The following is a 55490-nucleotide window of genomic DNA, read 5'->3' on the forward strand; positions in this document are numbered from 1 at the left end:
GAAGCGATGCCCGACGCGGTGACCGTGGACGCCACCACGCGTGGCGCGACGATTACGGCGGGTCAGATTGCTGTGCCGGCGACGCTGCTTGCGGGCCTCGGCGCGCCGTTCAACACGCTGGATTTCGATGGCAGCGTGCGGCTCTCGTGGACCGAATTCCGTTTGCTGAACCGCAACGCTTACGGGCAAGTGGTCGTCTCACTCGACGATATGGCTTCGCGGGTGTCGCGAGTCAAGCCGCTCGGTTCGTATCGTGTCGCGCTGCAGGCGCAGGGCGCATCGGCGACGATCGATCTGTCGACGAGCAAGGGGCCGTTGATGCTCAAGGGCGACGGCGTGATTTCACCGGGTACGACGGGGTTTCAGGGTACGGCGACGGCCGCGCCGGAGCAGCGCGAAAACCTCGCTGGGTTGCTGAATCTGCTCGGCCGGCATACTGATCCGGATACGGTTGCGCTGACCTTCATGCGTTAGGGAATCCAGACGGTCAACGATTGGCCGTTTGCGTCCCGCTCACACCAGACGCAGCCGCGACGGGCGCTTCCACCGCACCCGTCTCGCGATCCATCTGCGCAACATCCCACCCGCCGCCGAGCGCCTTCACCAGCCCCACCGACGACACCATCCGCTGCCCCGCGATATTCGCGAGCTTCTGCTGCGCGGTGAACGCGGTGGTCTGCGCGGTCAGCACGTTGATGAACGCGACCGTCCCCGCCTTGTACTGATTGTTGATGATCGCGAGCGCCTGCTGCGCCGATTCGACAGCCTGCTGCTGCACGACGATTTCCCGCTCCAGAATGCGCAACGACGCGAGATTGTCCTCCACGTCCTGGAACGCCGTCAGCACGGTCTGCCGATAAGTCGCGACGTTCTGGTCGTAAGCAGCACGCGCGGCGTCGGTGCGCGCGGCACGCAGGCCGCCGTCGAAAATCGTTGCAGCGATGTCCGGTCCGAGCGTCCAGAAACGCGACGGCGCGCGCAGCAACTGCGACAGCACCGAGCTTTCGAAGCCGCCTTGCGCGGAGAGCGTGAGTGTCGGGAAGTACGCGGCGATTTCGATGCCGATCTGCTCGTTCGCCGCCGCTGCCTTGCGCTCGGCTGAGGCAATATCCGGGCGGCGCTCGAGAATCGCGGATGGCATTTGCACGGGCACCGTGGGCGGCGTCGCATCGAGCGGAATCGGCGGTATCGAGAACGTGGAAGCCGGCTCGCCGACGAGCACCGCAATCGCATGTTCGAATTGCGCGCGCGCGACGCCGTTGTCGATGGCGGACGCCTGTGCGGACTGCAATTGCGTCTGCGCCTGAATCACGTCCGAGCGCGCGACGATGCCCTGCGCGTACTGATTCTGCGTGAGCTTGAGCGATTGCTCGTAGGCCGCGACGGTTTCGTCGAGGAGCTTTTGTTGCGCATCGAGCGCGCGCAACTGGAAATAGCTTTGCGCAAGCGTGGCCTGCGCGGACAGACGCGCGTTCGCGAGATCGGCGGCCGCGCCTTCCTGGCCCGCCTTCTGCGCGGTGACCGTGCGCGAGACGCTGCCCCACAGGTCCGGTTCCCAGCTCGCGTCGAGCGAAAGGCTGAACTGGTTGTTGACCGAACCCTGCTGGCCGAAGCTGGAACTGTTGGTCGACCGGTTGCCCGTGCCGGTTCCGGAACGCGACGCCGACGCCGCTGCGCCGATCGTCGGGAAGTACGCCGCGCGCGCCTCGCCGACGAGCGCGCGTGCCTGACGATACGCGGCCGCGAACTGCGCGATGCTCTGGTTCGCCTGATTCACGCGCGTTTCGAGCTCGTTGAGGCGTTCGTCGTTATAGATGGTCCACCAGGTGCCGCGGTCGATCTGGTCGGCGGGCTGCGCGACTTTCCAGCCTTCGGGCGCTTCCTTGTAACTGGCCGGGACCGTCGTCGTGGGGCGCTGATAGTCGGGCCCGACCGCGCAGCCGGCGATGAACATCGCCAGCGTGGCGGCAAGCGCCGTGGCGGTCAGCCGGCGCGGGACGGCGAAAGCGGGAAGGGCGGGGCGATACGGCATCTGCTTGTCGAAATTCCTGTCGGCGCGGCTCCGTTCGAAGCGACGGACGCGATCAGCCGAGATGGTAACGGAACGCGGCGCACGCTCGATGCGCGCGCCGAGCGTTGTCGGGCAGACGTTAGCGTAACGGGTTCACCGTAAGGCGGGTGTTACGCGACGGCGGGAATCGGTTACGACGCGTTACGGGGAAGCGCTCGTGCGCCTTACGCGCCGCTTGCGCCGCCGCTTCCGGGACACGAGGAGCAGGGCGCGGGGACCAACGGTCGCACCGAAGACGCCTTCTTCGGCGCGGAAGCCGCCGTCTTGCGCCGTTGCCGGTTCTCGAACCATCCCATGCCGAGCACCGCGAACGAACCGCCCGGCAGCAAGAATACGATCAGATACAACGCGAGTTTCCACGAACTCAGCTTCGGCGGGACGAAGTGACGGGAAGCGTTGGCGATCGTGCTGCTGATGGGGCCGAAGCGTCGGCGGGCGGTGCGAACAAAGCGGGTCATTTGAAGGTCCTTCGGGCGTCGCAGAACGACGGCTGGCGATCAGAACATGGTCTCGAATTGCGCATCACGCGCGTAACTCAGTGCATAGAATAATATTGACTATGCAACTACTTTTCAAGATACTGCCGATTGCTTTTTCGCAATTATCGGCTTCACGGGGGCGCGGCGCAGTGTCGCAACCCCGCAACAGCCGTTTGACCGATGTCGCATGAACAGCGAACCGCTTTACGATCCCGCCACGATTCAGCTCGAAACGAGCCTCGGTTATTTCCTTGCCAAGGCGCGCAACGTGCTCGTCATGCGAACCGATCAGGCGCTCAAGCCGCTCGATCTCACGTCGCCGCAGATCGGCGTGATCCTGCTGCTTGCGTCGGGACGCGCGCGCACGCCGCTGGAACTGTCGCGCGAGATGTCGTATGACAGCGGCTCGATGACGCGCATGCTCGACCGGCTCGAAAAGAAAGGCTTCGTGAGCCGGGCGCGCAGCGAGGCCGACCGCAGGATGGTCGAACTGAGCCTGACCGAGCGAGGGCGCGACGCCGCCGCGCGCCTGCCCGCGATCGGCGCGGCCGTACTCAACGAACAACTGGAAGGTTTCAGCCACGCGGAGCTGGCGTTGTTGATCGGCATGCTCACGCGCATCATCGGCAACTCGCCGATGGCCGTTTGCGCGCCGTGCGGGCTCGACGAAGATTTGCCCTGATTGATCGGACGAAACTGGCGTTTCATTGCGCAGATTTCGCTGTCTGGGCAGAGAATGCCTCGACAATAAATAGTTTGCGTGCGATGCGTGCTTTCGGCATCGTCGGCGCATGGAGAAAACGAAGAATGTCCACATCCGCGACGAGCACGCCCGCCACGCCGCCCGCGCCCATGCCGCTCACCGGCGGAATCCTCGCCCTGCTGACCATGGGCCTCGCGCTAGGCACGTTCATGGAAGTGCTCGACACGTCGATCGCGAACGTCGCGGTGCCGACCATTTCCGGTAGCCTCGGCGTGGCGACGAGCGAAGGCACCTGGGTGATCTCGTCGTATTCGGTCGCGTCCGCCATCGCGGTGCCGCTGACCGGCTGGCTCGCGCGCCGCGTCGGCGAGGTGAAGCTCTTCACGATTTCCGTGCTGCTGTTTTCCGTCGCGTCCGCGCTCTGCGGCCTCGCGCACAACTTTCAGTCGCTGATCGCGTTCCGGTTGTTGCAGGGTCTCGTCTCCGGCCCGATGGTCCCGCTGTCGCAAACCATCCTCATGCGCAGCTATCCACCGGAAAAGCGCGGGCTCGCGCTCGGCCTCTGGGCGATGACCGTGATCGTCGCGCCGATCTTCGGCCCGGTGATGGGCGGCTACATCACCGATAACTTCACGTGGCCGTGGATCTTCTACATCAACGTGCCGATCGGCATGTTTTCCGCGGCGATCGCGTACTTCCTGCTGCGCGGCCACGAGACGAAGACGACCCAGCAGCGCATCGACGGCGTCGGGCTTGCGTTGCTGGTGATCGGCGTCGCAAGCCTGCAGATGATGCTCGATCTCGGCAAGGACCACGACTGGTTCAGCTCGAACTTCATCGTGACGCTGGCGATCGTCGCGGCGGTGTCGCTCGCGTTCATGTTCGCGTGGGAGCTGACGGAGAAGGAACCGGTGATCGACCTGTCGCTCTTTCGCGACCGCAACTTCGCGATGGGCGTGCTCATTACGTCGCTCGGCTTTCTCGCGTTTTTTGGATCGGTCGTCGTGTTGCCGCTGTGGCTGCAAACCGTGCTCGGCTACACGCCGTGGCTCGCGGGCCTCGCCACCGCGCCGGTCGGCATCCTCGCGCTGGTGCTCTCGCCGCTCATCGGGCAGAACATGCATCGGCTGAATCTGCGCGTGGTCGCGAGTTTCGCGTTCCTCACCTTCGCGTTCGTGTCGCACTGGAACTCGACCTTCACGCTCGACACGCCGTTCCACGAGATCATCTATCCGCGTCTGATTCAGGGCATCGGCGTCGCATGCTTCTTCGTGCCGATGACGACCATCACGCTCTCCAGCGTCTCCGACGAACGGCTCGCGGGCGCGGCGGGGCTGTCGAACTTCCTGCGGACCTTGTCGGGCGCGATCGGCACCGCGGTCAGCACGACTTTCTGGGAAAACGGCATGATCCGCCATCATGCGCGGCTCACCGAGTCGGTCACGCCGTATTCGGCGGGCACGACGGCTTATTCGGATCTACTTTCGGGACTCGGTCTGTCGGGACAGGCGCTGACGGCGCAACTGGATCGCGTGGTGTCGGCGCAGGCGTACATGATGTCGACCAACGACTTCTTCCGCATTTCGTTCTATGCGTTTCTCGTGCTGGCCGTGATGGTCTGGCTGACGCGGCCGAAGAAGGGCGCGTCAGCCACGATGGGTCATTGATTTACTGCGGCGTGAGCGGCGTCACCGACTGGCCCGGCTGGTTCTCGAGATTGAGCGGGACCGGTTGGTCCAGCGGGCTGACCTGCACGCCGCCTGGAGCGGGCGCGGCGGGCGCGACGGGCGCCGGCGCGACTGCCTGCGCGGCTTGCGGCGTCGTTTTCCGCAGCCCCGGACCGTTTCGGATGAACTGCTTGAAGTCCGCGCCCGCCTGCCACGGGTTGGGCTCGCAGCCGAGCGGGTTGTCGCAGTGCGCGGCGAAGCCGATCGTCGCGGTGCCTTCGTTCGTCGGCGTCTTGGTGATCTGATACGCGAGCGCGCGCTTTCCGCTCGACGGTCCCGCCGTCTGGATGATCGAATCCGTGACGGTCTGCAACTTGTACGCCGAATGGTTCGTCACCCAGACCTGGGCGCGCGCCCACCACGCATCGCATTCGGGCTTGCTCATGCAGGTGAGCGGTTGGGTAGCCTGCTCCATGACGGTGCTGCTGACCTGATCGTCTACCGCGCAGCCGCCCAATAGCGCAAGCGACGCAGCCCCCAGCGCGGCCGCGCCGAAGAACATCTTTTTCATTGCTCCCCCGATCGTCGAAAAGTCGGCAACATTTTGACCCGTCAACCCGGATGACGTTGTGATGCGTTTCCCTCTGTTGCACAAGCCGGTAAGGCTTTCCGGCGCACGCGGGCGCCGGAACGGAAAAAGCTGCTCGTCGCGAAGGAGCGCGAGAGCTCACGCGCTCGCGGGATTCAGCTTGTAGTCCTGATAGGCGGCGACGAACGCATCGAACGATTCGGTGTCGCTGCTTTCGACCACCGTCTGCTCCACCAGTGATTTCGCTGCGAGTTCTTCCATCGCGCGCTCGTCGTCGACCGAGAGCGGGCGCGCGCGGAAGGTTTCGGCGTGGCGCGCGCTGAGTTCGAGCGCGAATGCGTCGAAGGATTGCCGATTGTCGCGCATCGTCTGCAACACGCGTGCGGACGGCGTTAGCGATGCATCCGCGATGCGCGGCCGCAATCCCCGAAGCGCGCGCGTGTGGTCGTCGTTGCCGTTGAGCGTGTCGAGCGTCTTCGCGACCGGCTCGATCGCGTCGAAGAGCGCTTCGGCCCACTGCTGCATCGGCATGCTTGCGCCGTCGCGTTGCAGCGTGAGACCCGGCTTGCGTCCTTCCTTCGACACCGCGCTGAAATTGCCGTTCGCTTCGATGCTCGCCTCGGGCGGCAACAGCGGGCTGTCTTCCAGCGCGCAATACAGCAGGTATGCATCGAGAAAGCGCGCCGTCTCCAGCGAGATGCCGGTCGGCTCGAACGGATCGATGTCGAGGCAGCGCACTTCGATGTACTGCACGCCGCGCTCGGCCAGCGCATGCAGCGGACGTTCGCCCGAATACGTGACGCGCTTCGGGCGGATCGTCGAGTAGAACTCGTTTTCGATCTGCAGGACGTTGGTGTTGATCTGGACCCATTCGCCATCGCGCTGCGTGCCAATGGCCTCATACGGCGCGTACGGCTGGCTCACGGCCTTGGCGAGCACGTCGAGATAGGCCTCGAGCGTGTCGTAGCTCGGCAGCAGGTCCGCCTGCGCGGGATTGTTCGCATAGCCGAGATCGCTCATGCGCAGGCTGGTCGCGTGCGGCAAATAAAGCGTGTCGGCATCGAACGTTTCGAGATGATGCGTCTTGCCTTCGACGAAGCGCTTGTTGAGCGCCGGCGACGCGCCGAACAGATACATCAGCAGCCAGTTGGTGCGGCGGAAGTTGCGGATGAGCGCGAAGTAGCGTTCCGACTGGAAGTCCTTCGCGGACAGCGTGCTCGATTGGTCCAGCGCCTGCCACGCGCGCCACACATTTTCGTTGAGCGAATAGTTGTAGTGGATGCCCGCGATACATTGCATCGTGCGCCCATAGCGCAGCGCGAGCCCGCGCCGGTACACGTTCTTGAGCGTGCCGATATTCGACGTGCCGTAATAGCCGAACGGAATCTCGTCCTCAGGCGGCAACGAATTGGGCATCGAGTCGTTCCACAGCAACTCGTCGCCCATGTGCGCGTACGCGAAACGATGCAGCACGTCGAGGCGATCGAGCGTGAGCGCCGCGTCGGCTTCGGCGGGCGTGATGAGTTCGACGAGCGCTTCGGAGTAATCGGTCGTGATGAGCGGATGCGTCAGCGCGGAGCCGAACGCGCGCGGATGCGGCGTCATCGCCAGCTTGCCCTGCGGCGTCACACGCAAGCTTTCTTTTTCGATGCCGCGCAAGCCTTGGCGCAGTGCGTCGGCGTGTGGGCCGGACGCGAGCGCGGCAAGCCTGCGCTCGAAAGCGCCGGCCTTGGGGTGAGCGGGATTCTTGTTTGCCATTGAAGCAATCTGCGAGGAGCGCGAGCGCATGCGCCCGGTCATATTTTTAGGGTAGCGGGCACTTTAACATCTCGGTGTCAGGCGTGCTTGAGCCCAGAAACCGTAAGGGTTTGCGGGTTTTTCGGAGGCTTCGCGCGGGACGCGGCGGAGGGATTCCGGAGCCGCTTCGGGCGGCTCGCGAGGGGTTTGACACGCCCGCGCGTCATGACGACGGCGAGCGCGTGTGCTTCATGCGACCTTGTTGGCTTCGTTGTGGGCGCGCTCGGTTTCGAGCAGCGCTTCCTTGCGCGGCGTGCCCCAGCGATAGCCCGAGATCGCGCCATCCTTGCCGATCACGCGATGGCATGGAATCGCGAGGGCCACCGGATTCGAGCCGCACGCGTTGGCGACCGCGCGCACCGCGCGAGGCGAGCCGAGCGTGGCCGCGATGTCCGTGTAACTGCGCGTCTGACCATACGGGATACGCCGCAACGCGTCCCACACGCGCCGCTGGAAAGCCGTCGCGCCGATGTCGAGCGGCAAGTCGAAGCGCTCGCGCGTGCCTTGCAGATACGCGCGAATCTGCGCGATGAACGGCTCCATCTTCGCAGCATCCTCGACGCGTTCGGCCTGCGCGAAATCGGCGGCGAGCTGTCCGACGAGCGTATCCGCATCGTCGCCGAACGCGATCTTGCAGACGCCCTTGTCCGTCGCGGCGACGATCACCGTGCCGAGCGGCGTCGCGGCGGTCGCGTAGCGCACGGTCAGTCCCGCGCCCTGGCGCCTGTACGCGGACGGCGTCATGCCGAGTTCGGCAGGCACGGCCTCGTACATGCGCGACGGCGAGCCGAAACCGGCGTCGTGCGTCGCGCGCGTCACGTCGCGGCCGCGCTGCAACGCGTCGCGCAGCACGCCCGCGCGTTGCGCCGCCTGATACTGACGCGGCGAGATGCCGACGATCCGCGAAAAAAGGCGCTGCAGATGGAACGGGCTGACGTGCACGGCATCGCTCAACTGGGCGAGCGTCATGCGCTGCTGCGGATCGGCGTCGAGCACCTTGCACGCGCGCTCGACGATGGCGAGTTCGCGCGGCAGGCTGGTCGGCTGGCAGCGCTTGCAGGCGCGGTATCCGGCGGCGACGGCTGCATCGGTCGTCGGGAAGAATTCGACGTTCTCGCGACGCGGCGCCCGCGACGCGCACGAGGGCCGGCAGAACACGCCGGTCGTGCGTACGGCGAAGAAGAAAGCGCCGTCGGCATGCTCGTCGCGATCGACGACGGCTTGCCAGCGGGTTTCATCGGATGAAAAGACAGGGTTGGTTACGGTTTTCATGACGACCTCGAAGGCTCTTGGGTACGTGACCACTGTAGAGCCGTGTGGACGAGGTTACGCGCCGTTTCTTGCGGTGTCATCGGCAGGCGGAATCCCAAAAGTGACGCACAGATGCCACAGAATCACGCCATAGGGGTTTTTACTAAAATTTCTATTGCGTCGCATCAACCGGCTATGTATTATTGGAATTGTCTCCTCCATGTCTCCTCCTGATATGGATTCAGCCCGCCAACCTAGGCGGGCTTTTTTTCGCCTGTACGTTTCCATCAGACGAAAAAAACCGGGCTCAACGGCCCGGTTCGCTTCTGGATGATGCCGCCGCCGTTACAGCACGTAGCGCGACAAGTCTTCGTCCTGCGCCACGTCGCCGAGCGCGCGATCCACATACGCCGCGTCGATCCGCACCGGCTGGCCCGTGTGATTGCCCGCCGCGAACGACACTTCCTCCAGCAGCTTCTCAATTACCGTATACAGCCGCCGCGCGCCGATGTTCTCGGTCTTCTCGTTCACCGAGTACGCAATTTCCGCGAGACGCCGGATGCCTTCGTCGGTGAAATCGAGCTCGACGCCTTCGGTCGCGAGCAGCGCCTTGTACTGCTTGACGAGGCTTGCATCGGTCGAATTCAGGATCGATTCGAAGTCGCCGACAGACAGCGAATCCAGCTCGACGCGAATCGGAAAGCGCCCTTGCAGCTCGGGAATCAGATCGCTCGGCTTGGCGAGATGGAACGCGCCGCTCGCGATGAACAGGATGTGATCGGTCTTGATCATCCCGTATTTGGTGTTGATGGTCGTGCCTTCGACGAGCGGAAGCAGATCACGCTGCACGCCGGCACGCGACACTTCGGCGCCGCCCGCCTCGCTGCGCGACGCGATCTTGTCGATTTCGTCGAGAAACACGATGCCGTTCTGCTCGACGTTCTGCACCGCACGGCTCTTGACCTCTTCGTCGTTGAGCAGCTTGCCGGCTTCTTCGTCGGTGAGCAGTTTCAGCGCTTCCTTCACCTTCACCTTGCGGCGCGTCTTCTTGCCGCCGCCGATGTTCGCGAACATCGAACGAATCTGCTCGGTCATGTCCTCCATGCCCGGCGGCCCCATGATGTCCATGCCGACTTGCGGCAGTTCCACGTCGAGTTCGATTTCCTTGTCGTCGAGCGCGCCTTCGCGCAGGCGTTTGCGGAAAGTCTGGCGCGTGGTGTTGTCGCCCTCGCCGCCCGATTCCGCCGCGCCGAAACCGACCGGGCGCGCGCTCGGCAGGAGGATATCGAGGATGCGGTCTTCCGCGCGATCTTCCGCCTTCGTGCGTACTTTCTTCATCTCGGATTCGCGCGTCTGCTTGACGGAAATCTCGATCAGATCGCGCACGATGCTGTCCACATCGCGCCCGACGTAGCCCACTTCGGTGAACTTGGTCGCTTCGATCTTGATGAACGGCGCGTCCGCGAGCTTGGCGAGACGACGCGCGATCTCGGTCTTGCCGACGCCCGTCGGCCCGATCATCAGAATGTTCTTCGGCGTGATTTCCTGGCGCAGCGGTTCGCCGACCTGCTGACGGCGCCAGCGGTTGCGCAGCGCGACGGCAACCGCCTTCTTCGCGCGCCCCTGGCCGATGATGTGTTTGTCGAGTTCGGAGACGATTTCGGAGGGAGTCATGGTGGTCATCGCTGGGTCCTTTATTCGATCGTCTCGATGACGCGATTGTGATTGGTGTAGATGCACATGTCGCCGGCGATGGTGAGCGCCTTTTCGACGATGTCGCGCGGGGCGAGAGCGGTGTTTTCGATGAGCGCCTGCGCCGCGGCCTGCGCGTATGCGCCGCCCGAGCCGATCGCCGCGATGCCGTGTTCGGGATCGAGCACGTCGCCGTTGCCGGTGATGACGAGCGTCGTGTCCTTGTCGGCGGTGATCAGCATCGCTTCGAGACGGCGCAGCATGCGGTCGGTGCGCCAGTCCTTCGCCAGTTCGACGGCGGCGCGCGTCAGATTGCCCTGATGCTTCTCGAGCTTCGCTTCGAAGCGGTCGAGCAGCGAGAACGCGTCGGCCGTGCCGCCGGCGAAGCCGACCAGCACCTTGCCGCCATAGATGCGGCGCACTTTCTTCGCGCCCCCTTTCATGACGATGTTGCCGAGCGTCACCTGACCATCGCCGCCCAGCGCGACCTTGCCGTCGCGGCGCACGGAGACGATGGTCGTGCCGTGAAATTGTTCCATGTGCGTTCCTTGTGAAAACCAGAAGGACGCGGGGCGGCTTCGTCGTCGAACGACCGGCCGCCGCGCAGTCGAGAATTCGATGAAGTGCACGGCGCGGGGTTCCGTCCGGGCCTCGGAGGCCACAGGCGAAGCGCCGCGCTCGCGCCCGCCGCGATGATGCCGTTGCGGCGGCGCGTCCGGCTCATTTTAGGGCGCTGGCGGATTTATCAAGACTTTCGACATCGACGTGCCGCGTTTTTGCTCGCCTGAAAGTAAAAAAAGGCACCCCGTCGATGGGTGCCCTTTTTTACTGATTTCCCTGCTCTAGCGCAACTTTTTGCGGCGGCGTTTTCCCCGTGGCGGGGCGGTCCCGCGATAATCGCCTGCCGGCAGCTATTTCAGTCGCCGAACAGCTTCTGACGCAGTTCGCGGCGTTCCTGCGCTTCGAGCGACAGCGTGGCCGTCGGGCGCGCGATCAGACGCGGAATGCCGATCGGTTCGCCGGTCTCTTCGCACCAGCCGTAATCGCCGGAGTCGATGCGCGCGAGCGATTGCTGCACCTTCTTCAGAAGCTTGCGTTCGCGGTCGCGCGTGCGCAGTTCCAGTGCATGCTCTTCCTCGATGGTCGCGCGATCCGCCGGGTCCGGCACGATCACCGTTTCCCGCAGATTTTCGGTCGTCTGGCCGGCATTCTTCAGAATGTCCGCTTGCAACTGCTCGAGCCGGTTCTTGAAGAAGGCGAGTTGATCCTCGTTCATGTAGTCCTTCTCGCTCATCTTCAGGATTTCGGCTTCGGTCAAGAGTTTCGTTGTCATCTGCTTGCTTCTTCAATGTAAGGCGATGTCTTCGCAACGCCCGCACTTGCGTTGCCCGCATGCAGCGCATCGGTACGCTTGGGGCTACGCGACGCGTCGATGCGGGGCCGAACTCCTCTGGAAACCGATATTGGATGATGCTCCGGATGACGACGGGCGCATTTGCATGTGCCCTGGATTTCCGGCCCCGGTGCTTTGACTTGATTTGCCTTCCCCCGGCAAATCGAGGCATCGTCCCGACGGGACATCCCTTCTCCTGACTTCCGCCGAGCGTGCGCCTGAAAGACGCGCATCCAGCGGAACTGCCCTTCTCCAGTGGGGCTGTATTGTAACTGAACCGCAATTTCCGACGATAACGAGGAAAACCCTGTCAAATCACGCCGGAATTTCAAAAATATAACGCCTGGACGTGCAAAAAGCGATGTCGGTTGGTGGTCGCGACTACATACCCGCATCGAAAGTCGCTCATGAAAAACGCCGCCCGCGAGTCACTCGCAGCGGCGTTTTCATTTCAGCGCTCCGGTTCCGCCCCGCGTGAATCGCAAGATTCAAGCGAGATGCGTGCCGGATTACTTCACGAGACAGGCGTCGAGTCCGTCGGTGATCAGATCCTTCGGCAGCTCGATGCCGATGAACACCATCTTGCTGTTTTTCTTTTCGATCGGCATCCATTTGCCGGCGAGGTCGCTGCCCATCATCTGATGCACGCCCTGGAACACGACCTTGCGATCGACGCCCTTCATATAGAGCACGCCCTTGTAGCGCAGCAGGCGCTCGCCATAGATCTGCAGGATGCCGCCGAGGAAGTCTTCGAGCCGGTTCGGATCGAACGGCTTGTCGCTGCGGTAGACGAACGACTTGATCTTGTCGTCGTGATGCGCGTGATGGTGATGATGCCCGTGCTCGTGATCGTGATCGTGGCTGTGATCGTGACCGCAGGTCGAATGATCGTGATCATGCGCGTGGTCATGGTCGTGATCGTCTTCCGCAAGGAAGTCGGGATCGATCTCGAGCTTCGAATTCAGATTGAAGCCGCGCAGATCGAAGATTTCCTTGATGTCGGCATCGCCGAAATTGACGATCCTGACGGCCGCGCGCGGGTTCATGTGCAGCAGGCGATGCTTGAGCGATTCGAGTTCGTCGGCGGAGACGAGATCGGACTTCGTGACGAACAGGCGATCCGCGAAACCGACTTGCCGCTGCACCACTTCGTGCTGATCGAGCTGCGCGTTCGCGTGCTTCGCGTCGACCAGCGTGATGATCGCGTCGAGCAGGAATTCGTCGGCGACGGTGTTGTCCATGAAGAACGTCTGCGCGACCGGACCCGGATTCGCGAGGCCGGTGGTTTCGATCACGACGCGGTCGAAATCGAGCGTGCCCGCCTTCTTGCGGTTCGCGAGGTCTTCGAGCGCGCGCGCCAGATCGCCACGGATCGTGCAGCAGATGCAGCCGTTGCTCATCTGGATGATCTGCTCGTTCGTTTCCTGCACGAGAATTTCGTTGTCGATGTTCTCTTCGCCGAACTCGTTCTCGATCACGGCGATCTTCATGCCGTGCTGCTCGTTCAGGATGCGCTTGAGCAGCGTGGTTTTGCCGCTGCCCAGAAAGCCGGTCAGGATGGTTACGGGAATCATGGTGTCGCCTGTGTCCTTGTCTGTGTTCGGTCGTCTGTGTCTTGGAACCGCGCTGAATCGATTATTGAAACATATTTGTCAAGCCAGCGCCGCGCGCGGCCTTGGGCGGGGCGCGAATTGCGGCTACGTTGGGGCGATCAGGCGATTTGCAACAGCAGCCCTTTCAGGTACTCGCCTTCCGGAAACGCCGTCAGCAGCGGATGATCGACGCCCGCGCCCAGGCGCTTGAGAATGCGCGCATCGACGCGCGCATCCGCCGCCGCATCCGCGACGATCTTCTGAAACAGGCCGGAATCGATCGCTCCCGAGCACGAATAGGTGAAAAGCAGCCCGCCCGGGCGCAGCAGCTTGAATCCGCTCAGGTTGATGTCCTTGTACGCGCGCGCGGCGCGATCCACCGTTTCCTTCGATGGCGCGAACTTCGGCGGATCGAGCACGATCAGGTCGAACCGCCGGCCTTCGTCGTAGAGACGGCGCAGCGTCTTGAAGGCATCGGCGTCGAGCCATTCGGCCTTGTCGGCGTCGAAGCCGTTCGCCTTCACGTTTTCGCGCGCGAGCGCGAGCGCTTCGCCGGACGAATCGACGGATACCACGCGCGTCGCGCCGCCCTTGAGCGCCGCCAGCGAAAAGCCGCCCGTATAGCAGAAGCAGTTCAAGACTTCGCGGCCTGTCGCGTGCTGCGCGACGAGCACGCGGTTATCGCGCTGATCGACGTAGAAGCCCGTCTTATGGCCGTTGCGCACATCGACGTGATGGCGCACGCCGCATTCGTTCGTAATGAGCGTGTCGGGCGGCGCGTCGCCGGCGAGCACGCCGGTGGTCTGCTCCAGTCCTTCTTTCTGACGGATCGAAACGTCCGAGCGCTCGTAGACGTCCGGACAGCCGGTCGCGTCGATCAGCGCATGCACGATGACCGCTTTCCACGCTTCGACGCCCGTCGCCATGAACTGGCAGACGAGCTGCGCGCGCGGCTGGTCGTCGGCGACGTAGTAATCGACGATCAGGCCCGGCAAGCCGTCCGCCTCGCCGAAGATGAGACGCGTCGCGCCCGTGTCCTTCACCATCGTCTGCCGGAGCGCCACCGCGCGCTGCACGCGGCGCTTGAAGAACGCGTGATCGACCGGCTCGCTTTCGTCGAAGCTCCACACGCGCGCGCGGATCTGCGAATGCGGGCTGTACGACGCGCGCGCGAGAAAGCGTCCGTCCGCCGCGCGCACGACGACCGTCGCGCCGGGCGCGGGATCGCCGTCGATGCGCGCGATCGCGTTCGCATAGACCCACGGATGGCGGCGAACGAGCGATCTGTCCTTCGACGGCTTGAGCGTGATGGTGTTCATTGCGGTGATGAAAGCGGCGCGCGAGGCGCCGTCGGGGTCAATCGCGCTTCTTTGCGCGCGGATGCGCCGCATCGTAGACGCGGGCCAGATGCTGAAAATCGAGCGACGTATACACCTGCGTGGCCGTGATGCTCGCATGGCCGAGCAGTTCCTGCACCGCGCGCAGGTCGCCGCTCGATTGCAGGACGTGGGTGGCGAACGAGTGCCGCAACACGTGCGGATGCACGTTCGACGGAATGCCCGCCTGCAACGCGAGACGCTTCACGCGCTCGCGCACCACGCCCGGCGACATGCGGTTGCCGCGCACCGAGACGAAGAGCGCGTGCGGATCGAGCTTGACGAATTCGCCGCGCACTTCGATCCACGCGCGCAAAGCGTCGATCGCCTTGCGGCCGACGGGCACCTTGCGCATGCGCTTGCCTTTGCCCAGCACCGTGACTTCCGCGCTGTCGAGATCGATCCAGCCTTGCGACGTGTATTCGCTGTTATCGACGAAACGCACGTCAAGCCCGACGAGTTCCGCGAGCCGCAAGCCCGACGAATAGAACAGTTCGAGCATCGCGTGATCGCGCAGCGCTTCGGTCGTGCCGGCTTGCGGCGCGTCCATGAGCGCCATGGCGTCGTCGACGGAAAGCGCCTTCGGCAGCGTCTTTTCGCGTTTCGGCGCACGCACGGTCGCGACAGGATTCGCGGGCATCTCGACGCGCTCGGCGAGCCATCGATAGAACGCGCGCCACGCCGACAGCCGATGCGCAATGGAGCGCGATGACAGCCCGCCGGCGTGCGCCCGCACGACTGCGCCGCGAATATCCGCGGGGGTCAGCGACTCGAGCGGACGGTCTTTGGCGAGCGCGCGCAGTTCGCCCAGCTCATGCGTGTAGCCGCGCAGCGTATGCTCGGAGAGATGCCGCTGGTGCTCCAGCATCGCAAGATAGTCGGCGATCGCATTTTCCGAGGGCGCGGCGGCGTTCATGTTCAGTGCGGCAGCAAGCGCGACAGCGCCGCGCTCGCCAGCGCGCCGATGTGCGTGAGGAAGTCCGTCGCCATGCCGTCGTGGAAACGGCGCGGATCGGGCGAGCCCATTACGAGCAGGCCGAAGCTCGGTGCGTCCGGACCGCCCTGCGGGTCGCGCAGGGCGATCAGCGAGACGGATTCGATCTTGCGGTCGGTATCGGGCGGGCCGTCGCTGGGCGCGACCGTCACCGATGCCGAGTTCGCCGCGCCGAGCCACTGCGCCGCCGCGAAGCCCGTGTTCGCGCCGCAGTACGGCGCGGAGAGGCTGCTCGTGAAGATGCGTACTTCCTCGCCGACCTGGCGCGCGAAATCCGCCTGCCGATACGCTTCGTCGATATCCCACACGCGCAGCGCGGCGTGCGGCACGTCGAAGACTTCGCACAGGCCTGTGCTGATGGTCGCGGGCAACGCGTACGGGTCGCGCTGGGAAATCACGCGCACGGTCCAGCGATTGAACTTGGTCGAGATGCTGTCGTTCTCGTGGCCGTAGCGCAGCAGTTCGGCGAGACGCCGCTCCAGTTGCTTGTTCTTGTCGCGCAGCATTTCCATCTGGCGTTCCTGCAGCGACACGGCCGCCTTGCCGTGCGGATTCGAAAGCCGGATGGTGCCGAGCAGTTCCGCATGCTCGACGAAGAAATCGGGGTTGGCGAGCAGGTAGTCGGCGACTTCGCGTGGATTCATGATGACCTGGTTGCGTTAATCAATGCGATCGAGCTCGATCTCGCCTTCGAAAACGGTCGCGGCGGGCCCGGCCATGAGCAGTGCGGCGGATTCGTCGCGCGCGCCGTCCCAGCTGATCGTGAGCGTGCCGCCGTGCGTCTTCACGCGCACCGGCGAGTCGAGCAGACCGCGCCGGATGCCCGCGGCCACCGCCGCGCACGCGCCCGTGCCGCACGCGAGCGTTTCGCCCGCGCCGCGCTCGAAGACGCGCAGCTTCACCGAATGACGATCGACGATCTGCATGAAGCCCGCGTTCACGCGCTTCGGAAAGCGCGCGTGACGCTCGACGAGCGGGCCTTCGGTCAAGACCGGATACGCCTCGACATCCTCGACGATCTGCACCGCGTGCGGATTGCCCATCGACACGGCGGAAATCCAGCGCGTTTCACCGTTCAGGTCGAGCGGCCAGAGCGTGTCGTTGCCTTGCCGGCGGCCTACGAGGCCGACCGCGTCGAACGGCACGTGCAGAGGATCGAACACCGGCGTGCTCATGTCGACGACGACTTCGCCGTTCTCCTGCATCGTCAGCGTGATGACGCCGTTCTGCACCTGCACGCGCACGGTTGAGGCGTCCGTCAGGCGCCGGTCGCGCACGAACTTCACGAAGCAGCGCGCGCCGTTGCCGCAATGCTCGACCTCGCCGCCATCGCAATTGAAGATGCGGTATTTGAAGTCGACACCGTCGATCGTCGGCTTTTCGACGAGCAGCAACTGATCCGCGCCCACGCCGAAATGGCGGTTCGCGAGTGCGCGCACCTGCCCGGCGGTGAGAGCGAGCGGCTGCGTGTAGCCGTCGAGCACGACGAAGTCGTTGCCCGCGCCCTGCATCTTGGTGAATTTGAGTTTCATGGCGGCTATTGTATGTGACCCGCGCAGCGGCGTTTCGCGCCCCTCACGCTTCAATAGAATCCCGGCTCGCCCGGCGGCCGGGTCTTGAAGCGCTTGTGCACCCAGTAATATTGCTCCGGCATGCGCGGAATCTGCTCTTCCAGAAACGCGTTCATGCGGCGCGCGTCGGCTTCGTCGTCGCCGGTCGGGTAGTCGTCCCACGGCTTGAAGATCTTCAGCCGATAACCCTTGTAGTCCGGCAACACCTCGCCGATGAACGGCACGACCTGCGCCTTGCCCGTCTTCGCGAGCCGGCCGACGGCCGTCAGCGTGCACGTGGGGATGCCGAAGAACGGCACGAACGTGGAGTTGCGCATGCCGTAGTCCATGTCCGCGCCGAGCATCACCGGCTTGCGATCGCGCAGCCAGCGCAGCACGATGCGCGCGCTGTCGGCGCGGCTCGCCATGTCGGCGCCGAAGCGGGCGCGCTGCGTTTTCGCGAGTTCCTCGATCTGCGGATTCGAGAACGGCTGATACAACGAACCGCAGCGCCGATGCAGCGAGTAATTGAGAAAGATCGAGCCCGCCTCGATACCGACGAAATGCAGCCCGAGAAAGAGCGTGGGCGGGAGGTCGGGATCGGTGAGATCGACGGCGCTGTCGACTTCGATCAGCTTTTCGAGCTTTTTCGCCGAGCCGAACCATTGCACGCTGCGCTCCACGTAGCTGCGGATCGCGTGCCGGAAGTGCTTCTGCGCGATGTCCTCGCGTTTTTCGTCGGACCACTCAGGAAAGCACAGCTTCAGATTCGTATGGACGATGCGTCTGCGGCGGCTCGGAATCTGATAGAGCAGCCAGCCGAGGGCATCGCCGAAACGCGCCGTGATGCCGTAAGGGATGAGCGCCAGGAACTTGAGAAAGCCGATGGCGAGCGCCACGCCGATGCGCCCTAGCATGAGCGGCTCCAGCGTGCGGACGGTCGGCCGCGATGAGCGGATGTTTGATGCGTGGCGGATTGCGACAAGCGTTCGGCTCTGTGAAAACAAGGGAAACCGGTATAATAGAACCTTCGCCGAGTTAATGGACAACTTGCGGGGCGAAGCGAGTCGGAGTCTTCTTATGTTTCGAGAAGAAGCCGGCCCGGAAAGACATCCGCTAAAGCGTCGCCGCTTCAGACTCCAGACGAAGACGGCTACGTGAATATCAATCGTACTCAAATGGAGTCTGAAGCGTGTCGAACGACTATCTCTTTACTTCCGAATCCGTTTCCGAAGGCCACCCCGACAAGGTCGCCGATCAAATCTCCGACGCCATCCTCGACGCCATCCTGTCGCAGGACAAATATTCGCGCGTCGCGGCGGAAACGCTCTGCAACACCGGTCTCGTCGTCCTCGCGGGCGAAATCACGACCACCGCCAACGTCGATTACATCCAGGTCGCGCGGGACACCATCAAGCGCATCGGCTACGACAACACTGATTTCGGCATCGATTATCGCGGCTGCGCGGTGCTCGTCGCGTACGACAAGCAATCGCCGGATATCGCGCAAGGCGTGAACAAGGCGCATGACGACAACCTCGATCAAGGTGCCGGCGACCAGGGCCTGATGTTCGGTTACGCGTGCGACGAAACGCCCGAACTCATGCCGCTGCCGATTCACCTGTCGCACCGTCTCGTCGAGCGTCAGGCGAACCTGCGCCGCGACGGCCGTCTGCCGTGGCTGCGTCCGGATGCGAAGTCGCAGGTCACCGTGCGTTATGTCGATGGCCGCGCGCATTCCATCGACACCGTCGTGCTCTCCACGCAGCATTCGCCGGACATCGATCTGCCGCAACTGCGCGAAGCGGTGATCGAGGAAGTGATCAAGCCGACGCTGCCGAAGGAACTCATCAATGGCGACATCAAGTTCCTGGTGAACCCGACGGGCCGTTTCGTCATCGGCGGTCCGCAGGGCGATTGCGGTCTGACGGGCCGCAAGATCATCGTCGATACCTACGGCGGCGCGGCTCCGCACGGCGGCGGCGCGTTCTCGGGCAAGGACCCGTCGAAGGTGGACCGTTCGGCGGCCTACGCGGGCCGTTATGTCGCGAAGAATATCGTCGCGGCGGGTCTGGCATCGCGCGCGCTGATTCAGGTTTCGTACGCGATCGGCGTCGCACGCCCGACTTCGGTCATGGTCAACACGTTCGGCACGGGTCGCGTGTCGGATGCCGAGATCACGAAGCTCGTGCAGGAGCACTTCGACCTGCGTCCGAAGGGCATCATCCAGATGCTCGACCTGCTGCGCCCGATCTACGAAAAGACGGCGGCATACGGCCACTTCGGCCGCGAAGAGCCGGAATTCACGTGGGAAATCGCCGACAAGGCACTGGCGCTGGCCGAAGCGGCTGGCACTGAACCGGTCGCAAGCGTGGCGTAAAGCCATCGTCTGAACGGGCAGGACAGAAGCCGGCAAGCATTGCGCTTGCCGGCTTTTTTGCGTCTGCGCGGCGCGTTTCTTGCGGAATGTCTGAACGGCAAGACCAGACATTCGCGGAGTCGCCATGCCGCACGACACGCTTTTTTCACCCGTCACCATCGGCAAGCTCGAACTGCCGAATCGCATCGTGATGGCGCCGCTCGCGCGTCATCGCGCGTCGCAGCCCGGCGACGTTCCATCCGAAATGAACGCCCACTATTACGCGCAGCGCGCGAGCGCCGGGCTGATCGTCACCGAGCCCACGCAGATTTCACGGCAAGGCCAGGGCGGCTGGGCCACGCCCGGCATTTACACGGTGGCGCAGGAAGCGGGCTGGAAGGGCGTCGTCGGCGCGGTGCATGCGCGGCACGGACGCATCGCGGCGTTGCTGTCGCATGCGGGGCGCGTGTCGCATCGGCGCTTGCAGGAAGCGGGGGCGCCGCCCGTCGCGCCGTCCGCGATTCGTGCGTGCGGTGCGACGGTGTTGGTTCAGCACGATGACGGTACGACAGGCTTCATCGACGCCGATGATCCGCGCCCGCTCGACACCGATGAGATCGCGGGCGTCGTGCTGCAGTATGTCGACGCTGCGCACCGCGCCGATCGTGCCGGCTTCGACCTGATCGAGATCGACGCCGCGAACGGTTGCCTGCTGCATCAGTTCATCGCGACCGGCACGAACCGGCGCACCGATGACTACGGCGGCAGCGTCGAAAACCGGGTGCGGATCGTCGTCGATGTATTGAACGTGGTGGCGGGCGTGGTCGGCGCGCATCGCGTCGGCATCCGGCTTTCGCCGGGATTCACCGGCGCCGGTATCGAGGATGCCGAAGCGCTGGCGTCGCTATCGCATCTGGCGGGGGAACTGAAGCGCATCGGCATTGCGTACGTGCAACTCGCCGATGCCGACGACTCGCTTCGCCACGTCCTGCGCGAAGCCTGCGACGGTGCGATCATCGCGACGGCCGATTGCGGGCCCGGGGAAGCGAATGCGCTCATCGAGCGCGGCGACGCCGATGCCGTGGCGTTCGGCCGCGCGTTCGTTGCGAATCCTGATCTGGTGGAGCGCATGCAGGCGAATCTTGCGCTTGCCGAAGCCGATCCGTCGACGCTTCAAGGCGGCGGCGAGGCGGGCTATACGGACTATCCGGCGGCGGACGATACGCAACGCCGATGAAGCGCGCTCAACGCGCGGCGAACGCGTACCAGCCCGCGCTGCTCGTGGACAGTCTGCGCGGACGGCGGCTCGTTTGCGCAGCGGCCTTCGGTTTCGGCGACGGCGCGCGCAACTGCACCGGACGGCGCAACAAGGCGCGCAGCGACACGCGACGTGACGCCGCACGCACACGCAGATTGAAGAAGAAACCACGGAACCATGACCGGATGCCGTCGACCGGATGCACATTTTTCAGTTGCTCGGCGAGCAACTGGCTGCGGGTGGAGTGATGACGCAGCGCGCGGATCATGCCGCGGCGGGCAGGACGCGCGGCGCGCGAGGCAACACGCGAAAGGCCGATAGCAATACGGTGGTTCATGTCGGGGGAGGTCGGATGCGTGGAAGCAAACTCGACGATAGTCGTCTCAAAAATAGCGTTCAAGGATTCGATTCAAAGGCGTTCGCCAAGTTGCACCGAATTGATGCGGCCAATGTACAAGACCTTTATTACCCGGGTAAGTCCGCGTTTTCCCTGCCGATTTATGAAGCGCCTGCTGATAAATAACCAGCAATACGTTGTGGCGCGGGCCTTTGCGCGACGCCGGATTTACAATCGCTGTATTCGCCCCGATTCCGGATATAGCGTCGCCGGCATGATTCATTCGAAAGCGGCAGGACCAAGAACTGAAATGTCTGAACAAAACGCGTTGAAATCGAAAAAAGAACAGGTTCACGAGCTGCGCGAAAAGGGCTACGTGATCGTGAAAGGGCTGGTTTCGCAGGAGCGGCGCGACGCGATGCGCGAGGTCGCGCGACAGCAGCTCGCGCAGGCCGCCGCGCCCGTGGAATTCGAAGCCGATCTGAAATATCCCGGCGCGCCCGATTCGAAAGACGCGCCCGGCGGGCACACGGTGCGCCGCCTGCTCGACGCCTACGCGCGCCATCCGCTCTTCGCGGAGTTCGCGACGTCGCCCGAGGTGCGCGGCTGGATGGAGCTGTATTTCGGCGAGACGCCCTATCTTTCGCGCGCGCATCACAACTGCATGATGACGAAGCACCCGGCGTACGGCAGCCTGACGGGCTGGCATCGAGATGTGCGCTACTGGGCGTTCGAGCGCGACGATCTCGTATCCGCGTGGGTCGCGCTCGGCCACGAAACGGTCGATAACGGCGCGCTCTGGTTCGTGCCGACATCGCACAAGCTGCCGTTCACGTCCGAGCGTTTCGACGACGCCAAATTCTTCCGCTCCGATCTGCCCGAAAACGCGGCGCTGATCCGCACGGCGGTATCGCCCGAACTCGAACCGGGCGATGTCGTGTTCTTCCATTGCAACACGCTGCATTCGGCCGGCAAGAACCTCTCCGATCAGGTGAAGTTCTCGCTCGTGTTCACGTATCGCGGCGCAAGCAACGCGGCGCTGCCCGGCACGCGCTCGGCGTCGAAGCCGGAAGTGCCGCTCGTCTGACGTCTGACGGTCAGCGCTTCGACGGCATCGTGAGGCCGATCAGCCCGGCGAGCGATGCGACGATGCCGCCCGCGATCAGCCAGATGGTCTTGTTCGTGGGCGAGCCCGTGAAGAAGCGCGCGACGTCGTTGGAGAGCGAATGGAATGACGTGCCGCCGAAATACAGCAGCACGACGCCGCCGACAAGCAGCGCAATGGAAATCGCTCGGGTCATCTCGTGTGTCTCGTCTGTCAGGGCGCGTCAGCTTATTCGCTCCGCGCGAACGCGTCCAGTCAGGCGGCCACCGCCTGTTCGCGCGTATACGGCTGAATCTTGCGCAGCAGATCGGCCATCACGTACTGATGGTCGCTGCGGGTCGTCCACGCGCCGAGGTTGTACTTGACGCCGGTATCGGTGTAATCGGTGACCGCGACCCACGGCGCGGAAGGCCCGTCCTGCACGATGCGCTGATCTTCGCTCATCAGCCGGCGCAACTCGCCGAGCACCTGTTCGACCTGCAGCCCATGCTGCGCCTGAAAATTGATAACGACGCGCCGGCGATCGTTCGCGCTGTAGTTGGTGATGGCGTTCGCCCAGATCAGGCTGTTCGGCACGAACATGACGATGCCGTCGGCTTTCGTGAGACGCGTCGTGAAGAGCCCGATCTCGTTGACGGTACCCGCCGTCGTACCGACACCCTCGATATAGTCGCCGACGCGAAACGGCCGCAGCAGCAACAGCATCAGGCCGGCCGCGATGTTCTGCAGCGTGCCCTGCAGCGCGAGACCGATGGCCAGGCCGGCGGCGCCGAGCACGGTCAGGATGCTGGCCGCGGCAATGCCGAACTTGCCGAGCGCCGCCACGATGGCGATCACGCGGATCGCCCACATCGCCAGGCTGGCGAGCACCGGCGTGAGGGTGGCGTCCACGTTGGTGCGCCCGAGCGTGCGGCGCAGCGCGTTCGCGACGGTGTTGGAAATCCACCAGCCCACCGCGAGAATCAAAATCGCCAATACGATGTCGATGCCGTAGGTCACGGCGATCGCGGTGAAGGAATCGTAGGCGGGGCGCAGTCTGTCGATCGAATCCATGGGTCAAGCTCCTCGAAACGGAATCTGCATTGGTCCGGGTTCGGGCGCGAACGTTCCCGTGCCGGCCATTCGGCCGGTGCCGAATAGCGGGACGGCGGCGCGTGCCGTGCGCGCCGCGCCCCGATTGGCTTACCATTGACGCCCTTGGCTGAGCGCCGCGCGCCCGCCGCGTCGCACCGTCCGGCGTCTTTCGCAAGTCCGTTCAATTCGCAATCCGCAGAGGAAATCCGTCATGACCTATCAAGCAGCGTCCGAGCGATATACGCAGATGCAATACCGCACCTGCGGCAGGAGCGGGTTGAAGCTGCCCGCGCTGTCGCTGGGTTTGTGGCACAACTTCGGCGATGACACGCCGATCTCCACGCAACGCGACATCCTGCGCACCGCGTTCGATCTCGGCGTCACCCATTTCGATCTCGCGAACAACTACGGCCCGCCGTACGGCAGCGCGGAGACCAATTTCGGCCGCATCTTCAAGGATGATTTCCGGCCGTATCGCGACGAACTGCTGATCTCGTCGAAAGCCGGCTGGGACATGTGGCCCGGTCCGTACGGCCAGGGCGGCGGCTCGTGCAAGTACGTGCTCGCCAGTCTCGACCAGAGCCTGAAGCGCATGGGCCTCGATTACGTCGATATCTTCTACTCGCATCGCTTCGACGCCGACACGCCGCTGGAAGAAACCGCCGGCGCGCTCGCGACCGCCGTGCACTCGGGCAAGGCGCTATATGTCGGCATTTCGTCGTATTCGGCGGGCAAGACGCGCGAAATGGCGAAGCTGCTCGCCGAACACAAGGTGCCGCTCCTGATCCATCAGCCTTCGTACAACATGCTGAATCGCTGGATCGAAGAGGACCTGCTCGACACGCTCGACGAGGTCGGCGCGGGCAGCATCGCGTTTACGCCGCTCGCGCAAGGCCTTCTGACGAGCAAATACCTGAGCGGCGTGCCGCAGGATGCGCGCGTCAACAAGCCGGGCGGAGGCTCGCTCAAGCAGGAGCATCTGAGCGACGCGAACCTCGCGCATGTGCGCAAGCTCAACGAACTCGCCCAGAAGCGCGGCCAGAGCCTCGCGCAGATGGCGCTCGCATGGGCGCTGCGTGGTGAGCGGGTGACGTCGGTGCTGATCGGCGCGAGCCGCGCGGAACAGGTCGCGGAAAACGTCGGCGCGCTGAAGAACCTCGATTTCACCAAGGAAGAGCTCGCGGAAATCGATCAGCACGCGCAGGACGGCGGCGTCAACCTGTGGGAAAAGCCTTCGACGGATCAGCGCATCTGACGCGTCGCACCTTTCGCCAGAAGGGTATTTCGAGATACGCGCGGGAACCATTGCTATCATGCGGGCTCGGCAGCTTTTCGGCAGTGATCGAGGTCGCCGCTGATTCGGGCCGCCGGCCCGCGCAGCCCGCCGAAAGCGCATGTCTTCAGCACGCACGTTCGCCCACGAGGCGCGCGTGCGCGCCTTTGTCGCCGTATCGACGTTCGGACCGCGAAACGACTATCGGGTTAAAATAGCCGATTGCGCCGGGCTGTCTGGTTTTTGCGCGATGTTCACGCAAGGCGCAGCGTGAATCGCTGTCTTCGAATCGCGGCTCCGGGCCGGTTTTGAATCGGCCTGAAGTTCAAGCCGCGGCCGTCACCGTTCGATCGTCCTTTTCAGGCAGCGCAGCGCCCTCGTAGCGCGCCTTGTTTTCGACGCCGGCCGCAGATCAGTCGCGAGCGTCGGAGCGTCACCCGCTATCGCACAGTTAGAGCACAGTTCAAGAAGCCATGAGCAACCTTAATTCTCAAACCGTTCTGAGCGTCCACCACTGGACCGACACGCTTTTCAGTTTCACCTGCACCCGCGACAGCTCGTTCCGCTTCGAGAACGGCCAGTTCACGATGGTCGGCCTCGAAGTCGATGGCAAGCCGCTGCTGCGCGCCTACAGCCTCGCGAGCGCGAACTATGAAGAGCACCTCGAATTTTTGAGCATCAAGGTTCCCGACGGCCCGCTCACCTCGCGCCTGCAACATTTGAAAGTGGGCGATTCCGTGCTGATCGGCAAGAAGCCGACAGGCACGCTCGTCGCCGACAACCTGCTGCCCGGCAAGACGCTGTGGCTCCTCTCGACCGGCACGGGCCTCGCGCCGTTCATGTCGATCATCAAGGACCCGGACGTCTACGACCGCTACGAGAAGATCGTGCTGACGCATACCTGCCGTTTCGTCGACGAACTCGCGTACAAGGATTTCATCACCGAGCACTTGCCGGCGCACGAGCATATCGGCGAAATCGTCGCCGAGAAGCTCGTCTACTACCCGACGGTCACGCGCGAGGAATTCGCGAATCGCGGCCGCATCACCGATCTGATCGAGACGAAGAAGCTGTTCGCGGATCTTTCGGTCGAGCCGTTCTCGGTTGAAAACGACCGCGTGATGCTTTGCGGCAGCCCGCACATGCTGCGCGACACCCGCGAATTGCTCGATTCGATGGGCTTCCAGGAAGGCAGCAACAACCATCCGGGCCACTATGTCGTGGAGAAGGCGTTCGTCGGCTGAGCCGGTACGACGTCCCGCCCGCGAAAACCGGAGCCGCGCGCTCCGGTTTTTTTTCGCCCGCTGAAAACGTGGCGAAAAGCCGCGCTGTTACAAATCAGGCGTCGTCAGTAGGTGTTTTTCCTACGCATTGTGTGCGCCAAACTTGGCAAATGACATGAAGTTCGTCCGTCCAAGCCTTGTCGGACATGGATTTATAATATTTTTGAGATATGATCCGTTTACGCCGAGACGACGCGCTTCGTTGCGCAGTCCGTCACCGATGTTACAGAGTGTAAATTCAGTTACGCCGCTCGTGTGCTGGCCGAGGACGTAGCTCCAGTTGCGCTCATAGCGAGGACAGTGAATGAATTCGTCGGCCACGATCACGCTCGATGAGAGCCCGATTCGCCGCGCCCCGCTGCGCGGGGTCTCCGCACCGGCGCTGGAATGTGCCGGCGCGCCATTTGCCTCACCCTACTCCGCGCTGATCGACGCCAAGCTCAAGGGCGATCGACAGATTCAGCGCCTCAACGCCCGCGTCCAGGAACTCGCCGCGCTGCTCGCCGCAACGGAAGAGCGCGCGCGCCAGGCGCTCGCGCAGGACTTTCACGACGAAACCGGCGCGGCGCTCACCGTCGCCAACCTCGCGCTCGCGCGCGCCGGCCACTGGCTGCCTGCCGATGCGCCCGCCACGCTCGGCGATGCGCTGCATCAGGCGCGCGCCGCGCTCGCCGAAGTCTGCGAGGCGAGTCATCGCATCGTCGAAGGATTGCAGACGCCGAAGCTCGATGCGAACTTCGCCGCCACGCTCGCCGGCTGGGTCGCGAGCTTCGGGGCGCGCACGGCGATCGCCGTCGACTTTTCCTGCCCCGGCGATGCGCGGCTCGACCGCATGTCGCACGATATGTCGCTCGCGCTCTTTCGGCTCATGCAGGAAGCGCTCGGCAATGTCGCGCGTCACGCGCGCGCCGCGCATGCCCGCGTGACCATTTTGCTCGACGCGCAAGGCGTGGTGCTGAGCATTGTGGACGATGGCGTCGGCATCAGCGCGGCCGCGCGCCGCAAGAGCGGGCGCTTCGGTCTGTCCGGCATGCGCGCGCGCTGCGAGGCGCTCGGCGGCAGCTTGCGCGTCGCGGCGACGAAGCCAGCGGGAACCTGCGTGCGCGCCCGTCTGCCGTGGACCGCGGCGCGTCCCGGCCTGTTCGCGCTGAGCGCCTGAGGCGGCACGCGATGCTCAGGATCCTGCTCGCCGACGATCACGCCATCGTGCGCCGCGGTGTCGCGCAATTGCTCGTCGAGCGCGGCGTGGCGTCGGAGGTGTCGGAAGCCGAAACGGGCATGCAGGCGCTCGCGCTCGCCGCGCGCCGTCCGCTCGACGTTGCGCTGCTCGACATCTCTCTGCCCGATGTCAACGGAATCGACCTGCTGAAGCGTCTGAAACGCGAAACGCCGCGGCTTCCGGTGCTGATGTTCTCGATGTATCGCGAGGACCAATACGCGGTGCGTGCCTTGAAGGCGGGCGCGTCGGGCTATCTGTCGAAGACGGCGGACCCGGCGCTGATGATCGGGGCGATTCAGCAGGTCGCGGCGGGGCGCAAGTACGTCAGTCCGGAAATGGCCGAGGCGCTCGCAACTTACGTGTCGCTCGACTCGGACCGGATGCCGCACGAAAACCTTTCTGACCGCGAGTATCAGACGCTGTGCATGCTGGCATCGGGCAAGCGGCTGACCGACATCGCGAACGCTTTATCTCTTTCAGTTAAAACCGTGAGTGTTTATCGCGCGCGGTTGCTGGAGAAAATGAAGCTCGCCAACAACGCCGAGCTCACGTTCTACGTGATGAGCAATCGCCTGGTCGACATGAATCCGGCGATCGCGGGGTAATTTTTATCCTGTTCAGGATAAAAAAGAGTGGATCGTAACAATTCGCCGCAAGAATGCGTCACGTGCCCGGTCAATGGGCAATCATCGAGTCTCCGATAAAATGTCGGGTTTTCCCGCATCAGGGGCGCCCGCACGCGCCAGAAGGAGACTCACCGCAATGTCGTTGTTCCGCAAGAAAAATATCGAGCACATGCTGGCCGGCGCGCACAGCACGTCGCTCAAGAAGACGCTCGGCGCCCTCGATCTGACCTTTCTCGGCATCGGGGCCATCATCGGCACGGGGATTTTCGTGCTGACCGGCACCGGCGCCGTGCAGGCCGGCCCGGCGCTCATGATCTCGTTCCTCGTCGCGGCGATCGCGTGCTGTTTCGCCGCCCTCGCCTACGCCGAATTCTCGTCGACCATTCCTGTCGCCGGTTCCATCTACACCTATTCGTACGCCACACTCGGCGAACTCGCCGCGTGGATCATCGGCTGGGACCTGATGCTCGAATACGGGCTCGCGACTTCCGCGGTGTCGGTCGGCTGGTCGGGCTATCTGCAATCGCTGCTGTCGGGCTTCGGCGTTTCCCTGCCGATGGCGCTCACCGCCGCGCCCGGCGCGCTGCCGGGCCACGTCACCTTCTTCAACCTGCCCGCGTTTCTCGTGATGATGGCGATCACGTCGCTGCTGTCGGTCGGCGTGAAGGAATCGACGCGCGTGAACAACCTCATGGTCGCGATCAAGGTGACCGTCGTGCTGCTCGTGATCGCGGTCGGCGTGTTCCATGTCAAGCCGGCGAACTGGCATCCGTTCATGCCGAACGGCTGGTCCGGCGTGTTCGGCGCCGCGGCGGTGATGTTCTTCGCGTTCATCGGCTTCGATTCCGTGTCGTCGGCGGCGGAGGAAGTGAAGAATCCGAAGCGCGATCTGCCGATCGGCATCATCTCGTCGCTCGCGGTGTGCGCGGTGCTGTACGTCGCGGTCGCGGCGGTCGTGACGGGCATCGTGCCGGCGGCGCAGTTCGCGAACAATCCGCATCCGGTGTCGTTCGCGCTGCAGGTGGCGGGACAGAACTGGGTCGCGGGCTTCATCGACCTCGGCGCGGTGCTCGGCATGCTCACCGTGATTCTGGTGATGAGCTACGGCCAGACGCGCATCATCTACGCGATGTCGCGTGACGGTCTGCTGCCCAAGCGCCTTTCGAGCGTGCATCCGCGTTTCGCGACGCCGTTCCTGACGACCTGGCTCGTCGGCATTTTCTTCGGCCTGATCGGCGCGCTCGTGCCGCTCAACGTGCTCGCGGAACTGATCAACATCGGCACGCTGGCCGCGTTCTCGATGGTGTCGATCGCCGTGCTGATCCTGCGCCGCACGCATCCCGATCTGCCGCGCGCGTTCCGTTGCCCGGGCGTGCCGGTGGTGCCGGTTCTTGCGGTGGCGTCGTGCCTGTTCCTGATGATCAATCTTCAGGCGATGACGTGGATCGCGTTCGGGGTGTGGCTCGTGATCGGCCTCGCGATCTACTTCCTGTATTCGCGCCGCAACTCGGTGCTCGGGCGCGCGTCGATCGAGGCGCGTGCAGGCAACGCGAAGCAACGTGAAACCGTGACGCACTGAGCGTCGTCATCGCGAGTAAAAAGCGCCGCCCGAGAGGCGGCGCTTTTGCGTTTAAAGACCCAACGCGCGCAAATTTGGGACGGGCGTTCGCGCGGATGGCGACGTGCGCGGAATTATGTTTTACTCGCTGCTACAAACAGATAACACCAAACCCAGCTGAACGCTCACGGCGGCAGTAAGGCAGGTGCAACGGCGTGAAGCTGGACCGTCCTCACCAAGGAGACAGTGAAATGGCGCTCAGCATCAGCCTGACGGTCAACGGGAAACCTGTGACCGCCACCGTCGAACCGCATCTTCTGCTCGTCCAGTTTCTCCGCGATCAACTCAGACTCACCGGCACGCATATCGGCTGCGACACCGCGCAGTGCGGCGCGTGCACGGTTCATCTCGATGGCCGCGCGATCAAGTCTTGCAACATCCTCGCCGCGCAGGCAGACGGCATGGAAGTGACGACCATCGAAGGCATGGCGAAAGACGGCCAGCTTCATCCGATGCAGGCGGCGTTCAAGGAATGTCACGGCCTTCAGTGCGGTTTCTGCACGCCGGGCATGGTGATGAGCGCGAGCGCGCTGGCCGCGCAATCGCCCAATCTCTCCGAAGAAGAAGTGCGCGAGCAGCTCGACGGCAACCTGTGCCGCTGTACGGGCTATCACAACATCGTCAAAGCGGTTCTCCAGGGCGCGCAGGCCATGAAAACCAGCGCCTGATACGCGCGCGTTGCGCCCCTTCCATTCGAAACGATGAATCGCGCCTTTCTCGCCCTGCGTGGGCCCTGAGTAAGGCGCTAAAGCGCCAACTCTGGGCGCAAGGAGACCGCGATGAATGCCCCTGAGCAACAGAAATTGATCGGCGCCGGCGTTAAACGCAAGGAAGATTACCGCTTTCTGACGGGCGCGGGCCAGTACACCGACGACGTCGTCCTGCCGCAGCAGAGCTTCGGCGTCTTCCTGCGTTCGCCGCACGCGCACGCGAAGATCGCGCGCATCGATATTGAAGCCGCGAAGCAGTCGCCGGGCGTGATCGGCATCTTCACCGGTAAGGACATGGCGGGCGAGAACGTCGGCGGCCTGCCGTGCGGCTGGCTCATCCACAGCACCGACGGCTCGCCGATGCACGAGCCGCCGCATCCCGTCATCGCGCACGACAAGGTGCTGCATGTGGGCGATCAGGTCGCGCTGGTCGTCGCGGAATCGGTGAAGGAGGCGAAAGACGCGCTCGAACTGATCGAGGTGGATTACGACGAACTTCCCGCGACCGTCGATACCGGGAGCGCATCGGATGCCGGTCAGTCGCTCGTGCACGACAGCGTGCCGAACAACGTCTGCTACAACTGGGGCCACGGCGACAAGGCGAAGACCGACGCCGCTTTCGCGCAGGCCGCGCACGTGACCACGCTCGATATCGTGAACCAGCGCCTCGTGCCGAACGCGATCGAGCCGCGCGCCGTGAACGCGAGCTATTCGAAGCACGACGAGAGCTACACGGTGTACGTCGCGAATCAGAATCCGCACGTCGAGCGTCTGCTGATGGCGGCGTTCGTGCTGTCGCTGCCGGAATCGAAGCTGCGCGTGATCGCGCCGGACGTGGGCGGCGGCTTCGGCTCGAAGATCTTTCTGTATCCGGAGGATGTCGCGCTGACGTGGGCGTCGAAGAAAGTCGGGCGGCCGATCAAGTGGACGGCGGAGCGCTCCGAAGCATTCCTCTCCGACGCGCATGGCCGCGATCACGTCACCAAGGCCGAACTCGCGCTCGACAAGGACGGCAAGTTCATCGGCATGCGCGTGCATACGACGGCGAACATGGGCGCGTATCTGTCGACGTTCGCATCGTCGATTCCGACCGTGCTCTACGCGACGCTGCTCGCCGGCCAGTACACGACGCCCGCGATCTATGCGGAAGTGAAAGCGGTGTTCACGAACACGGTGCCCGTCGATGCGTATCGCGGTGCGGGCCGTCCGGAAGCAACCTACGTCGTCGAGCGCCTCGTCGAAACGGCGGCGCGCGAGCTGAACATCGATCCGGTCGAACTGCGCCGGCGCAACTTCATCCGCGAGTTTCCTTATGCGACGCCGGTCGGTCTCACCTACGACACCGGCGATTACGACGCGTGCCTGAACCGCGCGCTCGAACTCGCCGACGTGAAAGGGTTCGCGGCGCGCAAGGAAGAATCGAAGAAGAGCGGCAAGCTGCGCGGCATCGGTTACTCGTGCTACATCGAGGCGTGTGGGCTCGCGCCGTCGAATGTCGCGGGGGCGCTGGGCGCGCGTGCGGGCCTGTTCGAGGCGGGCGAAGTGCGCGTGCATCCGACCGGCTCGGTCACCGTCTTCACCGGCTCGCACAGCCACGGGCAAGGGCACGAAACGACCTTCGCGCAAGTCGTCGCGGACCGGCTCGGCATCGCGATCGAGAACATCGAAGTCATTCACGGCGATACCGGGCGCATTCCGTTCGGCATGGGCACGTATGGCTCGCGTTCGATTTCGGTCGGCGGCTCGGCGATCATGAAGGCGCTCGACAAGGTCGAGGCCAAGGCGAAGAAGATCGCCGCGCATCTGCTCGAAGCGGCGGCGGAGGACATCGAGTTCAAGAACGGCGTGTTCCGCGTCGCGGGCACGGACCGCACGAAGACCTTCGTCGATGTATCGCTCGCCGCTTACGTGCCGCACAACTTCCCGCTCGAAACCATGGAGCCGGGCCTCAACGAGAACGCGTTCTACGATCCGACCAACTTCACGTATCCGTCGGGCGCGTATGTGTGCGAAGTCGAGGTGGATCAGGACACGGGCGAGACGCGCATCCAGAAGTTCACGGCCGTCGATGACTTCGGCAACGTGATCAACCCGATGATCGTCGAAGGTCAGGTGCACGGCGGGCTGGGGCAGGGCATCGGTCAGGCGATGCTCGAACGCTGCGTATACGACAACAGCACCGGCCAGTTGCTCTCCGGCTCGTTCATGGATTACGCGATGCCGCACGCGATCGACCTGCCGAACTTCACGGTCGAAACCGCGAAGGGCACGCCGTGCACGCACAATCCGCTCGGCGTGAAGGGCTGCGGCGAAGCGGGCGCGATCGGCTCGCCGCCCGCCGTCATCAACGCGATTCTCGATGCGCTCAGCCCCCTCGGCGTGAAGGATCTGCAGATGCCCGCCACGCCGCATCGCGTCTGGACCGCGATGCACAACGCCCAACACGCCTGAGGAGACCGGCCATGTACACATTCGAATATGAGCGTCTGGGTGAAGCGAAGGCGGCGGTCGCAGCGCTTTCCGGCGACGCCGACGCCAAGTTCCTCGCGGGCGGCCAGAGCCTCTTGCCGACGATGCGCCTGCGCCTCGCGCAGCCATCGAAGCTGATCGACGTGACACGCGTCGCATCGATGAAAAGCGTCACGCTCGCCGGCGACACGCTCACCATCGGCGGCGCGGTGTGTCACGCGCAGGTCGCATCGAACGCCGATGTGAAGCGCGCGCTGCCGGGCCTCGCGGATCTCGCGAGCCGTATCGGCGACCGGCAGGTGCGCGAGCGCGGCACCATCGGCGGCTCGCTCGCCAACGACGATCCGGCGGCGTGTTATCCGTCCGCCGTGCTCGCGCTCAACGCGACGGTCGTGACGGATAGAAGGCGCATCGCGGCGGACGATTTCTTCGTCGACATGTACCAGACCGCGCTCGAACCCGATGAACTCATCACGGCAGTGGAGTTCCCGCTCGCCGAACGCGCGGGCTACGAGAAGTTTCGCAATCCGGCGTCGCACTTCGCGCTGGTCGGCGTATTCGTCGCGAAGTTCAAGGATGGCGTGCGCGTCGGCGTGACGGGCGCGGCTTCTTCGGTGTTTCGTCCGGCCGAACTGGAAGCGGCGTTGTCGAAGGACTTCTCGGTCGCGTCGGCGCGCGGCGTGACGATTTCGCCCGACCAGTTGAACGACGACATGCACGCGAGCGCCGCGTACCGCGCGCATCTGATTCCGGTGCTCACAGGACGCGCGATCGAGCGCGCGATGTCGTTCTGATCGCGATGCAGGGCGAGCCCGCTTCCATCGACGAGACGCTCGCGCGCCTGCGCGAGCATCAGTACTTCGCGAACCGCGAGCTCGCGACGGCGCTCTTTCTCGCGCTCAAAATGCAGCGGCCGCTCTTTCTCGAGGGTGAGCCGGGCGTCGGCAAGACGGAACTCGCGAAGGCGGCGGCGGGCCTGTGCGGCACTACGCTGCTGCGCCTGCAATGCTACGAAGGGCTCGATACCGCGAGCGCGCTGTACGAATGGGACTATCCGCGCCAGATCATGGCGCTGCGGCTGGCCGAGGCATCGGGCGAAACGCCGTCGAACGATTCGCTGTATCGCGGCGAGTTTCTGCTGAAGCGTCCCTTGCTTCAGGCTCTGCTGCCCGATCCCGTGAATCCGGACGCGCGCCGTGTCTTGCTGATCGACGAAATCGATCGCGCCGACGAGCCGTTCGAAGCGTTCCTGCTCGAACTGCTGTCGGATTTTCAGGTATCGATTCCGGAGTACGGCACGGTGCGGGCCGCGCGGCCGCCGCTCGTCGTGATGACGTCGAATCGCACGCGCGAAGTGCACGACGCGCTCAAACGCCGCTGTCTCTATCAATGGATCGGCTATCCCGAGCGCGATGTCGAACTGGCGATCGTCGCGGCGCGCGCGCCTGAAGCGGGGCGCGCGTTGCAGCAACGCGCCGTCGCGTTCGTGCATGCGCTGCGCACGCTGGACCTGTTCAAGGCGCCGGGCGTCGCGGAGACGATCGACTGGTGTCGCGCGCTGGCGGCGTTGTCGGTGTCGGAACTCGATCCGCAATCGGTGCAGAACACGCTCGGCGTGCTGCTGAAGTATCAGGACGATCTCGCGCGCATGGACGCCGACACGCTCGCGCAATGCCTGACCGCCACGCCATGACGATGGAACCGCTCGCCCGCAATGTCGTGCATTTCGTGAGGCTCTTGCGGGGCGCGGGCCTCGGCATGTCGCCCGCGCATGCGGTCGATGCGCTCGACGCGCTGCGCTTCGTCGATCTGAACCGTCGCGACGACGTGCGCGCGACGCTTGCGTGCCTGCTCGTTCATGCCAGCGACGAACGCGAGATCTTCGACGCGGCCTTCGATCTCTTCTGGCGCGATCCCGATTGGGAAGGCAAGTTGCGCGCGCTGTTGCTGCCGAAGGTGACGAACGGCATGCCGCCGCCCAAACGCAACAACCGTCTCGCCGACGCATTGGCGACGCGCGCGGCGGCATCGAAGGCGCAGGCGTCGGAATCGAAGCCCGAGGAGGCGCACGCGCGCATCACGTTCAGTTCGCAGGAGCGCCTGAGTCATCGCGATTTCGACACGCTCAGCGCCGACGAATGGCGCACGCTGCGGCATCAGATCCGCGCGCACCGGATGCCGCTCGCGACCGAGCCGACGCGCAGGCTGAAGGCGGCGTCGCGCGGCACGCACGCCGATCTCAAGGCGAGCGCGCGCCATGCCGTGCGCTCCGGCGGCGACTGGACCGTGTGGAAGTACCGCGCGGCGGTCGAGCGTCGGCCGCCGCTCGTATTGCTGCTCGACATCTCCGGTTCGATGAGCGCGTATTCGCGCGCCGTACTCTATTTCTGCCACGCGCTGCTGCAATCGCGCGAACGCCTGCAAGTGTTCCTGTTCGGCACGCGCCTGACCAACGCGACGCGCGCATTGCGCGAACGCGATCCCGATGTCGCCATCGCGACGCTCGGCACACAGGTCGCCGACTGGTCGGGCGGCACGCGCATCGGCGCGGCGCTCGCCGAGTTCAATCGACGCTGGGCGCGCCGCGTGCTGGCCGGCCGGGCGACGGTGCTGCTCGTCACCGATGGCCTCGATCACGACGCCATTGACGTGCTCGATGCCGAGATGCGCAGGCTCAAGCGCTTCGCGCATCGGCTCGTGTGGCTGAATCCGCTGTTGCGCTTTGCCGATTTCACGCCGCGCGCGCGGGGCGTGCGCGCGATCCTGCCTCACGTCGACGCGATGCTCGCGGCGCACAACCTCGACAGCCTCGGCGCCGTTGGCCGGGAACTCGCCGCCCTGTCGCAACCCAAGCCCTTAGGAGCTGCTCCATGGAACTGACCGAAACGCACACGTTGCCCGTATCGCAGGCGCGCGCGTGGGAAGCGCTCAACGACACTTCGATGCTGAAGGTCTGCATTCCGGGCTGCGACAGCATCGACGCGGACGGGGAAAATGCGTACAACGTCGCGATGACGGCGGCGGTCGGCCCGGTGAAGGCGCGCTTCAAGGGCAGAATGGAGCTCACGAATATCGACGCCCCGAATACTTATACGATCGTGTTCGAGGGGCAGGGTGGCGCGGCCGGTTTCAGCAAGGGCAGCGCGACCGTGAACCTCGAACCCGGCGCCGATGCCGACACGACCACGCTCACCTACAGCGCGAACGCGCAGGTCGGCGGCAAGCTCGCGCAGATCGGCTCGCGGCTCGTCGACGGCGCGGCGCGTAAGATTGCGGGAGAATTTTTCAAGCGGTTCAGCGCGCAGTTGCAAGGCGGGCAGGAATCACAGGACGCAGCCGCCGACGGTGAAAGCGGCGGAGAAGGTCAGGAGAAAGGAAAGAAATCATGGACAGCGTGGATCTCGAAGTCCTGAAGAACAGCGCGCGATGGCTTGAAGACGGGCATCGCGTGCTGCTCGTGACGGTGGTGAAGACGTGGGGCTCGTCGCCGCGACCCGAAGGCGCCATGCTCGCCGTGCGTGGCGATGGCCACGTCGTCGGCTCGGTGTCGGGCGGGTGTATCGAGGACGATCTCATCGAGCGGGTGCGGCAGCGGGGCATCGAGCAGACCAGACCGGAAGCGGTGAAGTACGGCATCAGCGCGGAGGAGGCGCATCGTTTCGGCTTGCCGTGCGGCGGCACGATCCAGCTGGTGCTGGAACCTTTGACGATGGCGAGCGGTGTCGCGCAACTGTGCGCAGCGGTGGAAAGCGGCCAGCTCGTTGCGCGCACGCTCGACATGGCGACGGGCGCCGCGCGCCTCGAACCCGCACAGGCCACCGACGGCGTGCTGTTTGACGACGCGCGGCTCCTGACCATTCACGGTCCGCGTTATCGGATGCTGGTGATCGGCGCGGGGCAGTTGTCGCGGTATCTGTGCAGTATCGCGGTCGGGCTCGACTATCAGGTGACCGTCTGCGATCCGCGCGAGGAATACACGGAAGAGTGGGACGTGCCGGGCACGACCATCGTACGCACCATGCCCGACGACACCGTCATGGACATGAAGCTCGACGAACGTTGCGCGGTGATCGCGCTCACGCACGATCCCAAGCTCGACGATCTCGCGCTGATGGAAGCGTTGAAGACGCCGGCGTTTTATGTCGGCGCGCTCGGTTCGCGGCGCAATAACGCGGCGCGTCGCGAGCGGCTGAAAGAGTTCGATCTGAGCGAGGCCGAGCTTGCGCGCCTGCATGGGCCGGTGGGTATCTACATCGGCAGCAGGACGCCGCCAGAGATCGCCGTGTCGATTCTCGCGGAAGTGACGGCGGCGAAGAACGGCGTTTCGCTGCCCGAGCTGTTGCAGGTCGAGGGCGCGAAGGCGGCGCGCGAGATCGAAGGGAAGGGCGAAGTGTGCGGCGTTTGAGCGCGTTCGAATTCGATGCACGGTCTGCATGCACCGAGCAGCTATATAATAATCGTTCTCATTTGCGCGGCCATTGCGGCTGACGCGAGCCCTTCTTTCCGCTGAATCAACGAATGCCCGGCAAGTTTTTGACCGGCGACGACCGGCGCGCGACCGCACGCGCCGATGCGTCGCCCGATACGCGCACGCCCGCGGACAAGCGTCACATGAGCCAGCGCGCTTTGCGCGTGTGGTCGATCGTGCATCGCTGGACGAGTCTCGTCTGCACGGCGTTCATGCTGCTGCTTTGTCTCACCGGTTTGCCGCTCGTGTTCGGCCACGAACTCGACATCCTGACTGGCGATGCGATCGAAGCACCCGCGCTGCCCGCATCGCAAGCGGATGCGCGCGCGAGCTACGACGCGGTCCTGCGCGCCGCGCTGAAGACACATCCCGGCCACGTGCCGCAATACATGATCTGGGAGCCGGACGAGCCGCTCTTGCCGATCGTCGTGACCGCGCCTCACGCCGACACGCCGCCCGACGACACGTTCAGCACCACCGTCGACGCCCGCACCGCGCAGCCGCTCGGCATGCCGCCGAGCAAGGGCTCGCTCAAGTTCGTCCTGCTGAAACTGCATGTCGACATGTTCGCGGGGCTTTTCGGCAAGCTCTTTCTCGGCGCGATGGGTGTCGTGTTTCTGGCAGCGATCGTGTCGGGCATCGTCGTGTATCTGCCGTTCTGGCGCAAGGTCGGGCTCGGACGTGTGCGGCTGAAGAAGAAGCGTCGCATCGTATGGCTCGACTGGCACAACGCGATCGGCATGTTGACGCTCGCGTGGGCGTTGCTCGTCGGCGCGACGGGATCGATCAACACGCTCGCCGATCTGATGCTCGAGGCGTGGCGCAACGACCAGCTCGCGCAGATGGTCGCGCCGTATCGGGACAAGCCGCCGGTGACGGTGCGCGTTTCCATCGACGATGCCGTGAAGAGCGCGCGAGGCGTCGCGCCGGACATGATTCCGTCGTTCGTCGCGTTTCCGGGGACGCGCTTCGCGAGCCCGCATCACTATGCCGTGTGGATGCGCGGCGACGGCATTCTGACGACGCGGATCATGCGGCCGGTGCTCGTGGATGCATCGACGGGCGCGCTCACGGATTCACGCGAACTGCCGTGGTACCTGAAGGTGCTGCTCGGCTCGCAGCCGCTGCATTTCGGGGATTTCGGCGGGATGCCGCTCAAGATCTTCTGGGCAGCGTTTGATCTGCTGACGATCGTGGTGCTGGGGAGCGGGCTTTATTTGTGGCTCACGCGGCATAACCCGCGGAAGGGGAGGGGCGTTTGACTTTGCGATGAGTGGCAGGGTTATCGCTTTCGAGCAGGTTCGCAAAAAATTCGGATTCCTTCACAAGAAGTAAATGCTCTCGGTGCGTAAGCTAGCCGTCTCGCTGCGAGGCCCACGGGGCCTTGGACGCGGCCGCAACCACTGGGAGACAAAAGATGTCCGTGAGCAGAACCATTGTCGCAAACCATCACCGAACATTCGAAAGCATCAAGCAGACAAACGAGGCCGACGGCGAATTCTGGTTCGCCCGCGATCTTGCGCCGTTGCTGAAATATCAGGACTGGCGCAACTTTCTGCAAGTGATCGACAAGGCGAAGGTGGCCTGCGACCGCTCGAACCACCGAATCGCCGACCATTTCGGTGAATTCACCAAAATGGTCCGGCTCGGCTCCGGTGCGAAGCGACCAGTGGCCGATTTCACACTTTCGCGATACGCATGCTATTTGATCGTTCAGAACGGCGATCCGTCCAAGCTGGTGATCGCCAATGGTCAAACATACTTTGCGCTTCAAACGCGCCGTCAGGAACTCGGCGACGAGAAGGCGTTTTCAGGTATGTCGGAGGATCAGCGTCGCTTGATGCTTCGTGGCGAGCTGTCGCATCACAACAAGACGCTCAGCGCGGCAGCACGCACTGCGGGAGTGGAAACCACGCTGGACTACGCGATATTCCAGGATCACGGATACAAAGGGCTGTATGGCGGCCTGGGAGCCAAAGACATTCACGCCAGGAAAGGGCTCAAAAAGAGCCAGAAAATTCTGGACCACATGGGCAGTACCGAACTAGCCGCGAATCTGTTTCGCGCAACCCAGACAGAAGAGAAACTGAGACGCGACGAAGTAAGTGGCAAGCAGAGGGCGAACCAGACTCACTTCGACGTCGGAACGAAAGTCCGTCAAACCATTCACGAGCTCGGTGGGACCATGCCGGAAGCATTGCCGACGCCGGAAACGAGCATCCGGCAGATCGAGCGCGCTCAACGCAAGCTGACGAATTGATGAAGAAGCGGTTCTCGGCCAGACAAGCCGAGAACACGCAAATGCGTGGCCTTGGCTTCCTACGCGTCAAATCACCCCGCAAACAACCGCCGCGATCAGCGACGCCGCCACGATCACCACTCCCGCCGTGCGCTTCTTGTTGAGCTCGGTCCACAACAGCACGCCCGTCAGTGACAACAGGACGATGCTGCCCGCGAACGTATCGATGAGCAGCACCCAGCCCGCGCTCAGTCCCACGCCCTTGTGCAGGTTGGTCATCATCGCGAGGAAGGTGTTCTCGGTGCGCTTGACCGACACAAAGTTGTTGCCCACCCAGTACTCGGCCATCACGCTGCCGCCCGGCGACGCCACCATCGCCGACCATTGTTCCGGCTGCATCGTGCTCTTGTCGCCCCAGCCGACCGGATGCGCCGGTTCGCGGCGTGTTCGTCCGAGATTGCCCTCGATCTTCAATTCCTTCTTGAGCCATGTGCCCATGTCGCGCGGCGTCTTGAAGCCTTCGGCGGGCAGCGGCATCTGCATTTGCGTGACCTGCGGCTCGCCGGTAGGAATGCGCAATGTGGCGCGATGATTCAGCAGAAAACCGGTCGCTCCGAAAAGCAAACCGAGCAGCGCGCCCCACAGGCCGATCCAGCCATGCACCTTGCGCAGCCACTTGAGGAAGGTCGAGCGGCGCGAGCGGTTCTTGCGCACGAACTGCTCGGCATCGTCGATGAGGCGCCCGTGCGGACGATATTGCGTCGAGCCGCTCGTCGCGGGCGGCTGCGGATTCAGGGTGTCGGGCGCGTTCACGCGTCTCTCCAGGATTCGGGCATTGGCAAGCAAAGCCACGCCCTCGATCGGCTAGACGCGTGGAAAAGCGTGGTGATCGACAGAAGGCGGGCGAATGAGAATCGTTATCATTACATGCGGTTAAGCGCTTTTCAACTTTTTGCGCCTGCGCAGTCGCACGCGTTTGTCACAAAAAATTTCACACCGGCCAGAGCGGGCCTTCCTGCATCGCGCCGACTTGCTCGCGCAACTCGAGAATGCGCTCTTCCCAATAACGCTGCGTGTTGAACCAAGGGAAGGCGGCGGGAAACGCCGGATCGTGCCAGCGGCGTGCGAGCCACGCGGAGTAGTGAATCAGCCGCAACGTGCGCAGGGCCTCGACAAGATGCAATTCGCGCGGATCGAAATCGCAGAAATCTTCGTATCCGGCGAGCAGATCCGTCAGCGCGCGCGATGCGTCCGGGCGGCCCGCCGGCAGCAGCAGCCACAGATCCTGAATCGCCGGGCCCATGCGGCTGTCGTCGAAATCGACGAAATGCGGGCCCGCGTCGGTCCACAGAACATTGCTCGGGTGACAGTCGCCGTGCAGACGCAGATGCCGCACGTCGCCCGCGCGCTCGAAGCATTGCGCGACGCCTTCGAGCGCCATCGAAACGACGGCTTCCCAGGCTTCGCGCACGTCGGCTGGAACGAAGCCGTGTGTCAGCAGGAACTCGCGCGGCTCGTGGCCGAAGGTGTGGATATCGAGCGTCGGCCGCTCGCGATACGGCTCGATCGCGCCCACCGCGTGAATCCGCCCGATGAATCGCCCGAGCCATTCGAGCGTGTCGCTGCGATCGAGATCGGGCGCGCGTCCGCCGCGCCGCTCGAAGATGGAAAAGCGAAAACCATCGAACTCGTGCAGCGTCGTGCCTTCGAGCACGCGCGCCGGCACTGCCGGAATCTCGCGCGCGACGAGGCTCGCGACGAACGCGTGTTCTTCGAGAATCGCGGCGTTCGACCAGCGCTGTGGCCGATAAAACTTCGCGACGACGGGCGGACCGTCTTCGACGCCAACCTGATAGACGCGATTTTCGTAGCTGTTGAGCGCCAGCTGGCGGCCGTCGGTGCGCTCGCCTGCGGGAATCAGCACGCTGTCGAGCGCATCGAGGACGCGTTCGGGCGTGAGGCCGGAGAAGGGCGGCGCGTCAGCTGCGGGCGCGCCCTGGGAATCGGGATGGATCGAGTTCATCCCGGCATTGTGCCGCGCCTTCGCGCGGACGGCATCCCTGCATCGACGTAACGCGCGGCTTTCTCAATGCACGACCGTGTTCGCCGGGCGAACGATATCGCCCGTATCGATCAGGTCTTCGAGAAAGAACGGCTCCGTATTGAGCAGTTTGGTCACGCCGGGCTCGCCCTCGTACCATGCGACCATCGCCATGTCGCCGAGAATACGCATGACGATACCGCGCGCGCCTTGGGGCACGGCAATATGCACTGAGCGGACAATCGAACCGATTTGCATGATGAATCCCCGTTTCAGCGCCGGCTGAGGATTGAAGCGCCGGTCAAATGTATTTCACCAAGCACAGGCTTTTCACGGCTCGTGCACCAGACTTTTCGCCGCGTCATTGTTTCGAGAGGCGCGACATGCGCGGTCTTCATGAACGACTGTGCTCTTACTTTAGCGCATCGCGGCGCTTCAGCGCGACGCCAATCGCCGCGTTGTGTTGCCGATCGCAGACGCGAAGCAGTAATTACGTATTCATCGTCGCCGCAAAGTGCGTACCGTATCAGGCGAAACCCTTAGGTTCGGCGTATCGTTGAGAGCTTTTCAGCGGAGACTTCATTCGTGAACGCTTCACCGGCGCCGCAGCGCCCGACCTCCAAGGGTAACGCGCAACGCACCGCCGACGCAGCGCCGTATCTCGAACGGGGCTCGCGCGCGTACTGGCGCGCTTCGCTTGCGCTGCTGTTCGCCGGTTACGCGACCTTCTCACTGCTGTACTGCGTGCAGCCGCTGCTTCCCGAGTTCACGAAGGCGTTCGGCGTCAGTCCGGCGGTGAGCGCGCTTGCCGTGTCCGTGAGCACGGCGGCGCTGGCCGTCGCGATATTCATCGCGGGATTCGTCTCGGAAAGCTGGAGCCGTCATCGGTTGATGACGATTTCGCTGCTGGCGTCATCGGTGCTGACGGTCGTCGCCGCCATGTTGCCGGACTGGCACGCGCTGCTCGTCGTGCGCGCGCTCGAAGGCTTCGCGCTCGGCGGCGTGCCCGCGGTCGCGATGGCGTATCTCGCGGAGGAAGTGCATCCCGAAGGCCTCGGCCTCGCGATGGGTCTCTATGTCGGCGGGACGGCCATCGGCGGGATGGCGGGTCGCGTAATCAGCGGCGTACTCGCGGATCTGTTCGGCTGGCGCATCGCGATCGGTGGAATCGGCTTGCTGGGCTTGCTCGCCACGCTCGCGTTTCGCTCGCTGCTGCCGCCGTCGCGGCGCTTCGAGCCGCGACGCGGCATCGGGTTTGCGCATCATCGGCGCTCGCTCGCCGGGCATCTGCGGCACGGCGGTCTGCCGTTTCTGTTTCTGATCGGCTTCGTCCTGATGGGCAGCTTCGTCACGCTCTACAACTACGTCGGCTACCGGCTGCTCAGCACGCCGTTCCTGCTCAATCAGACGCAGATCGGCGCGATCTTCACGGTGTATCTGACGGGCGTGGTCGCGTCGCCGTGGTCCGGCAAGATGGCCGATGCATTCGGGCGCGGCCGCGTGCTGATCGCGAGTCTCATCCTGATGATGCTCGGCATCGCGCTCACCTTGTCGAACTCGCTGACGGTGATCATCGCCGGCATCGCGTGTCTGACTTTCGGCTTCTTCGCGGGACATTCGGTCGCGAGCGGCTGGGTCGGACGTCTCGCCGCCCAGGCGAAAGGGCAGGCAGCCGCGCTTTATCTGCTCGCGTATTACATCGGATCGAGTCTGATCGGCTCGTATGGCGGTCATTTCTGGACCGCGTTCGGATGGCCGGGCGTCGCGGGACTGATCGGCGTGCTATTGCTCTTCGGGCTGGCGTGCGCGGCCTGGCTGAACCGGCGCGAGCGCGCCACGGCCGCCTGATAGAAAGCCGATTGAAATAAGAAGAAGATAAGGGTTTTTACGCGTCCGCTTAAAAATGCTGCGCGCAATGCCTTGTGCCATAAGGTTTTGCGTCACGCCACCGTCTCCCGCCGCACGAAGTTCGGCCGACGCATCGCATGGAGCCGCCTATACTCGAATCGTCGATGCAGCTTTTGCGCGCGACACTCGAAGTTAGAAGCAGGACGATGGGAGACGCACAATGACGACGTACTTCACGATCGGCGACTTCATTCTGATCATCCCGATGGCGCTGGCCGGCGCCCTGTTCCTCGGGGCCATTCCCTGCGCGACGCATTTCAAGAACAACGTGCTGCGTGTATTCGGCGCGCTGCTCGGCGTGCTCGCCGCGTTTCTTCTCGTTGAAGGATTGCCGGCGCTGATATAGCGAGCGCGCCATTCAGGCACGCTCGCCCAGGCAGGCTTCGATTACAGATATTCGCCGAGGAAGGTCAGCGTGCGTCCGTGCGCGAGCGCTGACGCCTTGGCGTTGTATGACGCGCGATCGCCACAGTTGAAACCGTGGTCGGCTTGCGGATAAACGTACAGCGCCGAATCCTTGCGGCCCGCGAACTTCTGGCGCACGGCGTCGACCGCGTCGGCCGGAATGTGTGCGTCGAGTTCGCCGTAGTGGAACTGCATCGGCACCTTGACCTGATCGGCCTTGTCGAGCGCGTTCTGAATGCCGCCGCCGTAGTAAGCCACAGCCACATCCACCGAACCTTGTGCCGCCGCGAGATACGCGAGCCGGCCGCCGAAGCAATAGCCGATCGCCGCGACCTTGCCCGCTACTTCGGGCAACGCGCGCAGCGCGTTCGCAGCCGCGCCGACATCGGCGACCGCGGCATCGAGCTGAGTCTTTTGCAGCAGTTCCATCGCCTTCTCGCGATCCGCGCCTTCGTAGCCCAGCTCGACGCGCGGCTGCGTGCGCCAGAAGACGTCCGGCGCGAGCGCGACATAGCCATCGGCGGCGTATTGATCGGCGACGCTGCGGATATGGCCGTTCACGCCGAAGATCTCCTGCAGGATGATCACGGCGGGCCCGGTGCCGGTTTTGGGTAGCGCGAGATAGCCCTGGAAGCTGTCGCCATCGGCGGGAATGTCGATCCAGCGTGAAGTCACGGATACGGTCACGTCAAAGCTCCTTGTGTTTGTGAAATCGCAGGCGAGTGAGTTTGCCAGCTTTCCGTTTCAGTCGCCCTGAACGCCCACGGCCAGGCTTGGCACGCCGCTTGACGCGCGATGGGATTTTTAGAGGCGCTGGTCTAAACGCAGGCTGAAACGAGCTTAAAAAAACAGCTTAATGATGTCGGTGGGCTGGGATTATCGGCACACGCCCGCCGGACTTGAATGACGCCCAAACCTTTGCGCGCCGATGTCTCGGAAACCCGCATGCACAGGGCGTCTTCGAAGAATCGCACCACAAACGGCGGCGCATCACAACTGGCCGCTAATTGGTAGTGACACCAGTATCTTAAAAAACTTCCCTAAATTAATTTGACAACCCTACACTTGCGCGCAGTGCGGATGGCGGCTGCCACGAACGGCCTGCCGGAAGGACTCGCCAAGTGCATGACGATGCATCCGGCGTGGTCGTCCACGGGACTGAGCGATCGTGATGAAAGACGGGGCACAGGGCGATTACGTTGTTTTTGGGACCGAAACTGGAGACTTACATGAACACCAAGCTTCACAAACTGTTGCCGATCAGCGCTGCAGCCGTGCTGTTCGCTACGTTGGCAACGTCCGCAGCAGCCGACCAGGTCGTCAAGATCGGTCACGTCGCTCCGCTGACCGGCGGCATTGCTCACCTGGGCAAGGATAACGAAAACGGCGCGCGGCTCGCAGTCGAAGAGATCAACGCAAAGGGTCTCACGATCGGCGGCGAGAAGATCACGCTGCAACTGGACCCGCAAGACGACGCCGCTGACCCGCGTACCGCCACTCAGGTCGCGCAGAAGCTCGTCGACGACAAGGTCGTTGCGGTCGTCGGTCACCTGAACTCCGGCACGTCGATCCCGGCATCGAAGATCTATAGCGATGCGGGCATCGTGCAGATTTCCCCGTCGGCAACGAACCCGGCCTACACGCAGCAAGGCTTCAAGACGACGTACCGCGTCGTCGCGACCGATGCGCAGCAAGGTCCGGCGCTCGCCAACTACGCGGCGAAGAACCTGAAGGTGAAGACGGTCGCTGTCGTCGACGACTCGACCGCTTACGGCCAGGGTCTCGCGAACGAGTTCGAGAAGACCGCCAAGTCGCTCGGCCTGAAGGTGATCTCGCACGACGCGACGAACGACAAGGCTGTCGACTTCCGCGCGATTCTGACGAAGATCAAGGGTGAGAATCCGGACGCCGTGATGTACGGCGGCATGGACGCGACCGGCGGCCCGTTCGCCAAGCAGGCGAAGCAGCTTGGCCTGCGCGCGAAGGTGCTCGCGGGCGACGGCGTCTGCACGGAAAAGCTGGCTGACCTCGCAGGCGACGCGACCGACAACGTCGTGTGCTCGGAGGCAGGCATGGCGCTCGAGAAGATGGACGGCGGCAAGGCATTCGCGGCCAAGTTCGAGAAGCGCTTCGGCCAGCCGATCCAGATCTACGCGCCGTTCACGTATGACGCGGTGTACATCGTCGCCGACGCGATGAAGCGCGCCAACTCGACCGATCCGGCCAAGATTCTCGCCGCGATGCCGAACACGGACTACAAGGGTGTGATCGGCCAGACCTCCTTCGATTCGAAGGGCGATCTGAAGCACGGCGTGATCTCGCTGTACGACTACAAGAAGGGCAAGAAGACGCTGCTCGACGTCGTGAAGATGTAAGTAACGTCGGACCCCGGTCCTGAGGAACGCGCGGATTCGCAAGATCCGCGCGTTTTTTTATATCTTCAGGCGCCGGAGGATTTTCGGCCCGATGAGCGTGATCACCGCGCAGCACGCCGCGACGACGCATAGCCCGATCGGCAGATTGCTGATTTGCGCGACGCCGCCGATCAGCACCGGACCGAGCAGCAAGCCGAAGTAAGCTAGACCCGCAACCTGCGCGAGCCCTTCGGCCGCCGTCACGCCTTCGACGCGCGCCGCCGCCGCGAACAGCACCGGCATCATGTTCGCGAGGCCGAGACCCATCAGCGTGAAGCCGGTCATCGTGACGATGGTGTTCGGCAAGACGAGCGCCATGACCATGCCGATGAACGCGAGTCCCGCGCTGCCGAAAATCAGTTGCGGCGCGCCGAAGCGCGCGCGCACCGCGTCGCCGCCGAAGCGTCCAGCCGCCATGCCGCCGGAAAACGCCGCGTAAGCCGCGCTCGATACCGAAGGCGTGGCCTCGACGATATCGCGCATGTAGACGGTGGCCCAGTCGTACATCGCACCTTCCGCGATCAGCGCGACGAGCGCGAGGCCGCCGAGCGCCCACAGCGCGCCCGAGCGCCAGCGGTTCGACGACGATGCTTTCGCGTGTTCGTCGTGGTGCGGCACGTGCGGCAATACAGCGGGCATCGACACGAGCAGAACCAGCAGACTCACGCCCGACGCCAGCGCGAGATGCACGGCGGGCGCGAGTCCGTGTGCGAGCAGCGCGCCGCCTGCCGCCGCGCCCGCCATGCCGCCGATGCTGAACATGCCGTGCAGCGACGACATGATCGGCTGCCCCAATGCCTCCTCGACCGCGCTGGCCTCGGCGTTCATCGCGACATCGAGCGTCGCCATGCCGAAGCCGAACATCGCGAGAACGATCAGCAGCATCCAGTAGTAAGGCGTCACGAGAATCAGCGAGCCGGAGAGCATCATCGTGATGCCGCCGGCCATGCATGCGGTGCGCGTGCCGGCGCGCGCGATCCACGATCCGGCGGTGAGCATCGCGAAGATCGAGCCGCCCGCCACCGCGAGCAGCGCGAGCGAGAGCATGCCCGGGCTCAGCGCGAACTTGTCGCGCACGGTCGGAACGTGCACGCCCCACGACGCGTACATCATGCCCGCGATGAAGAACACCGCCATCGTCGCGTAGCGGGCACGGGCGCGCGTGGCGCGCGGAAGGCTGCGATGCAGCGCGAGCGTCGGATTGGACTCGCGGGCGGAGGAGGCAGTAGTCGAGTCGGACACGAAAGAAGCCGTTCTGGGAAGTTGCGCGAAAGGTTGCAGGCAAGGCAACCGGAGATGATGCCATCGGACGCGAAGGCTTTCGATTCTATCCAACGGCCAGGAGACACGCTCGGAGCCGCTGCATTACCATCGTTCGACCTTTGACGAATTCACGAGGCCCGGATGAATATTCCGCCGCAAGCGCCGCTTCATTTGCTGCATCGCGTATCGGAAGGCACGCTCGCCACGCATTCGCGCGAGCCGCGCGGCTTTCCTTATCCGACAGCATTGCCGTTCGCGCTCACCGCGCAGCACATGCCGATGCTGCTCATCAGCCATCTCGCCGAGCACACGCGCAATCTTCACGCCGATGCCCGCGCCGGATTCCTGGTGGCGCACGTGGCGGACGGGGGCGTGCTGGAGGGCCAGCGCCTGACGATGCTCGGCAGTTTCACACCCGCGGCCGCCAGTGAAAGCGATGATCTGGCGCGGCGATATCTGCGCTATCACCCCGATGCGGAGCGCTATCTCGCACTCGGCGATTTTTCTTTCTGGGTGATGTCGCTGGAACGCATGCGATATATCGGCGGTTTCGGCGCGATGGGATGGCTCGGCGGCGACGAACTCGATTCGCTCGATCCGCTTTGCGCAGCGGATGAAACCGCGCTTTGCGAATATTGCGATGCTTACCCGGGCCGTCCGGAGAATCTCCGATTATTGGGGATAGACCGGTATGGCTGCGATCTGCTGCTTGCTGGCGCGCGCAATCGTTTTACATTCGATTACCCCAAGCTGACGAACGAGGATTTAAAGGCTGCGCTTACCGATTGTTTTGAGCGCGAGGGCGGCATTCCGGCGCAATAGCGATGAACGTTACGGCCCGATTTTCCCTTGGGTCGGGTAAATTTCGGGACGAACCGTGGCAAAGTTGTCATTTCATGAAACTTTGCAGTGAAACGGTATTGCGTGTTTTCATCCGATGCCATTGCTCAGTCCTGGCGTACGTCGTGCCCGCAGATTTTACGTCGGCATGCGGAGCGCTCCAGACTTCGGAATTATCGGCAAATGTTACGAAGAAATTTGCAGATCTTCTTTTAAGTGGCAATACGCACATGCCGCGATAATACGAAGTGTGTTAATCTGCGTGCCAGTCCGAGGTTATACTCATAACTGAAAGCGAGCGCATCGATTCGCAAGTCAGCAAACCACTTAGGGAATTGCCATGCCTTCATACAAAGAACTTCTCGCACAACGCGAGTCCCTTGAGCGCCAGATTGAAGAAGCGAAGTCGCGCGAATACGCCGAAGTGCTTAATGAGATCAAGCAGAAAATGGCGGATTACGGCATCACGCTTGCGGAACTGGCTGGCGGCCGTGGCGCGAAAGGCGCGAAGGCGGCACGCAGCCGCTCGGGCGTGGCGCCGAAATACCGTGACCCGGACAGCGGCAGCACCTGGTCGGGCCGCGGAAAGCCGCCGAAGTGGATCGCCGGGCAGGATCGCGACAGTTTCCTGATCGGCAAGTAAGTTCTGAGCCGAGTCCTGTATTAAAAAGGCCGCGTCGTCGACGCGGCCTTTTTCATTTGATGAAGCATCGGTCCTCGAAAGAAGCGCAGTGCCGGCTGATAAAATGCAGGCTGCATGAGCCGAGAGATATTACATGTCGCTTTCGACGACGCGCGTAACGGAAAAGCAGGACGTTGCGCGACGGACCACCTGGACCAGTATTGCGCTAAATAGCGTGCTTGCCACGGCGCAACTCGTGGTGGGGATCGTTGCGCACTCTCAGGCACTGATTGCGGACGGCATTCATTCGATTGCGGACATCGTGTCGGATTTTATCGTTCTGATTGCCAACCGGCACGCGGGCGCCGCACCCGACGTCGACCATAACTATGGTCACAGCCGTTATGAAACCGTTGCCTCATTATTCCTCGGTGGATTGCTGATCGCGGTCGGCGTTGGAATGTTGTGGCGCGCCGGAACGCGCATCGTCGACCTTCAGAATATTCCGCAAGTAAAGGCGGGCGCGCTCGCGGTCGCGATAATCGTACTGGTTTCGAAGGAAGCGCTGTTTCGCTATATGCTGCGCGCCGCTGAACGGGTGCGCTCGGCGATGCTCGTCGCAAACGCGTGGCATGCACGGTCGGATGCGGCGTCTTCACTGGTCGTCGCGCTCGGGATTATCGGCAGTTTGGCGGGATTCAGAATTCTGGACCCGATCGCCGCTGCACTCGTCGGTTTCTTGATCGGGAAAATGGGGTGGACGTTCGCGTGGGACGCTTTACAGGATCTTTCCGATCGTGCACTCGATCAAGCGACCACGGAAGATTTGCGCAACATTTTGCTAAACACGCCGGGCGTGCGTGAAGTTCACGAACTCCGCACCCGGAAAATGGGCGATCTCGCGATCGTTGACGCGCATATTCTCGTCGATCCACTCATTTCGGTTTCGGAAGGGCACTACATTGCGGAATCGGCGCGCGCAAATGTGCTGGCCGATCAGCGCGTCATCGATGCGCTCATTCACGTCGATCCCGAGAGCGACGCGCTCAATCCGCTGCCGGGCAACTTTCCATTGCGTTCGACCGTGAGCGACGCGGTGCGCACAGCCTTTGCGCACAACGGATTGCCGGTCGCGGCGCTGAACCTGCACTACCTGAGCAGCGGTTTCAATGTCGATGTCGTGTTGCCGGCATCGAGCGCGACCGATACGGCCGCGATTCTGAAGACGATCGATTTCGACGCGCTGAAGCGGAAGATCGGCGCGCGCGAGATCCGCGTGACGCAGGAACTCGGCGTCACGCCGGCCTCGACCTCGACGCCGACGCGCGTGATCGATGCGTCGCGCTGACAGCCGCCCGTCAGAGCGGCAGTTGCGTGTCGAACTTGATTTCGCGCAGCACGACGCTCGTTCGCACCTGCGCGACGGCAGGAATCTTGAAGATGCGATCGTGCAGAAAGGCGTCATACGCCTTGATATCCGGCGCGACGATCTTGAGGATGTAGTCGGATTCGCCGGTCGTGCTGTAGCACTCGGTCACCTCGGGGCAGGTCGAGATTTCACGCTCGAACTGCTCGACGCCGCCCTCGGTGTGCCGCGTGAGATGGATATGCGCGAGTGCGCAGACATGGAGGCCGAGCTTCTCGCGATCGAGCAGCGCGGTATAGCGCTGAATGACGCCCGATTGCTCCATGTCCTTGATGCGACGCCAGCAAGGCGTGCTCGACAAGCCGACCTGGTCGGATATTTCCTGAACGGAGCGCCGCGCGTCCAGCTGCAGAAGACGCAAGATTTTTTGTGAGAATGTATCGAGAGTCAACTGCGCCTCCGTTCGGTCGCGATCTGACTCTAATGGTAGAGGCGCCAGAAAAGAAACGCAATGCAATGCGGCCGCACTGAGGGAGTTTCCCTAACTCACTGGCCTGACGGCGCGTTTTTACCTTCGACACCTTCGCTCGGCTCGGCCGATGTCTGCGCCAGCTTCGCCTGCGACGTCCGCAGCTCGGCGAGCATGTTGCAAAAGAGCGCGCCTTGCTCGATTGCGTCATCGAGCGCGACGTGCGTATGCGGCAGTTCGTCGAACCAGTGCTTCGGCAGACGCGGCTTGATCGCCTTGCGATACGGCAGGCCGGTCATCGCAAAGGCGAGCGTCTTGATGTCGAGCGCCGACCACGAGAACGGGCAGCGTTCGGCGAAGCGCATCATGTACCAGAACATATAGGTGAAGTCGAAGCCCGCCGGATAGGCGACGAACACCGGCTTGCCGGGCAGCGCCTCCACCCATTCGACATAGGCCGGCAGCGCAATCTCGGCTTTCTGCAGATCCTTGCGGCACGCGGCCCACGCGTCGGGCTGCGTCTTCCACCACGCGGCCTGCACCGGATGCGGCGCCGCGCCTTCGAGCGTTTCGAGATTGGCGGAGAAGGTGCCGATGAGCTGCTTGTCGGCCGTGTATGCCGCCGACGCAAAGCTCAGCATCGAATGCGGGCCGGGGATCGGTCCGTCGGCTTCGACGTCCGTGCTGACGTAGATTTCGGGAATCGCGTTCACGCCGTCACTCCGTCGCGCACGTATGGATTGCTGCGCCGTTCCTCGCCGAACGTGGACGCCGGACCGTGACCGGGAACGAACGTGACGTCGTCGCCGAGCGGCCAGAGCTTTTCGCGGATCGAGCGGATGAGATCGGCGTGATTGCCGCGCGGGAAATCCGTGCGGCCGATCGAACCGGCGAACAGCACGTCGCCGACAAACGCCAGCTTGTGCTCGCGGCTGAAGAACACGACGTGGCCCGGCGTGTGTCCCGGGCAGAAATAGACTTCCATCGATTCATTTCCGAACTGCACGGTGTCGCCATCGGCGAGCCAGCGCTCGGGCGTGAACGCTTCGGCGTTCGAGAAGCCGAATCGTTCGGTCTGGGCGGGCAACTGGTCGATCCAGAACGCATCCTCGCGATGCGGTCCCTCTATTTGTATGCCGTAATGTGTGGCGAGCGCCTTCGCGCCTCCGCAGTGATCGAGATGCCCGTGCGTCAGAAGAATCTTTTCGACGGTCACACCCTGGCGCTCCACTTCAGCGATGATGCGTTCGATGTCGCCGCCCGGATCGACGACGGCGGCACGCTTCGTCGCCTCGCAAATGACGATGGAACAGTTCTGCTGAAAGGGCGTCACGGGAACGAGAATGACTTTCATATGACCGTCGCCGGTGCAAGTCGGGCTGTAAAAACGTCCATTGTACCGGTGTCGCATCACGCGCGAAGAAGGTCGACGAGGCGCTCAAAAAATGCCAAAAAGCGGCAATTCTTACGCTCATAGCGAAAATCAATGACGATTCACGCAGTCCGATGAGACGGACCCCGGTTTTTTTGTATAATGGCACTACTTGTGCATGGAGCTAACCATGCCGTCAATAGGCGACTGCGAAACGCTAGTGCGTTTTTACAATCGCCGTCAGTACGCTGTTGGGGGCCAAAAGCCTCGCAATTGCAACTCAAGCATCCATCAGTTGGGTGCACACGTCTTGTCCGGCCAGACGCCGCGCGTCTGTCAGATGGCTTTTACAGTCATCACGCCGGATGGGGCCTACGCCGCCGTTCCTGCGCTCGCATTTGGTTTTTCAGCGCACGAACGTGATGCCACGTTCGATGGCGGCATGTGGGGTCTGGTCAGGCTGCCGGGGACAGGTTGCGCCAGACGTGAACAATAACCGGGCATTTGCGGCACGAGTACGCCGCGTCCGAGCAAGGCTCGCCGTTCGCTTGACCGAACGGCGTTGTGCTTTGCGCGGCAAAGCCTCGAGCAGCCTTGCGCGCGCCGACCAGCGCAGCGCGGCCGCTCCTTTTACGTTGGTAAACCTATGAAAGCTCGATTTATTCGACATGTCGGGAGCTTGCTAGCAGTTGGCGTGCTGGCCGGTTGCGCCACGCCGGGTTCGGGCGATGTCGCATCCAATCCTCAGACTACGAACCTCTCCAGCACGAGCAGTGCCCGCTCGACGGCGCCGCTCGCCTTCGATTCGCACCTGTCCGCGCTTCCAGCCGACAAGCCCGCGCAGCCGGCTCAGTCGCTCTCCGACGCCCAGCCGATCACGACCGGACCGAACGTCGGCGAGTTCGAGCAGAAGGGCAAGGCGTCGTGGTACGGCCGCATGTTCCATGGCCGCAAGACCGCCAGCGGCGAGAAGTTCAACATGAACGCGATGACCGCGGCGCACCGGACGCTGCCGCTCGCATCGTGGGTACGCGTGACGAACGAGTCCAACCACAAGACGGTGGTCGTGAAGATCAACGACCGTGGTCCTTATGTGCACGGACGCGTGATCGATTTGTCGTACGCTGCCGCGGCGGTGCTCGGCATGCGCGGCGCCGGCACGCAGAAGGTGAAGATCGAAGGTCTCACGCAGCAGGAAGCGCGTGCCGCGCGTGAAGAACAGGCTCAGGCGCTCGCCGACGACAACGTGAACTGATCTCTCGCGCTGTATTCTGCAGAACCATGACGGGCCGTCTCGCGACGGCCCGTTTTCTATTCCTCTTCCGATTCGTCGCGTTTGGCGAGCTTCAGCGCGCGCTCGTAAAGTCCGCTGCGCGATGCCCCCGTCAATGTCGCGGCGATGCGCGCGGCGCTCTTCACCGACAACTCGTCCAGCAGCATCGTGAGCAGCGCGTCGTGCGCGTCGTCGGCATCCTGCGCTTCGGGCGCGCCTTCCACCACCAGAACGAATTCTCCGCGCTGCCGATTAGTATCGGCTTCGAGCCACGCTGGCCCTTCGGCCAGGGTGCAGCGATGCAGGCTCTCATGTAACTTCGTCAACTCGCGCGCGATCAGCAGTTGGCGTTCGCCGCCGAAGGCTTCGGCAAGCGCGCGCGTTGTCTCGACGATGCGATGCGGCGCCTCGTAGAAGACCAGCGCCATCGGATGATTCGCGAGCGAACGCAGTTGCGCGGCGCGCTGCTTCGTCTTCGTCGGCAGAAAGCCCGCGAACGAAAAGCCGCTGACCCATGCGCCCGCCGCGCTCAACGCTGTCGTGAGCGCGCTCGCGCCCGGCAGCGGGATGACGGGCAGCCCGGCATCGCGCACGGCATCGACGAGGCGCGCGCCGGGATCGGAGATGCCGGGAGTGCCTGCGTCGGAGACACATGCGATGCGCTCGCCGTTCTTCAGATGCTGGATCACGCGTTCGGCGGCGCTGCGCTCGTTGTGCTCGTGCACGGCGATCGACGGCTTCGAGATGCCGTAGCGCGCGAGCAGTTGCGCGGTGTTGCGCGTGTCTTCCGCGGCGATGCGATCCGCGAGTTCGAGCACATGCAGCGCGCGCACGGTGATGTCCGCCGCATTGCCGATGGGCGTGGCGACGACGTATAGCGCGCCTGTCGGATAGTGCTGCCCGGCGGCGAGTTCGAAGATCTGAAGCATGAGCGCGGGCGTCGAAGGAAAGGACGTCATTTTGCCATGCGCGATCCCTGCGGCCAGTCGACAACTTTTATGGAGGCGCCTTGTCCAAAACCCTCGGCGATGCTTTCGAGGCTCACGCGCTCGAATTCCTGCAGCGGCGACGCATGCGCCTCGTCGCGCGCAACGTGACCTGCCGCGGCGGAGAAATCGATCTCGTCATGCTCGATGAACGCGGCGCGCTCGTATTCGTCGAAGTGCGTTCGAGGACGAGCCGCCGTTATGCGAACGCCGCCGCGAGCATCGATGCGAGAAAGCGCGCGCGTCTCGTGCATGCCGCGCAGCATTTTCTCGCGACATGGCGCGGCGCGTTGCCCGCGTGCCGCTTCGATGTCGTCGCGTTCGATGCGGGCCGCATCCACTGGATGCCCGATGCCTTTCGCGCCGACGAAGCATGAGCGCGGTTCATCGCAGGGTGCATGCGGTAAACTGCGCAACAACCGACGCTTTGAGCGTTCAAGCCACATACCGCCGCGCGCCGCGGCCTATGATCGAGAGTCGATGTCAGTCGAACGTATTCAACAGCAATTCCGCGACAACGCGGCACTCACACTCGAAGCACTCGACGCGCTGGCGGTTCCGATCGCGGCCGCCATCGACACGCTGTTCGGCGCACTCGCCAATGGCAACAAGATTCTCGTATGCGGCAACGGCGGCTCGGCGGCTGACGCGCAACGCTTCGCCGCGCAACTGATCGGCCGCTTCGAGCGCGAGCGTCCCGGCTTGCCGGCCATTGCGCTTACGACTGATACATCGATTCTCACGGCCATCGGCAATGACTATGCGTTCGAGCAGATCTTCTCGAACCAGGTCCGCGCGCTCGGTCAGGCGGGCGACGTGTTGCTTGCGATCAGCACGTCGGGGAACTCCGTCAACGTGCTCGCGGCGATTCAGGAAGCGCACGAGCGCGAGATGATCGTGATCGCGCTGTCGGGCAAGGGCGGCGGCGCGATGTCCGACGTACTGGCCGATACCGACATCCATATCTGTGTGCCGTCCGATCGAACGGCGCGCATTCAGGAAGTCCATCTGCTGACCATTCACTGTCTGTGCGACGGCATCGATGCGATGCTGCTCGGAGACGACTGAAACTGACAAGGGGGAACGGAGTTGATGAACAAGACACGCGTCAAGGCGACATTGGCCCAGGCCACGCTCGTGGTGAGCATGCTGTCGGGAGTTGCATTGACGTTGCAGGGCTGCGCCCTCGCGGTCGTCGGCGCGGCGGCCGGCGGAACGTTGATTGCCACGGATCGTCGCACGCTCGGCGCGCAGACGGAAGACCGCGAGATTCAGGTGAAGGCGCTTTCGCGGATCAACGAGAACGTGCCCGATACGGCGCATGTCAACGTGACGGTGT

At 63.7% G+C, this 55490-nt stretch carries 56 protein-coding genes (2 of these 56 cut by a window edge); 30 read left to right on the plus strand and 26 right to left on the minus strand.

All coding sequences use genetic code 11. From position 1 onward, the window contains the following. Positions 1-474: the 3' portion of a type II secretion system protein N gene (locus tag BTHE68_RS13195; RefSeq protein WP_162066663.1), read on the plus strand. It extends 306 nt beyond the left edge of the window; 474 of the gene's 780 nt are visible here — the last part of the coding sequence; its start codon lies beyond the left edge, outside the window; the stop codon is at positions 472-474. A 13-nt stretch (positions 475-487) separates the two neighbouring features. Here the strand turns inward: BTHE68_RS13195 and BTHE68_RS13200 are convergent, their stop codons facing one another. Both BTHE68_RS13200 and BTHE68_RS13205 read right to left on the minus strand, forming a co-directional pair. Then, on the minus strand, positions 488-2032 hold the full coding sequence (locus BTHE68_RS13200) for an efflux transporter outer membrane subunit (protein ID WP_162066664.1): 1545 nt from the start codon (positions 2030-2032) through the stop codon (positions 488-490). Positions 2033-2235: 203 nt separating this feature from the next. Next, entirely contained in the window at positions 2236-2529 is a 294-nt protein-coding gene (locus BTHE68_RS13205; RefSeq protein ID WP_162066665.1) for a hypothetical protein, read from the minus strand. Between the two features lie 208 nt (positions 2530-2737). On the opposite strand from BTHE68_RS13205, the gene BTHE68_RS13210 reads away from it, so the two are divergent. Together BTHE68_RS13210 and BTHE68_RS13215 are read left to right on the plus strand one after the other, a co-directional pair. Beyond that, positions 2738-3232: a MarR family winged helix-turn-helix transcriptional regulator gene (locus BTHE68_RS13210; RefSeq protein ID WP_162066666.1), complete on the plus strand. Its 495-nt coding sequence runs from the start codon at positions 2738-2740 to the stop codon at positions 3230-3232. Between the two features lie 125 nt (positions 3233-3357). Continuing rightward, a complete protein-coding gene (locus BTHE68_RS13215) occupies positions 3358-4920 on the plus strand; it encodes a DHA2 family efflux MFS transporter permease subunit (protein ID WP_162066667.1) in 1563 nt (520 codons plus the stop codon). A gap of 1 nt (position 4921) precedes the next feature. On the opposite strand, the gene BTHE68_RS13220 is transcribed toward BTHE68_RS13215, so the two are convergent. The 12 genes from BTHE68_RS13220 to BTHE68_RS13275 all read right to left on the minus strand — a co-directional run bounded on the left by BTHE68_RS13220 (position 4922) and on the right by BTHE68_RS13275 (position 18071). After that, positions 4922-5491: a hypothetical protein gene (locus BTHE68_RS13220; protein ID WP_162066668.1), complete on the minus strand. Its 570-nt coding sequence runs from the start codon at positions 5489-5491 to the stop codon at positions 4922-4924. Positions 5492-5647: 156 nt separating this feature from the next. Further along, positions 5648-7267 carry a glutamate--cysteine ligase gene (gshA, locus tag BTHE68_RS13225; RefSeq protein WP_162066669.1) on the minus strand — a complete coding sequence of 540 codons (1620 nt, stop codon included), beginning with the start codon at positions 7265-7267 and terminating at the stop codon, positions 5648-5650. 228 nt (positions 7268-7495) lie between these two features. Next, positions 7496-8578 (minus strand): bifunctional DNA-binding transcriptional regulator/O6-methylguanine-DNA methyltransferase Ada, encoded by a 1083-nt coding sequence (gene ada / locus BTHE68_RS13230; RefSeq protein ID WP_162066670.1) that lies wholly within the window; start codon positions 8576-8578, stop codon positions 7496-7498. A 324-nt stretch (positions 8579-8902) separates the two neighbouring features. Continuing rightward, the gene (gene hslU, locus BTHE68_RS13235; protein ID WP_162066671.1) at positions 8903-10240 is read right to left on the minus strand and encodes an ATP-dependent protease ATPase subunit HslU; all 1338 of its coding nucleotides are present in this window, start codon (positions 10238-10240) and stop codon (positions 8903-8905) included. Between the two features lie 11 nt (positions 10241-10251). Continuing rightward, entirely contained in the window at positions 10252-10788 is a 537-nt protein-coding gene (gene hslV / locus BTHE68_RS13240; RefSeq protein ID WP_162066672.1) for an ATP-dependent protease subunit HslV, read from the minus strand. Positions 10789-11165: 377 nt separating this feature from the next. After that, positions 11166-11582: an RNA polymerase-binding protein DksA gene (gene dksA, locus BTHE68_RS13245; RefSeq protein WP_062267568.1), complete on the minus strand. Its 417-nt coding sequence runs from the start codon at positions 11580-11582 to the stop codon at positions 11166-11168. Between the two features lie 569 nt (positions 11583-12151). Further along, positions 12152-13216: a CobW family GTP-binding protein gene (locus tag BTHE68_RS13250; protein ID WP_162066673.1), complete on the minus strand. Its 1065-nt coding sequence runs from the start codon at positions 13214-13216 to the stop codon at positions 12152-12154. A gap of 137 nt (positions 13217-13353) precedes the next feature. Then, positions 13354-14553 (minus strand): class I SAM-dependent rRNA methyltransferase, encoded by a 1200-nt coding sequence (locus BTHE68_RS13255; protein WP_162066674.1) that lies wholly within the window; start codon positions 14551-14553, stop codon positions 13354-13356. A 37-nt stretch (positions 14554-14590) separates the two neighbouring features. Next, positions 14591-15526, minus strand: a complete 936-nt coding sequence (xerC, locus tag BTHE68_RS13260; protein ID WP_162066675.1) for a tyrosine recombinase XerC — start codon at positions 15524-15526, stop codon at positions 14591-14593. Between the two features lie 2 nt (positions 15527-15528). After that, a complete protein-coding gene (locus BTHE68_RS13265; protein WP_162066676.1) occupies positions 15529-16248 on the minus strand; it encodes a DUF484 family protein in 720 nt (239 codons plus the stop codon). A 15-nt stretch (positions 16249-16263) separates the two neighbouring features. Next, positions 16264-17136, minus strand: coding sequence for a diaminopimelate epimerase (gene dapF / locus BTHE68_RS13270; protein WP_162066677.1), 873 nt, complete (start codon positions 17134-17136; stop codon positions 16264-16266). Positions 17137-17186: 50 nt separating this feature from the next. Further along, complete coding sequence (locus BTHE68_RS13275) at positions 17187-18071, minus strand: lipid A biosynthesis lauroyl acyltransferase (RefSeq protein WP_162066678.1); 885 nt, start codon at positions 18069-18071, stop codon at positions 17187-17189. A 275-nt stretch (positions 18072-18346) separates the two neighbouring features. Here BTHE68_RS13275 and metK point away from each other — a divergent pair, with 275 nt between their 5' ends. Then, positions 18347-19534 (plus strand): methionine adenosyltransferase, encoded by a 1188-nt coding sequence (gene metK / locus BTHE68_RS13280; protein ID WP_162066679.1) that lies wholly within the window; start codon positions 18347-18349, stop codon positions 19532-19534. 124 nt (positions 19535-19658) lie between these two features. Beyond that, positions 19659-20750 carry an alkene reductase gene (locus BTHE68_RS13285; protein WP_162066680.1) on the plus strand — a complete coding sequence of 364 codons (1092 nt, stop codon included), beginning with the start codon at positions 19659-19661 and terminating at the stop codon, positions 20748-20750. A gap of 7 nt (positions 20751-20757) precedes the next feature. Here the strand turns inward: BTHE68_RS13285 and BTHE68_RS13290 are convergent, their stop codons facing one another. Further along, positions 20758-21108, minus strand: a complete 351-nt coding sequence (locus BTHE68_RS13290; protein WP_174258016.1) for a hypothetical protein — start codon at positions 21106-21108, stop codon at positions 20758-20760. 310 nt (positions 21109-21418) lie between these two features. On the opposite strand from BTHE68_RS13290, the gene BTHE68_RS13295 reads away from it, so the two are divergent. Then, positions 21419-22195 (plus strand): phytanoyl-CoA dioxygenase family protein, encoded by a 777-nt coding sequence (locus BTHE68_RS13295; protein WP_162066681.1) that lies wholly within the window; start codon positions 21419-21421, stop codon positions 22193-22195. Between the two features lie 10 nt (positions 22196-22205). On the opposite strand, the gene BTHE68_RS13300 is transcribed toward BTHE68_RS13295, so the two are convergent. Then, entirely contained in the window at positions 22206-22409 is a 204-nt protein-coding gene (locus BTHE68_RS13300; RefSeq protein ID WP_162066682.1) for a DUF3185 family protein, read from the minus strand. A 59-nt stretch (positions 22410-22468) separates the two neighbouring features. Continuing rightward, on the minus strand, positions 22469-23266 hold the full coding sequence (locus BTHE68_RS13305) for a mechanosensitive ion channel family protein (protein ID WP_162066683.1): 798 nt from the start codon (positions 23264-23266) through the stop codon (positions 22469-22471). Between the two features lie 232 nt (positions 23267-23498). On the opposite strand from BTHE68_RS13305, the gene mgrA reads away from it, so the two are divergent. The 14 genes from mgrA (at position 23499) to dinD (ending at position 39213) form a co-directional block, all read left to right on the plus strand. Further along, positions 23499-24542, plus strand: coding sequence for an L-glyceraldehyde 3-phosphate reductase (gene mgrA, locus BTHE68_RS13310; RefSeq protein ID WP_162066684.1), 1044 nt, complete (start codon positions 23499-23501; stop codon positions 24540-24542). A gap of 491 nt (positions 24543-25033) precedes the next feature. Continuing rightward, the gene (locus tag BTHE68_RS13315; protein WP_162066685.1) at positions 25034-25804 is read left to right on the plus strand and encodes a ferredoxin--NADP reductase; all 771 of its coding nucleotides are present in this window, start codon (positions 25034-25036) and stop codon (positions 25802-25804) included. Positions 25805-26147: 343 nt separating this feature from the next. Further along, positions 26148-27002, plus strand: a complete 855-nt coding sequence (locus BTHE68_RS13320; protein WP_162066686.1) for a sensor histidine kinase — start codon at positions 26148-26150, stop codon at positions 27000-27002. A gap of 11 nt (positions 27003-27013) precedes the next feature. Beyond that, positions 27014-27667, plus strand: a complete 654-nt coding sequence (rqpR, locus tag BTHE68_RS13325; RefSeq protein WP_162066687.1) for a response regulator transcription factor RqpR — start codon at positions 27014-27016, stop codon at positions 27665-27667. Between the two features lie 157 nt (positions 27668-27824). Continuing rightward, positions 27825-29267, plus strand: a complete 1443-nt coding sequence (gene bcaP / locus BTHE68_RS13330) for a branched-chain amino acid transporter BcaP (RefSeq protein ID WP_162066688.1) — start codon at positions 27825-27827, stop codon at positions 29265-29267. Positions 29268-29497: 230 nt separating this feature from the next. Further along, positions 29498-29974, plus strand: coding sequence for a (2Fe-2S)-binding protein (locus BTHE68_RS13335; protein WP_162066689.1), 477 nt, complete (start codon positions 29498-29500; stop codon positions 29972-29974). Positions 29975-30085: 111 nt separating this feature from the next. Continuing rightward, positions 30086-32467, plus strand: coding sequence for a xanthine dehydrogenase family protein molybdopterin-binding subunit (locus BTHE68_RS13340; RefSeq protein WP_162066690.1), 2382 nt, complete (start codon positions 30086-30088; stop codon positions 32465-32467). Positions 32468-32478: 11 nt separating this feature from the next. Further along, positions 32479-33279, plus strand: a complete 801-nt coding sequence (locus BTHE68_RS13345; protein WP_162066691.1) for an FAD binding domain-containing protein — start codon at positions 32479-32481, stop codon at positions 33277-33279. A gap of 5 nt (positions 33280-33284) precedes the next feature. Beyond that, positions 33285-34178, plus strand: a complete 894-nt coding sequence (locus tag BTHE68_RS13350; protein WP_162066692.1) for an AAA family ATPase — start codon at positions 33285-33287, stop codon at positions 34176-34178. Beyond that, positions 34157-35365, plus strand: coding sequence for a vWA domain-containing protein (locus tag BTHE68_RS13355; RefSeq protein ID WP_162066693.1), 1209 nt, complete (start codon positions 34157-34159; stop codon positions 35363-35365). The genes BTHE68_RS13350 and BTHE68_RS13355 overlap by 22 nt, the downstream gene beginning before the upstream one ends. Continuing rightward, positions 35356-35898: an SRPBCC family protein gene (locus BTHE68_RS13360; RefSeq protein ID WP_162066694.1), complete on the plus strand. Its 543-nt coding sequence runs from the start codon at positions 35356-35358 to the stop codon at positions 35896-35898. The genes BTHE68_RS13355 and BTHE68_RS13360 overlap by 10 nt, the downstream gene beginning before the upstream one ends. Continuing rightward, on the plus strand, positions 35871-36890 hold the full coding sequence (locus tag BTHE68_RS13365) for an XdhC family protein (RefSeq protein ID WP_162066695.1): 1020 nt from the start codon (positions 35871-35873) through the stop codon (positions 36888-36890). Before BTHE68_RS13360 ends, BTHE68_RS13365 begins: the two co-directional genes overlap by 28 nt. 113 nt (positions 36891-37003) lie before the next feature. After that, positions 37004-38215 carry a PepSY-associated TM helix domain-containing protein gene (locus BTHE68_RS13370; RefSeq protein WP_232077884.1) on the plus strand — a complete coding sequence of 404 codons (1212 nt, stop codon included), beginning with the start codon at positions 37004-37006 and terminating at the stop codon, positions 38213-38215. 155 nt (positions 38216-38370) lie between these two features. Beyond that, positions 38371-39213 (plus strand): DNA damage-inducible protein D, encoded by an 843-nt coding sequence (gene dinD, locus BTHE68_RS13375; protein ID WP_162066696.1) that lies wholly within the window; start codon positions 38371-38373, stop codon positions 39211-39213. Between the two features lie 66 nt (positions 39214-39279). Here the strand turns inward: dinD and BTHE68_RS13380 are convergent, their stop codons facing one another. From BTHE68_RS13380 to BTHE68_RS13390, 3 genes are all read right to left on the minus strand, one after another. Further along, a complete protein-coding gene (locus BTHE68_RS13380) occupies positions 39280-40005 on the minus strand; it encodes a PepSY-associated TM helix domain-containing protein (protein WP_162066697.1) in 726 nt (241 codons plus the stop codon). A gap of 178 nt (positions 40006-40183) precedes the next feature. Then, positions 40184-41215, minus strand: coding sequence for a serine/threonine protein kinase (locus BTHE68_RS13385; RefSeq protein WP_162066698.1), 1032 nt, complete (start codon positions 41213-41215; stop codon positions 40184-40186). 63 nt (positions 41216-41278) lie between these two features. Next, on the minus strand, positions 41279-41491 hold the full coding sequence (locus BTHE68_RS13390; RefSeq protein ID WP_061174145.1) for a hypothetical protein: 213 nt from the start codon (positions 41489-41491) through the stop codon (positions 41279-41281). Between the two features lie 327 nt (positions 41492-41818). Between BTHE68_RS13390 and BTHE68_RS13395 the strand changes: the two genes are divergently transcribed. Continuing rightward, positions 41819-43081: an MFS transporter gene (locus BTHE68_RS13395; RefSeq protein WP_174258017.1), complete on the plus strand. Its 1263-nt coding sequence runs from the start codon at positions 41819-41821 to the stop codon at positions 43079-43081. Between the two features lie 220 nt (positions 43082-43301). Beyond that, positions 43302-43487 carry a hypothetical protein gene (locus tag BTHE68_RS13400; protein ID WP_061174146.1) on the plus strand — a complete coding sequence of 62 codons (186 nt, stop codon included), beginning with the start codon at positions 43302-43304 and terminating at the stop codon, positions 43485-43487. Positions 43488-43528: 41 nt separating this feature from the next. Here the strand turns inward: BTHE68_RS13400 and BTHE68_RS13405 are convergent, their stop codons facing one another. Then, positions 43529-44233 carry a dienelactone hydrolase family protein gene (locus BTHE68_RS13405; protein ID WP_162066699.1) on the minus strand — a complete coding sequence of 235 codons (705 nt, stop codon included), beginning with the start codon at positions 44231-44233 and terminating at the stop codon, positions 43529-43531. 542 nt (positions 44234-44775) lie between these two features. Here BTHE68_RS13405 and BTHE68_RS13410 point away from each other — a divergent pair. Next, positions 44776-45921, plus strand: coding sequence for a branched-chain amino acid ABC transporter substrate-binding protein (locus tag BTHE68_RS13410; protein ID WP_061174148.1), 1146 nt, complete (start codon positions 44776-44778; stop codon positions 45919-45921). Between the two features lie 57 nt (positions 45922-45978). Here the strand turns inward: BTHE68_RS13410 and BTHE68_RS13415 are convergent, their stop codons facing one another. Further along, the gene (locus tag BTHE68_RS13415; RefSeq protein ID WP_162066700.1) at positions 45979-47202 is read right to left on the minus strand and encodes an MFS transporter; all 1224 of its coding nucleotides are present in this window, start codon (positions 47200-47202) and stop codon (positions 45979-45981) included. Between the two features lie 162 nt (positions 47203-47364). On the opposite strand from BTHE68_RS13415, the gene BTHE68_RS13420 reads away from it, so the two are divergent. The 3 genes from BTHE68_RS13420 (at position 47365) to BTHE68_RS13430 (ending at position 50033) form a co-directional block, all read left to right on the plus strand. Then, positions 47365-48045 carry a HugZ family pyridoxamine 5'-phosphate oxidase gene (locus tag BTHE68_RS13420; protein ID WP_162066701.1) on the plus strand — a complete coding sequence of 227 codons (681 nt, stop codon included), beginning with the start codon at positions 47365-47367 and terminating at the stop codon, positions 48043-48045. 358 nt (positions 48046-48403) lie between these two features. Continuing rightward, a complete protein-coding gene (locus BTHE68_RS13425) occupies positions 48404-48706 on the plus strand; it encodes an H-NS histone family protein (protein WP_162066702.1) in 303 nt (100 codons plus the stop codon). A gap of 133 nt (positions 48707-48839) precedes the next feature. After that, a complete protein-coding gene (locus BTHE68_RS13430; protein WP_162066703.1) occupies positions 48840-50033 on the plus strand; it encodes a cation diffusion facilitator family transporter in 1194 nt (397 codons plus the stop codon). A gap of 10 nt (positions 50034-50043) precedes the next feature. On the opposite strand, the gene BTHE68_RS13435 is transcribed toward BTHE68_RS13430, so the two are convergent. The 3 genes from BTHE68_RS13435 to BTHE68_RS13445 form a co-directional block, all read right to left on the minus strand. Then, a complete protein-coding gene (locus BTHE68_RS13435; protein WP_162066704.1) occupies positions 50044-50502 on the minus strand; it encodes an Lrp/AsnC family transcriptional regulator in 459 nt (152 codons plus the stop codon). A 95-nt stretch (positions 50503-50597) separates the two neighbouring features. Further along, on the minus strand, positions 50598-51233 hold the full coding sequence (locus BTHE68_RS13440; RefSeq protein WP_162066705.1) for a 3'-5' exonuclease family protein: 636 nt from the start codon (positions 51231-51233) through the stop codon (positions 50598-50600). Then, complete coding sequence (locus tag BTHE68_RS13445; protein WP_162066706.1) at positions 51230-51874, minus strand: MBL fold metallo-hydrolase; 645 nt, start codon at positions 51872-51874, stop codon at positions 51230-51232. Before BTHE68_RS13445 ends, BTHE68_RS13440 begins: the two co-directional genes overlap by 4 nt. Positions 51875-52538: 664 nt before the next feature. Here BTHE68_RS13445 and BTHE68_RS13450 point away from each other — a divergent pair. Then, positions 52539-53147: a septal ring lytic transglycosylase RlpA family protein gene (locus BTHE68_RS13450; protein ID WP_162066707.1), complete on the plus strand. Its 609-nt coding sequence runs from the start codon at positions 52539-52541 to the stop codon at positions 53145-53147. A gap of 56 nt (positions 53148-53203) precedes the next feature. Here BTHE68_RS13450 and rsmI read toward each other — a convergent pair whose 3' ends face one another. Then, the gene (gene rsmI / locus BTHE68_RS13455) at positions 53204-54094 is read right to left on the minus strand and encodes a 16S rRNA (cytidine(1402)-2'-O)-methyltransferase (protein WP_162066888.1); all 891 of its coding nucleotides are present in this window, start codon (positions 54092-54094) and stop codon (positions 53204-53206) included. 47 nt (positions 54095-54141) lie between these two features. On the opposite strand from rsmI, the gene BTHE68_RS13460 reads away from it, so the two are divergent. The 3 genes from BTHE68_RS13460 to BTHE68_RS13470 form a co-directional block, all read left to right on the plus strand. After that, positions 54142-54528, plus strand: coding sequence for a YraN family protein (locus BTHE68_RS13460; protein ID WP_225936261.1), 387 nt, complete (start codon positions 54142-54144; stop codon positions 54526-54528). Between the two features lie 103 nt (positions 54529-54631). After that, entirely contained in the window at positions 54632-55219 is a 588-nt protein-coding gene (locus BTHE68_RS13465; protein WP_061174324.1) for a phosphoheptose isomerase, read from the plus strand. Between the two features lie 24 nt (positions 55220-55243). After that, positions 55244-55490 carry the start of a BON domain-containing protein gene (locus tag BTHE68_RS13470; RefSeq protein WP_162066709.1) on the plus strand. 560 nt of this gene lie beyond the right edge of the window, so the window shows 247 of its 807 coding nt (coding positions 1-247); it begins with the start codon at positions 55244-55246; its stop codon lies beyond the right edge, outside the window.

This window comes from Burkholderia sp. THE68, from assembly GCF_009938265.1.
GTDB lineage: Bacteria > Pseudomonadota > Gammaproteobacteria > Burkholderiales > Burkholderiaceae > Caballeronia.

Excerpts from the sequence above, each read along its gene's own strand:
- BTHE68_RS13200 (WP_162066664.1), bottom strand. The coding sequence starts at position 2,032 with ATGCCGTATCGCCCCGCCCTTCCCGCTTTCGCCGTCCCGCGCCGGCTG.
- BTHE68_RS13205 (WP_162066665.1), bottom strand. The coding sequence starts at position 2,529 with ATGACCCGCTTTGTTCGCACCGCCCGCCGACGCTTCGGCCCCATCAGC.
- BTHE68_RS13210 (WP_162066666.1), top strand. The coding sequence starts at position 2,738 with ATGAACAGCGAACCGCTTTACGATCCCGCCACGATTCAGCTCGAAACG.
- BTHE68_RS13215 (WP_162066667.1), top strand. The coding sequence starts at position 3,358 with ATGTCCACATCCGCGACGAGCACGCCCGCCACGCCGCCCGCGCCCATG.
- BTHE68_RS13220 (WP_162066668.1), bottom strand. The coding sequence starts at position 5,491 with ATGAAAAAGATGTTCTTCGGCGCGGCCGCGCTGGGGGCTGCGTCGCTT.
- gshA (WP_162066669.1), bottom strand. The coding sequence starts at position 7,267 with ATGGCAAACAAGAATCCCGCTCACCCCAAGGCCGGCGCTTTCGAGCGC.
- ada (WP_162066670.1), bottom strand. The coding sequence starts at position 8,578 with ATGAAAACCGTAACCAACCCTGTCTTTTCATCCGATGAAACCCGCTGG.
- hslU (WP_162066671.1), bottom strand. The coding sequence starts at position 10,240 with ATGACCACCATGACTCCCTCCGAAATCGTCTCCGAACTCGACAAACAC.
- hslV (WP_162066672.1), bottom strand. The coding sequence starts at position 10,788 with ATGGAACAATTTCACGGCACGACCATCGTCTCCGTGCGCCGCGACGGC.
- dksA (WP_062267568.1), bottom strand. The coding sequence starts at position 11,582 with ATGACAACGAAACTCTTGACCGAAGCCGAAATCCTGAAGATGAGCGAG.
- BTHE68_RS13250 (WP_162066673.1), bottom strand. The coding sequence starts at position 13,216 with ATGATTCCCGTAACCATCCTGACCGGCTTTCTGGGCAGCGGCAAAACC.
- BTHE68_RS13255 (WP_162066674.1), bottom strand. The coding sequence starts at position 14,553 with ATGAACACCATCACGCTCAAGCCGTCGAAGGACAGATCGCTCGTTCGC.
- xerC (WP_162066675.1), bottom strand. The coding sequence starts at position 15,526 with ATGAACGCCGCCGCGCCCTCGGAAAATGCGATCGCCGACTATCTTGCG.
- BTHE68_RS13265 (WP_162066676.1), bottom strand. The coding sequence starts at position 16,248 with ATGAATCCACGCGAAGTCGCCGACTACCTGCTCGCCAACCCCGATTTC.
- dapF (WP_162066677.1), bottom strand. The coding sequence starts at position 17,136 with ATGAAACTCAAATTCACCAAGATGCAGGGCGCGGGCAACGACTTCGTC.
- BTHE68_RS13275 (WP_162066678.1), bottom strand. The coding sequence starts at position 18,071 with ATGCTAGGGCGCATCGGCGTGGCGCTCGCCATCGGCTTTCTCAAGTTC.
- BTHE68_RS13285 (WP_162066680.1), top strand. The coding sequence starts at position 19,659 with ATGCCGCACGACACGCTTTTTTCACCCGTCACCATCGGCAAGCTCGAA.
- BTHE68_RS13290 (WP_174258016.1), bottom strand. The coding sequence starts at position 21,108 with ATGAACCACCGTATTGCTATCGGCCTTTCGCGTGTTGCCTCGCGCGCC.
- BTHE68_RS13295 (WP_162066681.1), top strand. The coding sequence starts at position 21,419 with ATGTCTGAACAAAACGCGTTGAAATCGAAAAAAGAACAGGTTCACGAG.
- BTHE68_RS13300 (WP_162066682.1), bottom strand. The coding sequence starts at position 22,409 with ATGACCCGAGCGATTTCCATTGCGCTGCTTGTCGGCGGCGTCGTGCTG.
- BTHE68_RS13305 (WP_162066683.1), bottom strand. The coding sequence starts at position 23,266 with ATGGATTCGATCGACAGACTGCGCCCCGCCTACGATTCCTTCACCGCG.
- mgrA (WP_162066684.1), top strand. The coding sequence starts at position 23,499 with ATGACCTATCAAGCAGCGTCCGAGCGATATACGCAGATGCAATACCGC.
- BTHE68_RS13315 (WP_162066685.1), top strand. The coding sequence starts at position 25,034 with ATGAGCAACCTTAATTCTCAAACCGTTCTGAGCGTCCACCACTGGACC.
- BTHE68_RS13320 (WP_162066686.1), top strand. The coding sequence starts at position 26,148 with ATGAATTCGTCGGCCACGATCACGCTCGATGAGAGCCCGATTCGCCGC.
- rqpR (WP_162066687.1), top strand. The coding sequence starts at position 27,014 with ATGCTCAGGATCCTGCTCGCCGACGATCACGCCATCGTGCGCCGCGGT.
- bcaP (WP_162066688.1), top strand. The coding sequence starts at position 27,825 with ATGTCGTTGTTCCGCAAGAAAAATATCGAGCACATGCTGGCCGGCGCG.
- BTHE68_RS13335 (WP_162066689.1), top strand. The coding sequence starts at position 29,498 with ATGGCGCTCAGCATCAGCCTGACGGTCAACGGGAAACCTGTGACCGCC.
- BTHE68_RS13340 (WP_162066690.1), top strand. The coding sequence starts at position 30,086 with ATGAATGCCCCTGAGCAACAGAAATTGATCGGCGCCGGCGTTAAACGC.
- BTHE68_RS13345 (WP_162066691.1), top strand. The coding sequence starts at position 32,479 with ATGTACACATTCGAATATGAGCGTCTGGGTGAAGCGAAGGCGGCGGTC.
- BTHE68_RS13350 (WP_162066692.1), top strand. The coding sequence starts at position 33,285 with ATGCAGGGCGAGCCCGCTTCCATCGACGAGACGCTCGCGCGCCTGCGC.
- BTHE68_RS13355 (WP_162066693.1), top strand. The coding sequence starts at position 34,157 with ATGCCTGACCGCCACGCCATGACGATGGAACCGCTCGCCCGCAATGTC.
- BTHE68_RS13360 (WP_162066694.1), top strand. The coding sequence starts at position 35,356 with ATGGAACTGACCGAAACGCACACGTTGCCCGTATCGCAGGCGCGCGCG.
- BTHE68_RS13365 (WP_162066695.1), top strand. The coding sequence starts at position 35,871 with ATGGACAGCGTGGATCTCGAAGTCCTGAAGAACAGCGCGCGATGGCTT.
- BTHE68_RS13370 (WP_232077884.1), top strand. The coding sequence starts at position 37,004 with ATGCCCGGCAAGTTTTTGACCGGCGACGACCGGCGCGCGACCGCACGC.
- dinD (WP_162066696.1), top strand. The coding sequence starts at position 38,371 with ATGTCCGTGAGCAGAACCATTGTCGCAAACCATCACCGAACATTCGAA.
- BTHE68_RS13385 (WP_162066698.1), bottom strand. The coding sequence starts at position 41,215 with ATGAACTCGATCCATCCCGATTCCCAGGGCGCGCCCGCAGCTGACGCG.
- BTHE68_RS13390 (WP_061174145.1), bottom strand. The coding sequence starts at position 41,491 with ATGCAAATCGGTTCGATTGTCCGCTCAGTGCATATTGCCGTGCCCCAA.
- BTHE68_RS13400 (WP_061174146.1), top strand. The coding sequence starts at position 43,302 with ATGACGACGTACTTCACGATCGGCGACTTCATTCTGATCATCCCGATG.
- BTHE68_RS13410 (WP_061174148.1), top strand. The coding sequence starts at position 44,776 with ATGAACACCAAGCTTCACAAACTGTTGCCGATCAGCGCTGCAGCCGTG.
- BTHE68_RS13420 (WP_162066701.1), top strand. The coding sequence starts at position 47,365 with ATGAATATTCCGCCGCAAGCGCCGCTTCATTTGCTGCATCGCGTATCG.
- BTHE68_RS13425 (WP_162066702.1), top strand. The coding sequence starts at position 48,404 with ATGCCTTCATACAAAGAACTTCTCGCACAACGCGAGTCCCTTGAGCGC.
- BTHE68_RS13430 (WP_162066703.1), top strand. The coding sequence starts at position 48,840 with ATGTCGCTTTCGACGACGCGCGTAACGGAAAAGCAGGACGTTGCGCGA.
- BTHE68_RS13445 (WP_162066706.1), bottom strand. The coding sequence starts at position 51,874 with ATGAAAGTCATTCTCGTTCCCGTGACGCCCTTTCAGCAGAACTGTTCC.
- BTHE68_RS13450 (WP_162066707.1), top strand. The coding sequence starts at position 52,539 with ATGAAAGCTCGATTTATTCGACATGTCGGGAGCTTGCTAGCAGTTGGC.
- rsmI (WP_162066888.1), bottom strand. The coding sequence starts at position 54,094 with ATGCTTCAGATCTTCGAACTCGCCGCCGGGCAGCACTATCCGACAGGC.
- BTHE68_RS13465 (WP_061174324.1), top strand. The coding sequence starts at position 54,632 with ATGTCAGTCGAACGTATTCAACAGCAATTCCGCGACAACGCGGCACTC.